The 57,671-nt window shown below is 57.0% G+C and carries 51 protein-coding genes (1 of these 51 running past the window's edge); 33 read left to right on the top strand and 18 right to left on the bottom strand.

Annotated features, from left to right (window positions below):
- The 4 genes from JW885_09120 to JW885_09105 form a co-directional block, all read right to left on the bottom strand.
- Positions 1 to 118, bottom strand: the start of a protein-coding gene (locus JW885_09120; GenBank protein ID MBN1882320.1) for a hypothetical protein. It extends 899 nt beyond the left edge of the window; only the first 118 of its 1,017 coding nucleotides appear in the window; it begins with the start codon at positions 116 to 118; its stop codon lies beyond the left edge, outside the window.
- Positions 115 to 777, bottom strand: a complete 663-nt coding sequence (locus JW885_09115; protein MBN1882319.1) for a DedA family protein — start codon at positions 775 to 777, stop codon at positions 115 to 117. The genes JW885_09120 and JW885_09115 overlap by 4 nt, the downstream gene beginning before the upstream one ends.
- Positions 778 to 851: 74 nt before the next feature.
- Entirely contained in the window at positions 852 to 1,421 is a 570-nt protein-coding gene (locus JW885_09110) for a TlpA family protein disulfide reductase (protein ID MBN1882318.1), read from the bottom strand.
- Between the two features lie 85 nt (positions 1,422 to 1,506).
- Entirely contained in the window at positions 1,507 to 2,043 is a 537-nt protein-coding gene (locus JW885_09105) for a TlpA family protein disulfide reductase (protein ID MBN1882317.1), read from the bottom strand.
- Between the two features lie 146 nt (positions 2,044 to 2,189).
- On the opposite strand from JW885_09105, the gene larE reads away from it, so the two are divergent.
- A complete protein-coding gene (gene larE / locus JW885_09100) occupies positions 2,190 to 3,044 on the top strand; it encodes an ATP-dependent sacrificial sulfur transferase LarE (GenBank protein MBN1882316.1) in 855 nt (284 codons plus the stop codon).
- 234 nt (positions 3,045 to 3,278) lie between these two features.
- Here larE and JW885_09095 read toward each other — a convergent pair whose 3' ends face one another.
- Positions 3,279 to 3,488: a DUF1858 domain-containing protein gene (locus JW885_09095; protein MBN1882315.1), complete on the bottom strand. Its 210-nt coding sequence runs from the start codon at positions 3,486 to 3,488 to the stop codon at positions 3,279 to 3,281.
- A 317-nt stretch (positions 3,489 to 3,805) separates the two neighbouring features.
- Between JW885_09095 and JW885_09090 the strand changes: the two genes are divergently transcribed.
- The 5 genes from JW885_09090 (at position 3,806) to hslU (ending at position 12,351) form a co-directional block, all read left to right on the top strand.
- A complete protein-coding gene (locus JW885_09090) occupies positions 3,806 to 6,232 on the top strand; it encodes a PAS domain S-box protein (protein ID MBN1882314.1) in 2,427 nt (808 codons plus the stop codon).
- A gap of 242 nt (positions 6,233 to 6,474) precedes the next feature.
- Positions 6,475 to 9,228 (top strand): RND family transporter, encoded by a 2,754-nt coding sequence (locus tag JW885_09085; protein ID MBN1882313.1) that lies wholly within the window; start codon positions 6,475 to 6,477, stop codon positions 9,226 to 9,228.
- A gap of 29 nt (positions 9,229 to 9,257) precedes the next feature.
- The gene (locus JW885_09080; protein ID MBN1882312.1) at positions 9,258 to 10,304 is read left to right on the top strand and encodes a tyrosine recombinase XerC; all 1,047 of its coding nucleotides are present in this window, start codon (positions 9,258 to 9,260) and stop codon (positions 10,302 to 10,304) included.
- Entirely contained in the window at positions 10,288 to 10,857 is a 570-nt protein-coding gene (gene hslV, locus JW885_09075) for an ATP-dependent protease subunit HslV (protein ID MBN1882311.1), read from the top strand. Before JW885_09080 ends, hslV begins: the two co-directional genes overlap by 17 nt.
- 45 nt (positions 10,858 to 10,902) lie before the next feature.
- Positions 10,903 to 12,351 (top strand): ATP-dependent protease ATPase subunit HslU, encoded by a 1,449-nt coding sequence (hslU, locus tag JW885_09070; GenBank protein MBN1882310.1) that lies wholly within the window; start codon positions 10,903 to 10,905, stop codon positions 12,349 to 12,351.
- A gap of 69 nt (positions 12,352 to 12,420) precedes the next feature.
- Here hslU and JW885_09065 read toward each other — a convergent pair whose 3' ends face one another.
- Positions 12,421 to 13,269 carry a 1-acylglycerol-3-phosphate O-acyltransferase gene (locus JW885_09065; GenBank protein ID MBN1882309.1) on the bottom strand — a complete coding sequence of 283 codons (849 nt, stop codon included), beginning with the start codon at positions 13,267 to 13,269 and terminating at the stop codon, positions 12,421 to 12,423.
- 102 nt (positions 13,270 to 13,371) lie between these two features.
- Positions 13,372 to 16,446, bottom strand: a complete 3,075-nt coding sequence (locus tag JW885_09060; GenBank protein ID MBN1882308.1) for a PAS domain S-box protein — start codon at positions 16,444 to 16,446, stop codon at positions 13,372 to 13,374.
- Between the two features lie 229 nt (positions 16,447 to 16,675).
- Between JW885_09060 and argB the strand changes: the two genes are divergently transcribed.
- The 9 genes from argB to JW885_09015 all read left to right on the top strand — a co-directional run bounded on the left by argB (position 16,676) and on the right by JW885_09015 (position 26,153).
- Positions 16,676 to 17,566, top strand: coding sequence for an acetylglutamate kinase (argB, locus tag JW885_09055; GenBank protein ID MBN1882307.1), 891 nt, complete (start codon positions 16,676 to 16,678; stop codon positions 17,564 to 17,566).
- A 99-nt stretch (positions 17,567 to 17,665) separates the two neighbouring features.
- A complete protein-coding gene (locus tag JW885_09050) occupies positions 17,666 to 18,850 on the top strand; it encodes an acetylornithine transaminase (protein ID MBN1882306.1) in 1,185 nt (394 codons plus the stop codon).
- Between the two features lies 1 nt (position 18,851).
- Positions 18,852 to 19,784 carry an ornithine carbamoyltransferase gene (gene argF, locus JW885_09045; protein MBN1882305.1) on the top strand — a complete coding sequence of 311 codons (933 nt, stop codon included), beginning with the start codon at positions 18,852 to 18,854 and terminating at the stop codon, positions 19,782 to 19,784.
- Complete coding sequence (locus JW885_09040) at positions 19,781 to 20,995, top strand: argininosuccinate synthase (protein MBN1882304.1); 1,215 nt, start codon at positions 19,781 to 19,783, stop codon at positions 20,993 to 20,995. The genes argF and JW885_09040 overlap by 4 nt, the downstream gene beginning before the upstream one ends.
- 35 nt (positions 20,996 to 21,030) lie before the next feature.
- Positions 21,031 to 22,416 (top strand): argininosuccinate lyase, encoded by a 1,386-nt coding sequence (gene argH, locus JW885_09035; protein ID MBN1882303.1) that lies wholly within the window; start codon positions 21,031 to 21,033, stop codon positions 22,414 to 22,416.
- A 103-nt stretch (positions 22,417 to 22,519) separates the two neighbouring features.
- A complete protein-coding gene (locus JW885_09030) occupies positions 22,520 to 22,978 on the top strand; it encodes a hypothetical protein (protein ID MBN1882302.1) in 459 nt (152 codons plus the stop codon).
- Position 22,979: 1 nt separating this feature from the next.
- A complete protein-coding gene (gene lysA, locus JW885_09025; protein MBN1882301.1) occupies positions 22,980 to 24,218 on the top strand; it encodes a diaminopimelate decarboxylase in 1,239 nt (412 codons plus the stop codon).
- A gap of 238 nt (positions 24,219 to 24,456) precedes the next feature.
- The gene (locus JW885_09020; GenBank protein ID MBN1882300.1) at positions 24,457 to 25,266 is read left to right on the top strand and encodes a diaminopimelate epimerase; all 810 of its coding nucleotides are present in this window, start codon (positions 24,457 to 24,459) and stop codon (positions 25,264 to 25,266) included.
- A gap of 14 nt (positions 25,267 to 25,280) precedes the next feature.
- Positions 25,281 to 26,153 (top strand): 4-hydroxy-tetrahydrodipicolinate synthase, encoded by an 873-nt coding sequence (locus JW885_09015; protein ID MBN1882299.1) that lies wholly within the window; start codon positions 25,281 to 25,283, stop codon positions 26,151 to 26,153.
- A 193-nt stretch (positions 26,154 to 26,346) separates the two neighbouring features.
- Here JW885_09015 and JW885_09010 read toward each other — a convergent pair whose 3' ends face one another.
- Positions 26,347 to 26,499 (bottom strand): hypothetical protein, encoded by a 153-nt coding sequence (locus tag JW885_09010; protein ID MBN1882298.1) that lies wholly within the window; start codon positions 26,497 to 26,499, stop codon positions 26,347 to 26,349.
- Positions 26,500 to 26,974: 475 nt separating this feature from the next.
- On the opposite strand from JW885_09010, the gene ftsH reads away from it, so the two are divergent.
- From ftsH to JW885_08990, 4 genes are all read left to right on the top strand, one after another.
- Complete coding sequence (ftsH, locus tag JW885_09005) at positions 26,975 to 28,801, top strand: ATP-dependent zinc metalloprotease FtsH (protein ID MBN1882297.1); 1,827 nt, start codon at positions 26,975 to 26,977, stop codon at positions 28,799 to 28,801.
- A 110-nt stretch (positions 28,802 to 28,911) separates the two neighbouring features.
- Entirely contained in the window at positions 28,912 to 30,234 is a 1,323-nt protein-coding gene (rlmD, locus tag JW885_09000; GenBank protein MBN1882296.1) for a 23S rRNA (uracil(1939)-C(5))-methyltransferase RlmD, read from the top strand.
- A 95-nt stretch (positions 30,235 to 30,329) separates the two neighbouring features.
- Positions 30,330 to 30,965, top strand: coding sequence for a hypothetical protein (locus JW885_08995; GenBank protein MBN1882295.1), 636 nt, complete (start codon positions 30,330 to 30,332; stop codon positions 30,963 to 30,965).
- Between the two features lie 338 nt (positions 30,966 to 31,303).
- The gene (locus JW885_08990) at positions 31,304 to 31,594 is read left to right on the top strand and encodes a PxxKW family cysteine-rich protein (protein MBN1882294.1); all 291 of its coding nucleotides are present in this window, start codon (positions 31,304 to 31,306) and stop codon (positions 31,592 to 31,594) included.
- A gap of 79 nt (positions 31,595 to 31,673) precedes the next feature.
- Here the strand turns inward: JW885_08990 and JW885_08985 are convergent, their stop codons facing one another.
- Positions 31,674 to 32,465, bottom strand: coding sequence for a DUF1648 domain-containing protein (locus tag JW885_08985; protein ID MBN1882293.1), 792 nt, complete (start codon positions 32,463 to 32,465; stop codon positions 31,674 to 31,676).
- 154 nt (positions 32,466 to 32,619) lie between these two features.
- On the opposite strand from JW885_08985, the gene JW885_08980 reads away from it, so the two are divergent.
- A complete protein-coding gene (locus tag JW885_08980) occupies positions 32,620 to 33,474 on the top strand; it encodes a CPBP family intramembrane metalloprotease (GenBank protein MBN1882292.1) in 855 nt (284 codons plus the stop codon).
- A 147-nt stretch (positions 33,475 to 33,621) separates the two neighbouring features.
- On the opposite strand, the gene JW885_08975 is transcribed toward JW885_08980, so the two are convergent.
- The 6 genes from JW885_08975 to JW885_08950 form a co-directional block, all read right to left on the bottom strand.
- Entirely contained in the window at positions 33,622 to 33,828 is a 207-nt protein-coding gene (locus JW885_08975) for a DUF2934 domain-containing protein (protein ID MBN1882291.1), read from the bottom strand.
- 475 nt (positions 33,829 to 34,303) lie between these two features.
- Positions 34,304 to 35,608, bottom strand: a complete 1,305-nt coding sequence (locus JW885_08970; GenBank protein ID MBN1882290.1) for a DUF362 domain-containing protein — start codon at positions 35,606 to 35,608, stop codon at positions 34,304 to 34,306.
- A gap of 16 nt (positions 35,609 to 35,624) precedes the next feature.
- A complete protein-coding gene (locus JW885_08965) occupies positions 35,625 to 37,064 on the bottom strand; it encodes a CoA-binding protein (protein ID MBN1882289.1) in 1,440 nt (479 codons plus the stop codon).
- Positions 37,065 to 37,592: 528 nt separating this feature from the next.
- The gene (locus JW885_08960; protein ID MBN1882288.1) at positions 37,593 to 38,090 is read right to left on the bottom strand and encodes a metal-dependent transcriptional regulator; all 498 of its coding nucleotides are present in this window, start codon (positions 38,088 to 38,090) and stop codon (positions 37,593 to 37,595) included.
- Between the two features lie 72 nt (positions 38,091 to 38,162).
- Positions 38,163 to 38,891: an energy transducer TonB gene (locus JW885_08955; protein MBN1882287.1), complete on the bottom strand. Its 729-nt coding sequence runs from the start codon at positions 38,889 to 38,891 to the stop codon at positions 38,163 to 38,165.
- Complete coding sequence (locus JW885_08950; GenBank protein MBN1882286.1) at positions 38,884 to 39,933, bottom strand: ABC transporter ATP-binding protein; 1,050 nt, start codon at positions 39,931 to 39,933, stop codon at positions 38,884 to 38,886. Before JW885_08950 ends, JW885_08955 begins: the two co-directional genes overlap by 8 nt.
- Before the next feature lie 122 nt (positions 39,934 to 40,055).
- On the opposite strand from JW885_08950, the gene recG reads away from it, so the two are divergent.
- The 4 genes from recG (at position 40,056) to JW885_08930 (ending at position 45,135) form a co-directional block, all read left to right on the top strand.
- The gene (recG, locus tag JW885_08945; protein MBN1882285.1) at positions 40,056 to 42,587 is read left to right on the top strand and encodes an ATP-dependent DNA helicase RecG; all 2,532 of its coding nucleotides are present in this window, start codon (positions 40,056 to 40,058) and stop codon (positions 42,585 to 42,587) included.
- Between the two features lie 186 nt (positions 42,588 to 42,773).
- Complete coding sequence (locus JW885_08940; protein MBN1882284.1) at positions 42,774 to 43,511, top strand: tetratricopeptide repeat protein; 738 nt, start codon at positions 42,774 to 42,776, stop codon at positions 43,509 to 43,511.
- Positions 43,512 to 43,655: 144 nt separating this feature from the next.
- Positions 43,656 to 44,387 carry a hypothetical protein gene (locus JW885_08935; GenBank protein MBN1882283.1) on the top strand — a complete coding sequence of 244 codons (732 nt, stop codon included), beginning with the start codon at positions 43,656 to 43,658 and terminating at the stop codon, positions 44,385 to 44,387.
- Between the two features lie 325 nt (positions 44,388 to 44,712).
- The gene (locus JW885_08930) at positions 44,713 to 45,135 is read left to right on the top strand and encodes a tetratricopeptide repeat protein (GenBank protein ID MBN1882282.1); all 423 of its coding nucleotides are present in this window, start codon (positions 44,713 to 44,715) and stop codon (positions 45,133 to 45,135) included.
- Between the two features lie 59 nt (positions 45,136 to 45,194).
- Here the strand turns inward: JW885_08930 and JW885_08925 are convergent, their stop codons facing one another.
- Both JW885_08925 and JW885_08920 read right to left on the bottom strand, forming a co-directional pair.
- A complete protein-coding gene (locus tag JW885_08925) occupies positions 45,195 to 45,455 on the bottom strand; it encodes an RNA-binding protein (GenBank protein MBN1882281.1) in 261 nt (86 codons plus the stop codon).
- A 420-nt stretch (positions 45,456 to 45,875) separates the two neighbouring features.
- On the bottom strand, positions 45,876 to 46,445 hold the full coding sequence (locus JW885_08920) for a superinfection exclusion B family protein (protein ID MBN1882280.1): 570 nt from the start codon (positions 46,443 to 46,445) through the stop codon (positions 45,876 to 45,878).
- Positions 46,446 to 46,754: 309 nt separating this feature from the next.
- Here JW885_08920 and JW885_08915 point away from each other — a divergent pair, with 309 nt between their 5' ends.
- From JW885_08915 to JW885_08895, 5 genes are all read left to right on the top strand, one after another.
- Positions 46,755 to 47,996: a beta-ketoacyl-[acyl-carrier-protein] synthase family protein gene (locus tag JW885_08915; GenBank protein ID MBN1882279.1), complete on the top strand. Its 1,242-nt coding sequence runs from the start codon at positions 46,755 to 46,757 to the stop codon at positions 47,994 to 47,996.
- Positions 47,989 to 49,212 carry a beta-ketoacyl-[acyl-carrier-protein] synthase family protein gene (locus tag JW885_08910; protein ID MBN1882278.1) on the top strand — a complete coding sequence of 408 codons (1,224 nt, stop codon included), beginning with the start codon at positions 47,989 to 47,991 and terminating at the stop codon, positions 49,210 to 49,212. Before JW885_08915 ends, JW885_08910 begins: the two co-directional genes overlap by 8 nt.
- Positions 49,213 to 49,265: 53 nt before the next feature.
- On the top strand, positions 49,266 to 50,792 hold the full coding sequence (locus JW885_08905; GenBank protein ID MBN1882277.1) for a long-chain fatty acid--CoA ligase: 1,527 nt from the start codon (positions 49,266 to 49,268) through the stop codon (positions 50,790 to 50,792).
- Between the two features lie 27 nt (positions 50,793 to 50,819).
- Positions 50,820 to 52,346 (top strand): long-chain fatty acid--CoA ligase, encoded by a 1,527-nt coding sequence (locus JW885_08900; GenBank protein ID MBN1882276.1) that lies wholly within the window; start codon positions 50,820 to 50,822, stop codon positions 52,344 to 52,346.
- Positions 52,347 to 52,534: 188 nt separating this feature from the next.
- Positions 52,535 to 52,717, top strand: a complete 183-nt coding sequence (locus JW885_08895; GenBank protein ID MBN1882275.1) for a hypothetical protein — start codon at positions 52,535 to 52,537, stop codon at positions 52,715 to 52,717.
- Between the two features lie 86 nt (positions 52,718 to 52,803).
- On the opposite strand, the gene JW885_08890 is transcribed toward JW885_08895, so the two are convergent.
- Positions 52,804 to 53,700, bottom strand: coding sequence for an MBL fold metallo-hydrolase (locus JW885_08890; protein ID MBN1882274.1), 897 nt, complete (start codon positions 53,698 to 53,700; stop codon positions 52,804 to 52,806).
- A gap of 127 nt (positions 53,701 to 53,827) precedes the next feature.
- Here JW885_08890 and wecB point away from each other — a divergent pair, with 127 nt between their 5' ends.
- Genes wecB through JW885_08870 form a run of 4 tightly spaced genes read left to right on the top strand, consistent with a single transcriptional unit; the run spans position 53,828 to position 57,622 of the window.
- Positions 53,828 to 54,946, top strand: coding sequence for a UDP-N-acetylglucosamine 2-epimerase (non-hydrolyzing) (gene wecB, locus JW885_08885; protein MBN1882273.1), 1,119 nt, complete (start codon positions 53,828 to 53,830; stop codon positions 54,944 to 54,946).
- Between the two features lie 4 nt (positions 54,947 to 54,950).
- The gene (locus JW885_08880) at positions 54,951 to 56,060 is read left to right on the top strand and encodes a glycosyltransferase family 4 protein (protein MBN1882272.1); all 1,110 of its coding nucleotides are present in this window, start codon (positions 54,951 to 54,953) and stop codon (positions 56,058 to 56,060) included.
- 35 nt (positions 56,061 to 56,095) lie between these two features.
- Entirely contained in the window at positions 56,096 to 56,833 is a 738-nt protein-coding gene (locus tag JW885_08875; GenBank protein ID MBN1882271.1) for a methyltransferase domain-containing protein, read from the top strand.
- Between the two features lie 15 nt (positions 56,834 to 56,848).
- Entirely contained in the window at positions 56,849 to 57,622 is a 774-nt protein-coding gene (locus JW885_08870) for an alpha/beta hydrolase (protein MBN1882270.1), read from the top strand.
- Positions 57,623 to 57,671: the final 49 nt, after the last annotated feature.

The raw sequence follows: 57,671 nt of genomic DNA, 5'->3' as shown, positions 1-57,671 counted from the left end.
TGCGGCTGGTCTTTCCCGTGAGGGGATCTATGCGGATGTCGGTTGTGCGGGAGGTCTTCTTGAATTCGTTAAAGGGATCGTGAAAGACGGCGTCCCTCTTGACGGAGACAAATTTCATGATCGACTCCTCTCCTGTTCTGTATCGGAGTTCACGGTATTTTCAGACTTTTTCGCGTCCCTTTTTCTGCGAATCAACCGGTAGACAACATACCCCAGCGTGAGGACCGCCAGCCCCGCCAGCACGGCCCGTGAATAGGTATCCAGATATCCCTTCAGGACGTCCCAGTCGGACCCGGCGCGATATCCGAGACCGGCGATGAGGAGATTCCAGAGCAGTATGCTGATAAAGCTGTAGACGGCTACCCTGACCGGCGGCATTTTAGCGATGCCCGCTGCGATGAAGAAAAAGGTTCGAAACGCGGGGATGAAGCGGTTGACGATAATGATGGCGCCGCCCCTGCGACGATATATGTTTTCCAAAGACTGGACCCGGGCGGCGTCGAAGAAGCGGAGGTTCTTTTTGAGAAAATACTTACGCCCCTTGGTGACCCCGAATGCATAGATGCCCATGGATCCCAGGAAGCTTCCCGCCGTTGCGGCGGTGAAGGTCCAGATGAGGGGGATATCCCCCAGGCCGGAGAGAAACGCCCCGAACAACAGCACGGTGTCTCCCGGGAACGGGGGAAAGATATATTCGATGCCGGAACCGAGAAAGAGCATAACGTAGACCAGAAACACCGCGTTGGTCTGCATCAGCTCAAGGGCGAATTCTTCCATACATCAGCCTGGACCAGTGTGTGTGGGTCGTGTCGTCGCGGGTCGGGCATCGATGTCCGCAATAGTCCCGACGATCATTTCTCCTTATCCGACAGTTCCCCGCCGCATGTGGGCGAGAGGTCTCGAAACTGCACAAGACGTGCATCATCATCCCAGTATTCAGCGCCCCGGGAAACCTCAACGACCTCGCCCGATTCATCCAGGATGAAGGTGGTCGGAACGGAGGTCACGCCGTAGTCCCGTGCCAGTGTCTGTTCATTGTCGATGAGCACCTCGAACGTGAAGCCGTTGTCGTCAATATAGTTCTGTACCTTGCTGACGATCTTTTCCTGGTTTCCGGAGTCAACACTGACGGCCAGAATCACAAAGTCGCAGCCGGCCATCTTGTCTTTCAGGCTTTCAATGGAGGGCATCTCCGCCTTGCAGGGGGGGCACCAGGAGGCCCAGAAATTCAGAAAAACCACCTTGCCCCGATAATCCGAGAGGCTCACGGTCTTTCCGTCCAGGGTCTCGATGGTGAATTCGGGGGCGGCGTCACCGACTCGCGGACAATCCGCCGCCCGGACCTGCAGCACGGCGGATCCGAAGATGAAGACCGTCGTCAAGGCAAGAATCGCCCCAATGTAGCTGATTCTGTTTTTCATGGGTCGGTTTCTCCCGTGTGTTTTTGTGTGATGTTTTTTTGTATATACCGTATATCCGGAACCCGGCGTATGGACTTGATTGGTGTTATTGGGCCATGAGATCCCTGAATTGAGAGAGGCGCCTCTCGGAGTTCCAGTCTTCCGCGCCACGGGAAATCTCCACCACGGTGCCGTTTTTATCGATGATATAGCTTGTGGGAATGGCCCGCACTCCATAGGGTTCCGCCACGATCTGGTCTTTGTCGTGGAGTATTTCAAACGTGTATCCGTTTTGCGTGATAAATTCCCTGACCTTGTCCGTCACTCCGCCGTCTATGTTGATCGCGATGATCACGAAATCCTCGTCACCCAATGTTTGGTGGAGGCGTTCCATCGACGGCATCTCGGACCTGCAGGGGGAACACCAGGAAGCCCAGAAGTTGAGGAGTACGACACGGCCCTGATAATCCGAGAGGGTCACCTTTGTGCCGTTGATACTGGTAAGGGTGAAGTCCGGGGCCGGATTCCCCACGGAGGGGATGTCGGCACGCCCCGAATCGAGACAACCCGGGAGGACGACGATAACGAAAAATAAAATAAAAGCGATCAGTATAAAAAGCATCGGTTGAAAAGGTCTTTTCATTGCGAGTATCTTTCTTTTTTGAGAATATACGGGGACACGGAAAATCCGGTGGGTTTTCCGAAGCGATTCACATCATATCATTTACCATGCCTTTATGATAACATATTTTTACATGTGTGCCAGACATATTGCCCTGCGGGTGAAGTATGACGTCTACCGAAACGGACAAAACGAAATATACACGGCTCATCGCATGCATTCGCCCGCATGAGGCCGCGACCCTCGCAGTATCCGGTGGCGTTGATTCCCTCCTGCTGCTGCATGCCGCCCGGGAGGCGCTGGATGACAATATCGTTGCATATACCGCCACAGGACCGTTCTTCGATCCCGATGAGACCGGACGCGCCGCAGAAGAGGCCGAACTTTTGGGAGTGACACACCGGGAGATTTTTTTTGACCCGTTCTCCATCGATGATCTGGTCAGAAACGGGCCGGATCGATGCTATATCTGCAAGCTGCGTCTCTTTGGATATGTATTAGATGCCGCACGGAGAGAAGGGTTTCATGTTGTCATGGACGGTACCAATGCGGACGATCCGGGCGATTATCGTCCGGGCATCCGGGCACTTGGGGAGCTGAAGGTCGTCTCGCCGCTGTGGGAGGCGGGCCTTACAAAGAAAGACATTCGTGCGTTATCGCGAATGCTCGGTATCGAGGGGGGCGATCGTCCGGCGAAAGCATGTTACGCCTCGCGGTTTCCCTACGGCGAGCGGATCACTCCCGAGGGGGTTGAGCGGGTCAGGAAGGCCGAGGCACATCTTTCCGAAATGGGATTTGTGCAGTATCGCGTCCGCAGTCACGGGGACGCGGCCCGGGTGGAAATCGCAACGGGCGAGATGGACCGGGCCCTCCGCCGCGACGTGGCCACGGAGATCTCCCGGCGGCTCAAGGAGGCGGGGTTTCTCTATGTCTCGCTGGATCTGGATGGATACCGAACGGGAAGCCTCAACGCGTTCCTGGATGACGCGGTCTTTACTAGGAAAGATGCAACGAAAAAATAAAATTCCTCTCATGCAGGTGTCGGAGGGATCCCCGTGGGAATGAAAACGGTGAACACGGCAAATAATCGGGGATAAGCCGCCGGTTGCGTATTCACAGGGAACATATGTTTTTCTCGATCTGCCCGAGGGAAAAGATGCTCGCTAAAAGAAGATGAAGGAGCCGGTCACTCTTTCGGCCCCTTGTGTTTTTATTATGTTTCGTCCGGCCCCGGGCTTGAAAAAAACCTGACTGATTTATTCCGCGGCGGCGTTCAGCTCTTCAAGGATATCGTCGATATTCAGCCCGTGCACGCTGGCGCCGTCGTTGAGCGTTTCCATTCTGGCGGCGGGACACGCAAAGCAGCCCCCATGGAAGTGTTTTCGAAACACATCGGCGGTTTCCGGATATTTTTCTATCACCTCAAAAATCGACATATCAGCCGTTATTTTCCTGTCGTTGCTCATTCAATCGTCTCCTTTCGGATAATTTTCACAGGTCACATCAAGTATAATTAAGATAATATCGCCTACTTATTTTGTCAAGTAATTTCGCTTCTGTCTTTTATTTATTATGGGTGAAAGATCGCACCCGTATCGGCTCGCCCCCGTCCGTTTTCCCCGTATCGTTTACGCCCCTTCCCTTACCATGAAAAAAAACAGAATCTGGAAATGGATCGGTGATATGTGGTATAGTAATACTGTTCGTCTCATTTTTAAGACACGTTCTTATACGGAAGAAATGAAAGTGATGTAACATCCCCTATAACGGAATGCGTGCGAACATGGCCAGGACAAAACAAAAAAACGACAACCGGCGCGGCGGTTTGGCTCCAGACGTCGAAGAGATGAGGGCCTCTTCACCCCGCCGCACGCTGGATGATCTGGTATCCGGTGTGTCAGGTTTGAGAACCAGCACCATCGACAGGGATCAGACAATCGGTGAAATCCTGGCCCTCGTCGGGGACGCCTACGACACAGAGCGGGTGGCCCTTTACTTTCGCGAGGCGAACGAAAAAACGGACCATGATGATTATTTCTGTTCCCAGGAATGGAGCCGATCTTCCCGGGCGATTGCGGCATCGACGCTGCGAATAACGGGAAAACAGGCGCGATCCGTATCGATTCTATTGGATGAAAACCGCTTGATTCCCCGGGATGAAACGGAAGGAAAAGACGATCCCGATGATTTTCTCTGGGAGGTGCCTGATTTCCTCATGGCGCCGGTTCATTACGGCGAGGAGCGGCCCGGATTCCTCGTGGCGGACCGAACCGGGACAACGATGGAATGGAGCGATGCTCACCGGATCGCGTTTTTATATGTGGCCGAGGGTCTCGGCAGATTCATCGAGCAATGGAATTCTCACGAATTGATATGGAGATCCGAGGAGCAATACCGCTATTTCGTGGAGAACATGAACGACGTGGTCTTTTACCTCGACGGTGGGGGAAGGATCACGTATATCAGCCCGGTTATCGAGACGATTACCGGATTGCGTCACGGAGATATGACGGGGCTCTTGTTTTCTGATTTTCTCCACCCCGACGATGTCGCGTTGTTTTCCGAGATGTTTCTCTCTTCAAAAGGGCGACAGGACAAACCGCTGGATATGAGCGTGCTGGACAAGAACGGCCGTCCTCATCCCGTCAGGATTTCCCGTCGGGTCCAGACCAAGAACGATCAGGTAACGGGCGTTATCGGCGTGCTTGTGGACATTACATCGAACCTGGAGATAGAGGAGGCTCTCAAGGAGTCCGAACAGAAGCTGAGGACGCTTTTTCTCAATTCTCTTGACGCGATCTTCATCGCCGACGGCCAGGGGTGGTTTCTGGATTTCAACACCTCCGCGGTACGGCTTTTCGGCTATGACGAGATAGAGCTTGCCACCATGCGGCTCGAACAGCTTTTTTTCAATCCGGAAGACTGGAAGCGGTTCATCGAGGTTATTCGTAATGACGGTTCGGTGACCGATTACGAAGTGGTGTTGAAGAAAAAAGACGGCTCAATGGTGATGTGCGTTGGAACCGTCTCGACGGTACTTGACGGCGAAGGGGATGTGACCGGGTATGAGGGGATAATTCGGGACATCACGGACAAAAAGCGGCTGGAGGAGCAGCTTCTTCAGGCGGAAAAGCTTTCGAGCCTGGGCGAAATCCTCTCCGGTGTGGCCCACGAGCTGAACAATCCCATGACGTCGATTATCGGCAATGTGGATCTCCTGTTCAAAAAGAATATTCCCGATCATATGGTGAAAAAGCTCAACGTCATCAGGAAGGAATCGGTCAGGAGCGGGAAGATCGTACAGAATCTGTTGAAATTCGCCCGGAAGACCGGCACCGTATCCAAGCCCACCGATCTCAACGAGCTGTTGAAGGATACCATCAGCCTTCGCACGTACAACCTGAAGGTGGACAACATACATGTGGAGACGCGGCTGGATACGGACCTTCCGCTCATAATGGTGGACCCGGGTCAGATCCAGCAGGTGTTCATGAACATCATCAACAACTCCCATGATATCCTGAAGAAGAAGAAAGGGGGAAATATCACTATCACCACCTCCCACAAGGTCGACCGGGTGATTGTGAAGGTGTCCGATGACGGCCCCGGCATGTCGGAATCGGTAAAAAAACGGGTGTTCGATCCCTTCTTTACCACGAAGGAGCCGGGACGGGGCACGGGCCTGGGCATGAGCGTATCCTACGGGATTATCGCAAGCCACGGGGGGAATCTCTGGGTGGAGTCGGAAGAGGGGAAGGGGGTGACGTTTACTATCGAGCTGCCCCGGGGCGAGCTGATCCTCCCCGAGACCGGACAGTTGACACCATTGCATCACGACGGCGTCGAGCGGCATGTTTTGGTGATAGACGATGAAGAATCGGTATTGAACCTGTGCGGGGAGATCCTTGAGGAGTACAACTACCGGGCCACCCTGGTCACCGGCGGCAGCGAGGGGATATATCAACTCAGAAAACATCGGTTCGACGCGGTGGTATGCGATATAAAAATGCCGGGACTGGGGGGGCGGGAGGTATACGATTACGTGGTCAGCAACATACCCGAGATGATGAAAAAGATCATCTTCATCACCGGCGATACCCTGGGCGAGAACACGCAGCATTTTTTAGATAATACCGGCAATCGATATCTGTTCAAGCCGATGGATGTGGACGAATTTCTGACCTGCCTGGATGAGGTCGCCTTTCTGTAGCATGATACATTTCCGTATTCATACGTGGACGATTTCATATCACGCTGCGCCTTTCTGTGCCCGGGTTTTTCAAGAGAATTTCTTTTTTTCTTGACATTCAATCAATCGTTTGATAGACTCATCGCATCGTTATAAAACAACGTCCGGACGGGCGGGACGCGTTGCGCACCAGAGGTGTTTGTTCGCAGTGCATCCCGCTTTGTGTCATGGACATCTTTCCGACCGGGAGGCGTCGATCGAGCATGAGAAATCCGCGATATCCGAAAAAATTGAAAAAGATGCTGGAAGAAATGGGCGTCTCCCTGGCTTTAAAAATACGCAATCTTTCCGATCTCAAGGGCGAAAACGGCATGCGGGACTTTTTTCAGGATATGGAGAGACATCGCCGATATCGTCGGCTGGCGGAGGTTATGGTGACCTATCCGCGCTGGACAGTGACGACCATCATGGGTATCACCTTACTGTTTTCTCTGGCCGTGATGACCCTGGAGATAGATCCTGATCCATGGAAAATGGTTCCCCAGCATGATCCCGCGGTGCTGTACTGGGAAGAAGTCAAGGAACTCTTCGGCGGCTCCGACAACCTCATCGTTGCGGTGGTCAACCCCGACACCGTTTTTTCCAAAACGACCCTCGCGAAGGTGAATGAACTGAGCGATCGTCTCGAAAGGCTGATCGTGACGGATGAGCGGGATGTGGCGGCGATAGAGAAAATGGCCGACAAATACGGGGGCGACCTGGGCGAGCTCCTGTACGGTATAATTGAAAACGGACTGGATCGATCGGACCGGGGGGACATCACACGGGCCATCGACATGGCCACAGACGATCCCAACGTGAAGCCGTCCGTGGTCACAAAGCTTGAGGATATCAGGATCGCCCTGACCCCGCTGGATGACGTCGTCAGCATCTCAACGGTGGAGCATATCGATACCAGAGGCGGCGTGCTCTACACCGACCCGCTCATGGAGGATGTCCCCCAAAATGATGCGGAGATGACCGCCCTCATGGAAAGGCTTGAGGATAACGACATGCTCAGAGACGGCATGGTATCCGAGGACCATACCGCCACGTTGATATTTACATCCCTTACCTTCGAGGGTCACCCGGGGAGAACCATCGCCCTCAAAAACGCCATAGACGACATAACCCGTGAACTGGAAGGGCCGGAGGAATATTACATGTCCGGGGTGCCGATTATCCTGACGTGGGACGCCATTTACATGCAGAACGACATGCTCACCCTGATCCCGGCGGTCATCATCCTGATCATGTTCATCCTCTTCATGGTATTTCGAAACATCCGGGGCATGATGACCCCCCTGATGGTGGTGGTCATCTCGGTCATCTGGACCCTGGGGTTGATGGCATTGGTCAAGGTGCCGATATCCATTATCACTACGGCGATGCCGGTCATCCTTGTGGCCATCGGGTGCGCAGACGGTATACATATCGTCACTGAATATTACGGGAGGCTGTCCGGGGGGGTCGAAAAGCGAAAGGCGATTGTTGATACCATGGAGGAGATAACCTCTCCGGTGATCATGACATCCCTCACCAGCATGGCGGGATTCGCCTCCCTCATTACATCGAGCCTCTCTCCCATCCGTGAGTTCGGCGTCTTCACCGCGTTCGGCATTTTCGCCGCCATGATTTTCTCTTTGACCTTCATCCCCGCCGTGATGATGATTCTGGCTCCTCCGAAGAAAATCGGCCGAGCGGTGAAGCGGACCGAGAGTGAGACCCTCCTCTCCCGGTTTCTTGATCGGGTGGGGATTGTGACGGTGAGAAGAAAGCGCCTGGTGTGCCTTGCCATGATTCCGCTGTTTGTGTTCGTCGCCTTCATGACGAGCCGGGTCGATGTGGGGTACGGATTCATGAGGGATTTCAAAAAGAACAGCGAAATCAAGATCTCCGACGGCGTCATCAACGAGAAATTTCCCGGATCCATCAGCATCAACGTCATCCTGGATACGGGGGAGACCGACGGGGCCAAGGATCCGGAGTTTCTCGATAAAGTGGCGCTCCTCCAGGAGCGGATGGAGGAGGACCCGCTGGTGGGCGGCAGCACATCCATCGTCGATTTCATCGACCGGATGAACTACGTGATGCACGACAAGGACGCCGAATACAACCGGCTCCCCCTGCCGGTGGAGCGGGTGGTCACAGAGACAGATGACACAAGCGAAGCGGAAGAGGTCATTGAGGAGGTCAACGGCCGGGATCTGGTGGCGCAGTATCTTCTACTCTATGAAAACTCCGGCGGCGAGGATATCGAAAAGGTCGTCGATTTCGATTATCAAAAACTCAACGTGGTGTTTCAGCTCAAGACCTCATACTCACGGGAGATATTCGACATACAGAAGGAGGCCCAGGGATATATCGACGAATTGTTCACCAATGGGGTGGACGGTCACCTGAGCGGCGTCGGCGATCTGATCGTCATCATTTCGAACTATATCGTCAGAAGCCAGCTCATCAGCCTGGTGACGTCCATATGTGTTGTGCTGTTGATGCTGTTTATCGTATTTCGATCGTTCAAGGCCGGCATCTTCTCGATGCTGCCTTTAGTGTTTACGATTCTCGCCAATTTTACCATCATGAAGTGCTTTGGGGTCAATCTGGACATCGCCACCGCCATGATCGCCTCAATGGCCCTGGGCATCGGTATCGATTACGCCATCCATTTTGTCACCCGCTACCGTATTGAGGTGTTTCTGAAGAACAGGGCGCCCGACGAAGCCGTCGCCGAGACCATCCATACCACCGGCCGGGCCATCATATTCAACGCCCTGGCGGTGGCTGCGGGATTTCTCGTTCTGATTTTTTCCCACTTCAGGCCGATTATGAATATCGGTTGGCTGGTCGCCGCGACGATGATCATCAGTTCCCTGGTGACCATTGTATTTCTGCCGGCGCTCATCTCTCTGTTCGGTCTTGACAATAAAATTCTCAAAAACATCACCTCTTTGATCACCAGCGCCTTGAAAAACTGACCGGAAGCGGTTATATTAAACGAAATTATATGTCATCGGTCCGCATTCGAACGAAAACGTGCTTGTCGGATGCGGACCGTTGCGCAGGCGTTCCCATTCTCACGGGTCCGTTCGGGGGCGTGGGTGGAAAGGAGGGCGGCACGGCCGATCTCGTCACAGCCTTTATCCGTTACCTGGAAAGGGAGCGCGGTGCGTCCCCACACACGCTCCGGGGGTACGAGTATGACCTCAGGGCCTTCGAGGCGTATCTGGTCCGGGAGGATGAGTCCCTCGAGGTGGTGGATTGGACCGGAATTACCCACCGGGATATTCGAAGTTACCTGGGAGTGCTCCTCGGGACCCGGGAGAAGAGCTCGGCGTCCCGGGCCCTGTCGGTCTTTCGAACCTTTTTCCGGTTTTTAAGAAAAAATGGATACATATCGGCGAATCCCGCATCCCTGGTGTCGTATCCCCGACAGACGGGCCGCCGGATAGAATACCTGACCGTGGATGACGTCTTCGCCCTGCTCTCTCTGCCGGAGGCGGGGACGGAATCGGGGCTGAGGGATCGTGCGATCCTGGAGATCCTCTACTCCACAGGCATCCGGGTGGGAGAGCTGGTGGCCCTCAATCGTGAGGATGTCCGGTGGGATGAATCGACGGTGCGGGTGGTGGGGAAGGGATCGAAGGAGCGCATCGTGCCGGTGGGCGATCCGGCCCTGAAGGCCTTGAGCGCGTACCTGAAGGTCCTGGATGTTACGTCGCCTTTGGATTCGGGCGCGCGCCGGGATGGGGAGGCGCTGTTTCTCAATCTCCGGGGCAGGAGGCTGACGTCCCGAAGCATCAATCGCATCATAAAGAAATACATTCTCATCGGGTCCCTCGCCCTGGATGTGTCTCCCCACAGCCTGCGCCATGCGTTCGCCACGCATCTGATGGAAATGGGGGCGGACCTGAGGGACATCCAGGAGCTTCTGGGACACGAATCGATAGCCACCACGCAGAAATATACCCATGTAAGCCTCGATCGGCTGATGGAAGTATACGACAAGGCCCATCCCCGGTCGAAAAGGAGAGCATATGACGATACCACATGAACGAGCGGCGTCCTTGACAACCCCGAAAGTCCGCAGTACCACCGTGCTTACCGTTCGCAAAGACGGGATGGTCGCCATGGCCGGGGACGGCCAGGTGACGATGGGAGAGGAGATGGTCAAGGGGACGGCCAAGAAGGTACGCCGACTCTATCACGGAAAGATACTGGCGGGATTCGCCGGGGCCACCGCCGACGCTTTTACCCTCTTTGAACGCTTCGAGGGAAAGCTGGAGCAATACAACGGCAACCTCGTTCGCTCGGCGGTGGAGCTGACCAAGGACTGGCGGATGGACAAATACCTCAGGCGCCTTGAGGCGCTGCTCCTGGTCGCCGACGAGGAGGCGTCTTTGGTCATCTCCGGCAGCGGGGATGTCCTTGAGCCTGACGACGAGATACTGGCCATCGGCTCCGGCGGCGGATACGCCGCCGCGGCGGCCCGGGCGCTGGTGCGGCACTCGAAGCTGACCGCGGAGGAGATCGCCCGGGAGGCGCTTTTGATCGCCGCGGATATTTGCATTTACACGAACAATACGATTCACCTGGAGGTTCTGTAGACGACAGGGGAGTTAAGACATCACACATAGGACAAAGGACGAATAATCATGCAGACATTTACGCCCCGGGAGATCGTCTCGGAGCTGGATCGATACATCATCAGCCAGGAAAAGGCGAAGCGGGCGGTGGCCATCGCCCTCAGGAACCGCTGGAGGAGAATGCGGGTGCCCGAGGAGCTCAGGGATGAAATCGCCCCGAAAAACATCATCATGATGGGCCCCACGGGTGTGGGGAAAACCGAGATCGCCCGCAGGCTGGCGAAGCTCGCCCAGGCCCCCTTCCTCAAGGTGGAGGCGTCCAAGTTTACCGAGGTCGGGTACGTGGGCAGGGATGTGGAGTCCATGATCCGGGACCTGGTGGAAATCTCGGTGAATATGGTCAAGGAAGACGAGATGCAGAAGGTTCAGGTCAAGGCGAGGGAGCTGGCCGAGGAGCGGGTGCTGGATCTATTGCTCCCCCGTCGCCCCGTCCCCGCCCCGCCCTCTCCGGACCGGGATGATGATGACCAGGGGGGAGCCATCGCCCTGGGATATGTGGGGCCTGGTTCGGAGGCTGTGGACGAACAACCGGACGGGCAGGCCGCCCGTGCCTCCCAGGCCTCGGAAGACTCATACCAGAAGACACGGGAAAAGCTCAAGAAGCTCTTGCGATCGGGCTCCCTGGATGACCGGGAGGTGGAACTGGAGACGAGGGAGCGGAGCACCCCGATGGTGGAGATATTCTCCGCCGCAGGTATCGAGGAGATGGACATCAACATCAAGGACATGTTCGGCAACCTCTTTCCGAAAAAGACCAAGAAAAAGAAGGTGAAGGTGGAAGACGCCCTGGAGATGCTCACCGCCGATGAGGCCCAGCGCCTGGTGGACATGGACAACGTAACGAGCCTGGCGGTAAAGCGGGTGGAGGAATCGGGCATCATATTCCTTGACGAGATAGATAAGATCGCCGGCCGCGAATCCAGCCACGGTCCCGACGTGTCGAGGGAGGGGGTCCAGCGGGACATCCTTCCCATCGTGGAGGGTTCGTCGGTGAACACGAAATACGGCATCGTCAGGACCGACCACATCCTCTTCATCGCCGCCGGCGCCTTTCACGTCGCGAAACCCTCGGATCTGATTCCGGAGCTTCAGGGGCGCTTCCCCCTGCGCGTGGAGCTGGAATCGCTGGGGACGGATGAGTTTGTGCGGATACTGACCGAGCCGAAGAACGCGCTCTTGCTCCAGTACCGGGCGCTGATGGAGACCGAATCGGTGACGCTGGAATTCACGGACGACGCCGTGAAGGAGATAGCACAGATGGCCACCCTGGTCAACTCCCAGAGCGAAAACATCGGCGCCCGCAGGCTTCATACCATCATGGAGCGGCTGCTTGATGATATCTCGTTTCAGGCGCCGGAGCTCTCCAAAAAGAAGATCGTCATAGACAAGAGCTATGTCCAGGAGCGCCTCGCGGATATCATCGAGGATCAGGATCTGAGTAGATATATCCTGTAGGCAAACCTTCCGACGGAAAGAAGGTCATCGGGACTAACAAATACGGTGTGAAATGGCGAAGGCCCGGGTTTAATTGCCCGGGCCTTTTTCATGGGCCGAAGGTTGGTGATGTGAATCAGACTGTGGGTGAAACGACAGCCGGCTTTTCCGGTAGGACGACACGGTTTCCTGTGAAGCCGGTTCTTTTGTGTCAATTCCCACCTGGATGACCGCCCTGGTGACATCCATCAGCTCGTCGGTGTTTTCAGTATCGAAATCCTCAATGGGAATGGGCGGGTGGATGATGAGCTTCGCCCGGCCCGGAAACAGCCGTCTTGTTTTTGGGGGGAGTATCATTCCGGTGCCCAGTATGGTAATCGGGAGGACCGGGATATTGAGGTCAAGGGCCATGCGAAACGCCCCCTTTTTGAAATCGCCCATCTCTTCTGATCCGCTTCTTGTTCCCTCGGGGAAGAACAAAACGGAGGTTCCGCCCGTAATTTTCTTCTTCGCCTCATTGAGAGATTCCAGGGCGGCCTTCTTGTTTGATCGGTCGATGAAAATATGGCCCAGCTTTTCACAGGCGATACCCAGGGCGATAACCTTTCTCAGCTCCTGTTTCATCACCCACTTAAAATCCACCCCCAGCCATCCGTACAGGACGAATATATCGTAGTGGCTCTGGTGGTTGGATGCGATAACGTATGACTGTTCCGGATCGATATTCTCCCGTCCCTGAACGGAGACGAACATGGGTGTCATCAAACTGTTGAGGCGAGACCACCGGGCGCCGCATAAATCGCTGACGAACCGGGGTGAAAAGCCGATGAAAAGCAGTATAACCGCCAGGGATCCAAAGCCGAGGGTTGAAAAGATCAAGAACGGCGTAAAGATGAGAAATTTGTAGGGCTGATACATGATATAGAGCAATCGCTTCATACACAACCTCTAAAAAAAGAGTAAAGGCACCTGTCTCGTTTTACACGATCCTTATTCAAACTTTACCGCTTTCAGGACGATATGTCAAATCGTCTTTTTTTATCAGTCGAGTATCGACCTGATCGCGCAGATCAGCTGGTTCATGGTCGCCGGTTTCTGGAGAAAGCCGTCGGCATCGTCGACAATCAGGTGTTTTTCCTTGTCGTTTTCCCTGTATCCCGATGCGATGAGCACTTTTACGTCTGTGTCGATTTCCTTGAGCGCCTCCAGCACATCCGTGCCGCTCATGCCGGGCATGATGTAGTCCAGGATGACCAGGTCGATGATGTGTTTCATTTTCTTGTATTGCTCGACGCCGAGGGGACCGTTTTCCGCGGTGATAACGGTATAGCCGCGGTCCACCAGGAAATCGGACCACATGGTGAGCACCGTCGGCTCGTCGTCAATGAGGAGGATCGTTTCGTTTTCCTCCAGGTTCTGCGGGTCGGTTTCTTTACTTGTCTCGGAAAACTTACCTGTTGTCGAGGGGAAGTAGAGCTTGAAGACGGTGCCCGTTTCCTCCTCGCTGTATACGGTGATGAATCCATTGTGAGTCTTCACGATACCGTAAAGCGTCGCCAGTCCCATCCCGGTGCCTCCCGAGGACTTTTTCGTGGTGAAGAAGGGCTCAAAGATGTGTTCCTTGACGTGCGGGGGTATACCTGTCCCGGTATCGGATATCGACAGCACGACGAACTCACCGGCGTGGGCGTCGAGGTGGGTCTTGACGAATGCCTCGTCAAGGTACCGGTTCGTCGTCTCGATAAGCAATTCACCGCCGTCGGGCATGGCGTCCCGGGCGTTGATACACAGATTCAACAGGCACTGCTCGAGCTGTCCCTCATCCCCCTTTATCGGGAGTATGTTTGTATCCAGGCTTGTTTTCAGATCGATAGCTCCCTTGAAGGTGCTCGACAGAAGCGGGATAACATTCTGTACGACGTTGTTGAGGCTGACCCGTTGAAACAACGTTTCGCCGCCGCCCCTGGAGAAATTCAGAAGCTGACGGGTCATCTCCGCGGCCCGGGTCGTGCCGTCGAATATAGTCTTGATGGGTTTGTAATCCGGGTTTTCCGAGCTCGTTTTCGCCATGAGCATTTCCGAATATCCCATGATGCCCACCAGTATGTTGTTGAAGTTATGGGCGATGCCCCCGGCCAGGTTGCCGATGGCCTCCATCTTTTGGGCATATATGAGCTGTCGCTCCAGGTTTTTCTTTTCGGTAATATCCTTGATGGTTCCCTGGATGCCGATGATGGCCCCGTATTCGTTATAGCGCCCCGTCGCCGTAATCAGACATTCGGCGATGGTCCCGTCTGTTTTTTGAAGTTCGATCTCACGGTTTTTTACAAGGCCCGTCTCCCGAATGTCTCTGAAAAGAGTGTCCCTCTCTTCAGCGTCCCTGAAAAACACACCCGTATCTGCGCCGATGACCACCTCTCTGGGAAGTCCGAAAATCTCCTCGATGGCCGGGTTGATATCGAGTATTCGCCCGTCAAGCTGTGAGACGAAGAGGATATCGGCCGATGTTTCGAAGATGCTTCGAAGTTGCTCCTCGGAGTCCCTGAGGGCGTCCAGGGTTTTTTTTCGTTCGGTCACGTCGCTGAGAAACATTAATACGGTGGGCCGGTCGTCCCAGGAAATCGATACGCCGGTTGCCTCCACCCATCGCGTTTCGTTTTGGGCATCGATCAGACGATACTGTCCGGGGGTGAGCATATCGATGCCGTTCTGTATCTTGAGATACAGCTCCATGATCCTGTCGCGGTCTTTTTTGTGAAAGAAATGGACGAATGGTTTTTTCTGCAGGTTTTTCAGGGAGCTTCCGGTCATCTTCAAAATCACCGGGTTGGCGAAGCGGATGAATTCATCCTGGATGACGGCAATGCCCTCTTTGGCGTGTTCCACCACGGTGCGATATTTACCCTCGGATCGTCTGAGGGCGTTTTCGTAGAGCTTCCGCTGGGTGATATCGATGCTGATGCCTCCCAGGAGCGGGTCGTCGTCGTGTCGATCGATGAGGAACGAGCGGGTTTCAAAGAATCGGCGCTCGCCGTTTATATCGGTGAGCTGTTCTTCCTTGAGCAGGGACCCCCGCTCAAATGTTTCCGTGTCGTTCCACATGGTGCGGCCGGCATCAACGGGATCGAGGTATTCCGTCGCGATCTTGCCGATCCAGTCATCGGCGTTGAAGGTCTCCCGCATCAGCTTGTTTGCGTATAAAAGCCTGCTCTCTATATCCTTGATGAATACCACCGCCGGCACCTGATCGGCGAACCGGGAGAATATCTCCCAGGTGACCTTGTACTGCTCTTCCGCTTCCATCTGTCTGGTTGCGTCCCTGGTGAACGACATCACCGCCGGCTTGTCGTCCCAGAGGATCATGATCGCATTGGATTCAAGCCACCGGTACTCTCCGCTTTCTGTCTGGAATCGAAATCTGGATACATACGAGACGTCGTCACCGGTCAGCTTTCGATTGTATTCCGATGAGGCGACTTCTCGATCATCGGCATGGATGAAGTCGATGAACGGTCGGCGTGAAAGCTCCTCCGCGCTGTATCCGGTGATTGTCTGTGTGGCAGGATTGGCGAATTGTATGTGTCCGTCCTGGATGACGGCGATCGATTCGTTTGTGTTCTCCAGCAGTTTTCCGTATATCGCCTCGATCTTTGTGTGGTCTAATTCCGCCTGTATCGGGGGAGTGACGGCGTTGAAATAACACAAAACCGCAGGATGTTCCTTCCATGAATCCACGGCGACGTGTGCATCCATGTACATGATGTTCTTGTCTTTTGTAACGATGCGGATCTTGAAATTACTCGGAATGTCCTCTCCGGCCAATCGTCGCGTGTACCTGTCGGTGATCTCATCGACATCGTCCGGATGGATGAATGTGGTAAATGGGGCAGTAGAAATTTTTTTGTCGGTATGCCCGATCCAGTCTTTCAATGTTTGGTTATGAAAGACGATGGTGTCCTCTTGAATGACCGCAATACCCACGGGGGATCGTTCAACGAGCGTCCGGTGTATGTCCTCGTGATCCGTATCGGGGCCGCTTTTCGCCCCATCCCTGTTTTTTTCCGGGAGCGTGTCTTCTTCACGGAGTTTATTGATCGTTTCTGTGTTGTCAGCCATGATGAACGCCTACGGGAAAGAGAAGGGAGTTATCCAAAAAAACACACCGCATGATGGAACAAGTATATACTACTTTCTTAAGTATCGCCAAGAAAGAATGCACGCGGTGCCCCGTCAAAACGGCGGGACATCGTTTTGCGGAACGTGTAAACAAGTTTTGGTGGATATTTTTTTTTGGTCATGTTAAGATACCACATTTTGAGATGATTGCGTAGAGAAAAAGAGCGACATGAGTCCAATCGAAAGGGCCAGGGAAAAGGCGACCATCCTTCTTGAGGCCCTGCCGTACATTCGGATGTTCTCGGGATCGACGATGGTCATCAAGTTCGGCGGACACGCCATGGTGGACGATGACCTCAAGAAAAATTTCGCCCTGGATGTCATCCTGATGAAATACATCGGCATCAATCCGGTGATTGTCCACGGCGGCGGTCCACAGATCGGCGAACTGTTGGAAAGGCTGGGAATGCCGTCGACCTTCGTCGGCGGAATGCGGGTAACGGACGACGAGACTATGGACGTGGTGGAGATGGTGCTTGCGGGCAAGGTCAGACAGGAGATCGTGGGCCTCATCAACTCCCTCGGAGGGAGCGCCGTGGGCCTTTCGGGTCGGGACGGTGGACTGATTACGGGCAGGAAAATCGCGCTGAAAAAAAGCGATCGTGAGGGAATGCCGCCGGAGATCATCGACCTGGGCCGGGTGGGTGAAGTGGTCCGTGTGAATACCGAGCTTCTTTCCGGGCTTGCCCTGGAACAATTCATCCCGGTGATCGCCCCGGTGGGGGCCGACGAGGACGGGGGGACGCTGAATATCAACGCGGACCTGGTCGCCGGCGCCGTGGCGGGGGCGCTGGGAGCGAAAAAACTGATTCTCCTTACCGACGTGCCCGGAGTCCTGCGGGACGGGGAGCTGATCAGCAGCATGAGCGCAACCGAGGCGGGGAGGCTCACCGACGACGGCACGATCGTCGGCGGAATGATACCGAAGGTCGCCTGCTGCCTGGAGGCCCTGGAGGCCGGGGTGGAAAAGACCCATATCATTGACGGCCGGGATCCCCACTCGGTGTTACTTGAAATCTTTACCGACGGCGGCGTGGGAACCCAGATCATCCCGGATTGACCGGGGGGGTGGATGCCTCCGTATGAATATTGTCGGCATATGTCCTGTCGGACCATATAAATTGTCGTGTTCCGGCGGGGGAGGAAGACAAAAAAACCGATGAACGAGACGCTCCAGAACGACTACAGTCACCTGATGAACACGTATCGTCCCCAGCCCGTGGAACTGGTTCGCGGCGAGGGGGCGTACGTCTGGGATGTGACGGGACGGCGATTTCTCGATTTCGTCGCCGGCATCGCCGTGAACAACCTGGGCCACTGCCATCCGGCGGTGGTGGATGCGGTGAGGCGACAGGCGGAAACCCTCATCCACGTCTCCAACCTCTACCGCATTCCGGTTCAGGCGGAGCTGGCGGAGCTTTTGTGCGATCACTCGTTTGCCTGGGCCTGCTTTTTTTGTAACAGCGGCGCCGAGGCGGTGGAGGCCGCCGTGAAGCTGGCCCGGCGATACGGGATTCGAACGAAGGGGGAGGGGGCGTCCGGCATCGTCGCCGCAAAGGGGTCTTTTCACGGCAGGACGATGGGCGCCATGACCGCCACCGGGCAGGAGAGAATCCACTCGGGCTTCGGCCCGCTGGTGCCCGGTTTCTCCCATGTCCCCTTTGGAAATGCCGCCGCCCTGGAGGAAGAGGTGGGGGAGGATACCGCCGCGGTTATACTGGAGCCGATTCAGGGGGAGAGCGGCGTGGTGACGCCCCCGGACGGCTATCTCTCCCGAGTGAGGGAGATCTGTGATCGGGAGGGTGCCCTTCTCATCTTCGATGAAATCCAGACGGGCATGGGTCGGACCGGGACGCTCTTCGCCTACGAGCGGTTCGATGTCAAGCCCGATGTGATGGTGCTGGCCAAGGGCCTGGCCGGGGGATTGCCGATGGGGGCGTGCCTGGCGGGGGATCGGGCGGCGTCCGTCTTCGAGCCGGGGAGCCACGCCTCAACCTTCGGCGGGAATCCGCTGGTAAGCGCTGCCTCATGTGCGGCGCTGAGGGCCACACTGAGTGACGGAGTGCTCGAAAACTGTGTTACAATGGGCGAATATTTCATGAATGAGCTTCGCCGCATCGCGGGTGAGACGGACCTCATTGCCGAGGTACGGGGGGTGGGCCTCATGATCGGGGTTGAGCTCACGCGGGGGGGACCGGAGGTCGTGGATGCGTTTCGTGAGCGAAATATACTGGTCAACTGCACCGCAGAAAGGGTGCTGAGATTTCTCCCTCCGCTTATCGTTACAAAAGATGAAGTGGACGAGGTGACGAGCGCCTTTAAAGATATTATAGGGGGGTTGTGACATGCTGGACCATTTTTTAAGGATTTCACATCTCACCGCCGACGAGGGTCGGGAAATTCTAGATCGGGGCCGGGACCTGAAAATCAGGCAGCTCAACGACATCCGTTACACCCCAATGGCTGGAAAGACCCTGGCCATGATTTTCGAGAAGCCCTCCACCCGAACCCGGGTCTCTTTCGAGACCGGCATATATCAACTGGGGGGACAGGGCATCTACCTGAGCAGCCAGGACATCCAGCTTTCCCGGGGAGAGTCGGTGGGCGATACCGCCCGAACCCTCTCGGGGTACGTTGACATGGTGATGATCCGGGCCTTTTCCCAGGATATGGTGGAGGAGCTGGCCGAGTATTCATCGGTGCCGGTCATCAACGGCCTGACGGATCTGTTGCATCCGTGCCAGGTGATGAGCGATGTCTTCACGGTAATGGAGGTGACCGGAAAAGACCTGAAGGATGTGGAGATGGTATACATCGGGGACGGCAACAATCTGGCCAACTCCTGGATACACGCCGCCGGTCTCTTCGGCTTTCGCCTGACGCTGGCCTGTCCGAAGGAGCTGGCGCCGGACGATGAGATTTTCAAAAAAGGAAAGAAGATATTGGAAGAGCGTCTGAACCTGACCACCGATCCCCGGGAGGCGGTGGGTGAGGCGGACGTCATTTATACCGACACCTGGGTGAGCATGGGTGAGGATGAACAGAGACAGAAGAAGATCAAGCTCCTCAAGGGTTTCCAGGTGAACGATGACCTGTTAGAGGCCGCCCCGGACCATGTGAAGGTGATGCACTGCCTTCCGGCACACCGGGGCGAGGAGATCACCGACAGCGTCATGGACGGGAAGCAGTCCGTGGTGTTTCTCCAGGCGCATAATCGACTGCACGTGCAAAAAGCTATTATGGATATTCTGAATCAGCGGCGGGAGGAAGCGAAGTGACGACGGATATAAAGAATGTGGTTGTGGCGTATTCCGGAGGATTGGACACATCGGTCATTCTGAGGTGGATCAAGGAGCGCTACGGCGCCCGGGTGGTGGCATTTGCCGCGGATGTGGGCCAGGGCGAGGGCGAGCTCGTGGGGCTTCGTGAAAAGGCCCTGGCCACCGGCGCCGACGAAGTGTATATTGAAGATTTGCGGGAGGAGTTCGCCCGGGATTATGTTTTCCCGATGCTCCGGGCCGGGGCCGTGTACGAGGGGACATATCTCCTCGGGACATCTATCGCCCGGCCGTTGATCGCGAAACGGCAGATCGAGATCGCCCGGGCTGAGGGGGCGGGCGCGGTCTGTCACGGCTGCACCGGCAAGGGCAACGACCAGGTGCGCTTCGAGATGGCCTATCTCACCCTGGAGCCGCATATCACCATCATCTCCCCCTGGCGGGACGACGATTGGGAGTTCGAATCGAGAAAATCCCTCATTGCCTACGCGAAGAAATTCGACATCCCGATAACCGTCACGGCTGAGAAGCCCTACAGCACCGACCGGAACCTCTTTCACATGAGTTTCGAGGGAGGAGTGCTGGAAGATCCCTGGGCGTCTCCGCCTGCGGACATGTTTAAGCTTTCGGTGTCGCCCCAGGACGCCCCGGACCGGGTGACTACCATCGAACTGGAATACGAGGTGGGAAATCCCGTAAAGCTCAACGGCAAGGTCCTGTCTCCGGCGACGCTTTTGATGGAGCTCAACCGAGTGGGGGGCGAAAACGGCGTGGGCCGGGTGGACATGGTGGAAAACCGCTACGTGGGTATCAAGTCCCGAGGTGTGTACGAAACTCCGGGAGGTACTATCCTCCACGCCGCCCATCGGGCGGTGGAGTCCATTACGATGGATCGGGAGGTGATGCACCTGAGGGACTCGATGGTCGCCAAGTATGCGGAGCTGGTCTACAACGGCTACTGGTTTTCCCCGGAACGCTACCTCGTTCAGGCGTTGATGGACCAGGCACAGAAAAACGTCACGGGCAGAGTCAGGCTCGATATCTACAAGGGGAACGTCATCGTGGCGGGGAGGGAGTCCGAGAAGACGCTCTATCACGACGGATTCGCCACCTTCGACGAGGACGAGGTGTATACCCCCGCCGACGCCACCGGATTCATCCGACTCAACGCCCTGAGGATGCGCATCAAGGCGCTTTTAGGCATCGAGTAGGGCCGGGAGCGGGTTGACAAGAAGGAGGATCTCTCATGGTCAAAAAGCCCTGGGGAGGCAGGTTTCAGGGGATCACCGACGACTTGGTGGAGCGGTTCACCGAGTCGGTCCGGTTCGACGCCCGCCTTGCGCCCTATGACATCCGGGGCAGCATCGCCCACGCCAGGACCTTGGCCCGGGCCGGCGTCATCACCGAGGACGACGCCGACGCCCTGGTGAAGGGGCTCGAGGAGATCGCGGGAGAGATCGAGGCCGGGACCTTCTGGTTCGACCCCCGGCTCGAGGATGTCCACATGAACATTGAGGGTGTCCTCAGGGAGCGCCTCGGAGAGACGGGAGGCCGCCTCCACACCGCCCGGAGCCGAAACGACCAGGTGGCGGCGGACACCCGGCTCTTCGTCCGGGAGGAGGCGGGGCGGACGGCAGAGCTGCTCAAAGGCCTGAGACGGGTCCTCCTCGATCGGGCCGCCGAATCGGTGGACGTGCTCATGCCCGGATACACCCACCTCCAGCGGGCACAACCGGTGCTTCTTTCCCACTACCTCTTGGCCTACTGGGAGATGTTCCACCGGGACGGGCGGCGGTTTCGTTCCGTGGAGAAATCCGCGGACGTCTGTCCCCTGGGCTCCGGGGCGCTCGCAGGGGTGGCGTATCCGCTGGATCGGGAATACACGGCGAAGCTCCTCGGGTTTTCGGCGATCACCCGAAACAGCATGGACGCCGTCAGCGACCGGGACTATATCCTGGAGTACCTCTTTTCCGCGTCGGTGGTGATGGCGCACCTCTCCAGGCTGGCCGAGGAGCTGGTGCTGTTTTCCGGCCCGGAGTTCGGCTTTGTGACGCTCCCGGACGGGTACGCCACCGGATCCTCCATCATGCCCCAGAAGAAGAACCCGGACGTACCGGAGCTGGTCAGGGGAAAGACAGGGCGGGTCTTCGGAAACCTCCAAAGTCTTCTCGTGACCCTCAAGGGGTTGCCTCTCGCGTACATGCGGGACCTCCAGGAGGACAAGGAGCCGCTGTTCGACACCGTAGACACCGTAACCGGTTCTCTTTCGGTGATGACCGGGCTGATGGCCCAGGTCGCCTACAATCGGGAGGCGACAGAAAGGGCCGCGTCGTCCGTGTTCATCACCGCCACCGACGCCGCCGATTACCTGGCTAAAAAGGGCATGAACTTCCGGGACGCCCACGAGACGGTCGGCAGGCTCGTTGCGGTGTGTGAAAAGGAGGGGATGGACCTCCCGGACCTAGGTCTCGATCGATGGCGGGAGGCGTCTATCCTTTTTGAAAAGGATATCCTGAGCGCAATGGATCCCCGGGCCAGCGTCGACTCCCGGGACCTCCCCGGCGGAACGGCGAGGCGGCAGGTGGTGATGATGCTTGACGAGGCGGAAAAACTCGAAAAAGACGAAACGTAAGACATATCGCGGGCGGAATCTTCAACAACTCTCCGACGGGAATCCGAACGCGGCATTTTTCGATATTGTATTCTTTTATATGTGTGTATATGAGGCAACAGTCATGAGACGGATACTACTACCGATCATGTGTGTCGGCATGGTGCTTTTTTTGTGTGCCTGCGGCGTCAAGGCGCCCCCGGTGCCCCCGTCCCGGGTGGAGCCTGCCCGGGTGAATAATCTCTCCGCTTCTCTGGGAGAGAACGGCGCTATGTTGAGTTGGACCGTTCCGAAAACGAATACCGACGGCTCGGAGCTCACGGATTTGGCCGGGTTCAGCGTGCTGCGCCGGGACGTGGCGGACGAGGATCTGGAGTGCCGCTCCTGTTCCGGGGAGTTCGAGAAGGTATATGAGTTCACCCTGGAGGCTCCGGGTTGGGCGCACGTCCAGGGCGATGACATCGCCTTTGAGGATTCGTCCCTGTCCGCCGGCATCACCTATACCTATGTGGTGGTTCCCTTCAACACCGACGGACACACCGGTTCCTACTCCAATCCCATAGACGTCTACTTCGGGAGATAGCGTGAACTATTTCAATCGGGAAAACGGGGAGCTCTCCGTCGAGGAGATCCCGGTGGTGGACCTCGTTCGGGAGCACGGAACGCCGCTGTACATCTACAGCGCCCGCACCCTGAGACACCACTATCGGGTCTTCAAAGACGCATTGGGGGGGATGGATCACCTTATCTGTTTCGCCATGAAGGCGAATTCCAATCTGTCGGTGTTGAAGCTCTTTTTCGATCTGGGGGCCGGGGCGGATATCGTCTCCGGCGGGGAGCTGTTCCGGGCGCTCCAGGCCGGGGTGGACCCGTCAAAGGTGGTCTATTCCGGTGTGGGGAAGACCGAGGATGAAATAACAGCGGCGTTAGAAGCCGATATCCTGATGTTCAACGTTGAGTCCTTCCAGGAGCTGACGGTCATCAACGGCATCGCACAAGAGATGGGTGCGACCGCACGAATATCGGTTCGGGTCAATCCGGATGTGGACCCGAAAACCCATCCGAAGATATCCACGGGGCTCAAGGCCAACAAGTTCGGCCTCGATATCACCGGCGTCATCGACGACTACGAGCGGGCACGGGAGCGGAAAAACATTCAGGTGGTGGGGGTGGACTGTCATATCGGCTCCCAGCTCACCGAGATCGGCCCGTTCGAGGACGCCCTCAAGCGCCTGGTGGAGTTGATTGAAAGGCTCAGAGAGCGTAATTTCGAGATACAATACCTCGATTTCGGCGGCGGCCTGGGGATCACCTACCAGAGCGAGGAGCCGCCCGACCCCACGGAATATGCCCGTGCCATAGAAGAAATCGCCGGGGACCTGGGGGTGACCTTCATCCTGGAGCCGGGCCGGGTCCTGGTGGGCAATGCCGGCATCCTGGTCACCCGGGTGCTGTACACCAAGGAGACTGAAAAGCATTTCGTCATCGTCGATGCCGGGATGAACGATCTGGCCCGGCCGGCGATCTATGATTCCTATCACAGGATCGTCCCGGTGGTGGAGAATGGGGCCGACGTCATCACCGCCGACATTGTGGGTCCGATATGCGAATCGTCCGACTACCTGGCGAAGGATAGAGACATCCCCCGGGTAGTTCGGGACGATCTTTTGGCGGTGGAGAGCGCCGGGGCCTATTCCTTCTCGATGGCCTCGAACTACAATTCCCGACCCCGATGCGCCGAGATCATGGTGGACGGAAAAGAGGCCCGGGTCGTCCGGAAGAGGGAGACATACGAGGACCTGATTCGGGGCGAGGAAATCTGACGGGAAGGGGGGAATGAAGGGGAGGACGGTAAGAGGGGGGGGAAGAACGGGAAGGAGGACGAGAGGGAAGGCCGGGAAGGAGAACGGGGGTATGCGCTGAAGTGTATGGGAGTGATCGCATCGCCTCGCCCCCGGGAACGCCGAAAAGAGAACAATTCACAGACTGCGGTGTCAAATACTATAATCGAGGAGCATTCATAAGGAATCGGTATTGGTGGATTCGATACAATTCTATAAAATGAGCGGCAGCGGCAACGATTTCATCTTTATAGATAATCGAGACGGCTTGTTTCCCTCCGCCGATCCGGCCCGGGCGGCGCGTCTTCTGTGCCGTCGGGGGGTGTCCGTGGGGGCCGACGGCTTGGTGCTTATTGAGTCCGCGGACGACCCGGCCCTCGATTTTCGCTGGCGGTTTTACAACGCCGACGGCTCTGAGGCCGATATGTGCGGCAACGCCGCCCGGTGCGCCGCCCGCCTGGCCCATATCCTGGGCATTTCGGGAACGACGACGGCCTTTTTCACCGGCGCGGGCGTCATTCGGGCCGAGGTCCTGGAGTCGGGACGGGTGAAGCTCGCCATGACCGACCCGAAGGAGACGGCGCTGGATCGGACTCTTGTTGTTTCGGGAAAAAGACTGAGCTATCACTATTCCGACACCGGCGTTCCCCATGCGGTGCTGGTGACCGATGACGTGGTGGGAATGGACGTGGCACAGATGGGGCGCGCGGTGCGGTATCACGAAAACTTTGCGCCGAACGGCGCCAACGCGAACTTCGTCCGGGTTGAGAGTGACGGGACCGTGACCATCCGTACCTACGAGCGGGGAGTGGAGGCGGAGACCCTGGCCTGCGGCACCGGGGCCGTGGCGGCGGCGGTCACGCTTTTTTTGGCGGGAGACGTGTCTCCGCCGGTCACCCTCATCCCGACATCCACCATCCCGCTGGTGGTGCATTTTATAAAAGGCGAAAACGGTGTGACCGAGGTATACCTGGAGGGCGATGCCCGCCTGATATATACCGCAACATTACATAACGACGCACTGACGTAAAAGGGAGTGAACGCATGTTTTCAGGAGCTTTGACCGCAATCGTGACCCCCTTCAAGAAGAGGGAAGTCGATTTTGATTCACTGGCCGATCTCGTGGAATTCCAGATAGACCAGGGGATATCCGGGTTGGTGCCCTGCGGCACCACCGGTGAATCGGCCACCCTTTCCCACGAGGAACACCACCGGGTGGTGGAGTTCGTGGTGAAACAGGCAAAGGGCCGGGTGCCGGTTGTCGCCGGGGCCGGTTCCAACAGCACCGCCGAGGCCATCGCCCTGACCATCCATGCGAAAGAGGTGGGCGCGGATGCGGCGCTTGTGATCACCCCCTATTACAACAAGCCCACCCAGGAGGGGCTGTATCTCCACTTCACCACCGTGGCGAAAGAGGTTAATATCCCCATCATCATGTACAACGTGCCGGGGAGGACCGGGGTGAACATGTTGCCGCCCACGGTGGCCAGGCTTTCGAAGGTGAAAAACATTGTCGGCATCAAGGAGGCCACCGGCGACCTCCGGCAGGTCTCGGACGTCATCGAGCAGGCGGAGAAGGATTTCATCGTCCTCTCGGGAGACGACTTCACCGTTCTCCCCCTGATCGCCATCGGCGGCACGGGGGTCATCTCCGTGGTTTCCAACGTGACGCCCCGGGATATGGAGGAGATGGTCAGGCGAGCGGCCGCCGGGGACTGGGAGGAGGCGAGGCGGCTCCACTACAAGATCATGCCCGTCGCCCGGGCCATGTTCATCGAGACCAATCCGGTGCCGGCCAAGGCGGCCCTCGGCCTGATGGGGAAAATCGACCCGGATGTGCGCCTTCCCCAGGCGCCGTTGTCCGACGCCAGCATGGAGACGCTCAAGAAGGTGCTGAAGGAGTACGGGCTGCTGTAGGGGAAAAACACCGCCGTGAGGCGATATGCGCCTGTTGTTTTCGGGGATGAGGGATCAGACGGGGTGGTATATTTCTTATTTTGGACGCGCATATCGGCGCTACAGCATTTTTAGATAATCAAGCAGTTCCTTCACGTCATCATCAGAGAAATCCCGTCTCGGCATGTCCCATTCCAACTCCTCGCCGTCGGCATCAGGTTCTTTCCGGATCGCCCGAATGATCAGCTCGTCGGTGTAGGGGGGGCGTGCTCGTCCACCTCACCCTCGCCGTGATGATGCTTTCGGACATCCCGCCGTGCATGTACATCCAGTGGGGGTCGCCCTGATGGGGTATCGCCTGATTCATGAGATCCCTCCAAAGGAATAACATTCTATAGCATTATTGCACCATATGTCCCATGCTCATGTGCGGTTCCCTGCCGGAATGAGGCGCCGGGTGTTCCGTCAGGCCCGGGGCCGTCCGGGGGTGTCATGGGGCGATGGGCCGTTCTCCCCGGCACCGCTTCGGGCAATACAGCCGCCGATATATCGTCATATAACCGGCGGGAGGTGTCCGGGCGGCGGCATAAGAGGTGAATAACACGACGGGTGGTGGGAAACGCGGGCCTCTGGGGTGTATGCAGTGCGAAGTAGGCGTCCGGCGGGGGGATTGAAGCCGGTTTTTTTCGGTTTCATTTTCGACCGGTGTCGGGTATACTGAAATTTAACCGAAAAAAAAGAGACATATGACAGAACACGATAATAAAGAGAAAAAACCGGACAAACCGGAAACCAACCCCAAGGGCCCGGACCGTCCTCCCCGGGACCGGCAAACGCCCGGCATGAAATTTTCACCCTGGTTTATCATCCTGGCAGTGGTGGCGATATACTTTGCGGCGAGCTTTTTCTTCAAGGAGAAGGTCGAGGAGCTGACCTACAGCGAGTTTCGCGCCGCCGTGGAGGAGGGACGGGTGAGCGACCTGAAGATCGGCACCGCCGAGATCCAGGGAACGCTGAAGGTGGAGAAAGACGACGAGATGGAAGGTGACGAGAACGGCGAGGTGACCTTCAAGACCGTCGTGGTGGAGGACCCGGATCTGGTGCCGCTGCTCAACGAGAAGGGCGTCACATATTCCGGGAAGCTGGAAAACACCTTTCTGATGCAGCTGTTATTGTGGCTCCCCCTGTTCCTCCTGTTCGGCTTCGTCTGGTTTTACCTGCTCAGGCGCATGGGGAGGGGTGGCGCGGATTTCATGTCCGTGGGCCGCTCCAAGGCGAAGATTTACGCCGAGGACCAGGTAAGCGTCGATTTCACCGACGTGGCGGGGGTGGACGAGGCGGAGGAGGAACTGACAGAGGTCATCGAATACCTGCAGAATCCAGACAAGTTCCGGCGGCTGGGGGGCAAAATCCCGAAGGGGATACTCCTGGTGGGCCCGCCGGGGACAGGGAAGACGCTGCTGGCCCGGGCCGTGGCGGGGGAGGCCAGCGTGCCGTTTTTCTCCATCTCCGGATCTGAATTCGTGGAGATGTTCGTGGGAGTGGGGGCCGCCCGGGTGCGGGACCTCTTCAACCAGGCCCAGTCCAAGGCCCCTTGCATCATCTTCGTAGACGAGCTTGACGCCCTGGGAAAGGTGCGGGGGGTGAACGTATCCGGTGGCAACGACGAGCGAGAGCAGACCCTCAACCAGTTGCTCGTGGAGATGGACGGATTCGACGCGCGGGCGGGGCTCATCCTGATGGCCGCCACCAATCGGCCCGAGATTCTCGATCCCGCCCTGCTTCGGCCCGGACGGTTCGACCGGCACGTCCTGGTGGACAGGCCGGACAAGAAGGGGAGGCTGGATATCCTAAAGATTCACGTCCGGGAGCTGGTTCTCGCAGGCAACGTGGATCTCGATCGAATCGCCGCTAAAACCCCCGGCTTCGCCGGAGCGGACCTGGCGAACATCGCCAACGAGGCGGCGCTGCTTGCGGCGAGAAGGGGAAAGGACGCCGTGGACGGGGACGATTTCGACGAGGCCATCGAGCGGGTGGTGGCGGGACTGGAGAAGAAAAACCGCTTGATGAACCAGGAGGAGAAGGAACGGGTGGCCTATCACGAGGTCGGCCACGCCCTGGTGGCGTCAAACCTCCCCGGCACTGACCCGGTGGAGAAGATATCCATCGTCCCCCGGGGCATCGCCGCCCTGGGATACACGCTGCAGCTTCCCACCGAGGATCGATACCTGATGACCAGGACAGAGCTCAACGGAAAGCTGGCGACGCTCCTGGGAGGCCGGGCGGCGGAGGAGATCGTATTCGGAGAGCCCTCCACCGGCGCACACAACGACCTGAGCAAGGCGGCGGACATCGCCCGGCGCATGGTCAAGGAGTACGGCATGAGCGAAAAGATGGGCCTGGTCTCCTACGAAAGCGAGCCGAGGGCGAACATGATGGGTACAGGTCTCGAGTCGATTCCGGACTACAGCGACGATACATCCCGGGAGATCGACAAGGAGATCAAGCGCATCATCGACGAGGCCTACCGGACCGCGGAGGGTATCCTCTCTCAGAACCGGGATCGCATGGAGAGGATGGCCAGGCGTCTGTTGGATATCGAGGTGCTGGAGGACGACGAGCTCAAGAGCTTTCTTGAACCGGCACAATCCCCAGAAAGCGGGACGTAGCCCGGGCGGAGGCATGATTCAAAACACGACTCGGGGTTCCGGGACGCCGCCCGTAAGGGCGTGTGCAACCCGACGGAGCCTCGGTTTTTTTTGAGGCGTTTTTTCATAAAATGGGCGCATCCTACATCTATTCCGGCGGCACGGTGACGATTGAATCCCTGGCCGAGGGCGGTTTCGGCGTCGCCCGACACCGGGGGAAGGTGGTCTTCATCCCCGACGCCGTGCCGGGGGACGTGGTCTTTTTTTCTGCGGTCGAGGACAAAAAAAGCTACATCAGGGGAAGGCTGGAGGAGCTCCTGACGCCCTCGCCCCATCGGACGGACCCCTTCTGCCCCCATGCCGGCGTATGCGGCGGGTGCCAGTGGCAGCACATTTCCTACCCGATGCAGCTTAACGCGAAGCAGCGCATCGTGACGGACGCCCTGGAGCGCATTGCGGGGATCGAGGGGGTGCATGTCCCGCCCGTGGCGCCGTCGTCCTCTCTTCGCGGCTGGCGCGTCGTCCTGGAGATGCAGTGCGAGGCGGGCCCCCGGGGGCAGCAGGTCGGTTTTTTCGCCCGGAAGAGCCGACGCATCATAAAGGTTCAGGAGTGTCCCGTGGCGTTTCCTGCGCTTTCTTCACGAATCGCCGGAGCGGGGGCGGCGCTCTCCGCCCTGAAGTTTCATGGACGGGGGGAGCTCAGGCTCCTGGCGGGGGAGGGGGATCGGGTCGTCGCTCTTCTCACTCTTTCCGGCGGGTTTATACCGGGGGAGAAGGCGGTACGGGCCGCGATGCGGCGGCTCGACGTTTCGGGCCTCGTACTCGCCAATCGATCGGGGTGCCGCACCTTCGGTGACCCCCTGGTCGTCTATCCGGGGTCGTCCACAGCACCCGGCGGGGCGATATCGTTTTCGGCGAACGGATTCGTCCAGGCGAATCCGGACGTAAACAGAAAGCTCATTGATCACCTTCTCTCTCATGATATTTCCGAAAAAACGGTGCTGGAGCTTTTTTCCGGCGGCGGGAACTTTACCCTTCCCCTAGCGGCCGGGGGGGCACGGGTGACGGCGGTGGAACGGGACGAGACGCTGTCGGCCCGTGCCGAAAAGACGCTTCAATCCCTCGGCGCGCAACACTCACAGGTCGTCACGGCCGACGCGGCGCACTACCTCACAGACGCCGTCGAGCAGGGGGAGCAATTCGATGTTGTGGTGCTGGATCCGCCCCGGACCGGCGCACATGATGTCGCCCGGCTCCTGCCGTCTCTGGGTGCCGAGGAGATATTCTATATCTCATGCGCGCCTGCGACATTGGCCCGGGACGTGCGCATCCTGATGGATCACGGCTTTCGCCTCGAATCCGCCTCCGTGTTCGACATGTTCCCCCACACCTTTCACGTGGAGACGCTGGCCCGCCTCGTCCGGAAGGGGGACGCCGATGACCGATCCGACTGATGCATCGAGCGCCGATGTGCGCCGTCCTACGGCCTGAAGTGTGGGATGGGGGGGAAGACCGGTCGGAATCGACGCATCGGGGGAGTGTCTGTATCATGAAAATACTCCTAAACAGTGAAGCCGGAAGACGCGAGATCGACATGGCGATCACGCACACCCTGGATGATCTGGCGAAAAGGATTCAGGGCGTATACAGTGTATCGGATGTTGAATACCTGTATGATTTCGGCGACAGGACGTATTCATTCAACGGTGGGTTTGACGCCAGCGTTCACCACTGCGACCTGCTGTTATACACCGACGTGCCTGTGATATACCGCTCCGGAGACCTCGTGGTGCGGGTGTATCACGAGAACACCTCGGATAACATCTATGACTACTGCGATTTTGACCATCCGCACTACTGTTCGGTATATGAGGAAATGATAGATATCGATTCATGCTATGAATCCATGATGTGTCTGAACGGATTCTTCAGGATCGAATCTTCCGAGAAGCTCATGAAGATTGCGGATATAGACACGGCGAGAGAAAAGTGCAGGAGGTGTATCTATACGAACTGTGACGGTATTCATCATGAAAAGACGCTCAAGAATCTTTCACTGACAAACATGAAACCGTCAAAGACGTCTTATCGAGTTCATCCGACGCATGCGTCACCGGACAAGATCGACACGGTCGGAAACGCGTTTTTCAGGAAAAACCCTGAATCCGAAGACAGGGAGGAGTGAAAGACAGGACCCTCCCCGGGTGGTGCGCTTTCGGGAACATCCTGCAAGGCGCCTTTTTTTTATCGCTTTCTCTGTATGGACGTTTTGCGCGGGTTCTGCGGGGGCGCGTTGTATGCCCTGAGTCATTGAAAGAAAGGGTTCATTGTATGTCATCGATGTTTTTAAAAAGCTTAATTATTTTCTTGACATATATTTTTTATTTTGAGATAATATAAAGTTACTGTCCCGATTATCTTAGTTTCGGGCGTTTCATTATAACCGGGCGTGAAACAGAGGTGTCCGGTTTTTTTACATCTCATTTTCGCAATCGTATTTCTGAAAAGAGGAGGACCCCAGCCATGGACTGTGCAACCATCAAACCGGGAACGTCTTGTGTATTTATGACCAAGAAGGGGTGTGACTTCAACGGCGGTAGCTGCTACACCATCGTCGAAGCGTGCGAAGGATGCGCCCGTATAATCGAACTTCCCACCGGCAAGTACTGCTCGTCGACGCCGGATCCCAGTATCAAATGGGCCCGGGGAGTATGCAACCTCGCCACTCATATGAAGGCCGGCGAAGCGGTGGATGACACCAAAAAGATCAACCCCCTGAAGGCCTCGAAGCGGGCCGCGGCAGGCGCCCGGTAACCGATACCCCGAACAGGGACGTAAAAAGGGCCGAAGAGAGACTTCGGCCCTTTTTATTTCACCCCGTGGATTCACGTCATCATGCCGGCGGTTTTCCCGACACATAATCCCCGGCGATGCGAAGGTACTTCTCCCTTTCCCGTGGGGAGATGATGATGGACGCCTTCTTTCCCGTAATGCGAACAAGGACCAGGTTTGTGAACGTGTGGTAGATCTTCACCGGGAGACCCGCCTTTTTGCCCCCCGTAGTGAGGTCCATCGCCGTGACGGAATCGACGTCGTACCAGGGGATGGTGATCCGATAGAGCACACCCAGGATGCCGATACCCCTATCGCTTAAAAGGAGATATCGGGGAATCAGGGGGATCGCAAAGATAAAAAGATAATAGAACCACGACGGGCTGGTTTTCTCGAAGTACTCCACGGAGCCCAGTGCCGAGACCGACTCATCCAGCCTTCGGGCCGCGGCAAAATAGAGGAACAGGCACACGGCGATGATAATGAGAAATCCGAGGACCAGGCCGGTGTTCATGTTTTCAATCTTTCCCAGGTCCATCGCCAGGGCGGTGCCGTACACCACGGACATCGTGGCGGCGATAACGGCGTTGATGGCGGCCATCATCTTTCCCGGAAGAACCGGATACACCAAAAAAATGTCTGAAATCAGCATGAAGATGAACATGCCCAGCATGGAGGCGGAAAACAGGGTCACCACAAGTGTTGCCGGGCCGGAGGCGTCCGGGTTTCCGGCGCGGTCGTAATGGATGGGCACCTCTTCCGGCAGGGAGGGGAGCAGCAGCACGCCGACCACAATCACGATGAGGACGATCACAAATGCCGGCAGATGAGAGCGAACGGAGGGGTTGGACATGATCGTTCCTTTCCATGTATGATTCATGGGCGATCGGGGCTTCAAATTTCACCGGGACAGTCTATCAGGGCGGTTTGGCCTTGTCAAAAGGCTTTTTTTTGGTTACCTTGGGTACGGGTTTCGCCCAGTGGGCCGGGGACATTGGAGGATATATATGAAACAGCGATTTCCGGGGATTTTTTTCTCTTTCGTGCTGGTGATTCTCTATCTTTTTTTTCAGGCCTATCTCGGCTTCCTCGGGGCGCTGATCGGCTCAACGGGCCTGATGATTCTCGTCTCCATCAGCATTTCGGCCCTTGCGGTGATGATCATCGCGTCGAAGGTCAACCGGGAGCCGCTGGAGCAGGCCGTCGCCTGGGGGGCGCTCAACCTGAAGGCGCTACTCCCGATACTCACGATGACGGTGAGTTTAGCGATACTGCTTTCCGAACTCGACAACCTGGTGGCCACATACCTGATCGATCCGGCCCGGTACGAGGATCTCCTCTGGCAGATCACCAGGCTTTTTCCAAAGGACAGCCCGGTAGATTTGGCCCTGGTGGTGGCGTCGGTGGCGATTATCGGCCCGGCCATGGAGGAGGGGGTGTTTCGCGGGGTGATCTACCGGGGGGTGGCGTCCCATCACGGGATACGGTTCGGAATTGTCTTCACCGCCGTCGTATTCATGGTTATCCACCTCAATCCGATACAGTTTCCGGCCACGCTCATCCTGGGGCTGATCTACGCCTGGATGATATCGGCGGGGTACCGCACGTCGGACACCTTCATCGCCCATGCGCTGCACAATTCCATCTCCATCCCGTTTTTATTGGAGCTGGCGGAGGTGCCGGGGATGTCCGCCGCCCCGGCGGACGAGCTGGCCCACGTGCCGGCGGGGGTTTTAGCCGGGGCCGGGGCGATATTCCTGGCGTCGATCTTCCTGGTGAAAAAGCTGGCGCCGGAAAGAGGAGGTGATGACGAAAAGGGTGACACAATCCCATCGCACGAGGCTCATGAACCTCGGGGTTGAAGCGTACTGCATCCAGAAGTCGGGTGATCGTATGTCGTGTGTTGTCGAGTGCGGTTGCAGGCTTCCGGGAGTCGGTACAGGGAAGGTAACGGTCGCTTGAGAAAATAAAAGGATCGTGTGGCGGAGGAGGGTCGGAATAAAATAGTATTACGTGATCTTGTACTTTTTCTTGATCTCCGCTTCCGCCTGGAGCCAGTCGGAGAGGTCGTCTCCTGAAATGCCGTCTCTGGTTCGCTGCTCGAAGATTTCGTGGGCTCGGGCCCTGATTTCCTCCAGAAACTCCCCCAGATCAACCTTTTTTCTTGCTGGTTTTTTCGGCGTCGCCGCCTTTGTCTTCGCCGCCTGTTTCGCCATGATACACTCCATTAAAAAAACGGAACATGAGGCACGTGCGGTGCGGTTAGGAAGGAATACTGCCGTGATGACGGCACACGTATACAGTATAGGGCCGTATCGGCCGAATAGTCAAGTTAAAATATAGTATATTACCCATGCGGTATTCAGGACGCCGTATAACTCATTGGGTGTCGCAGCGGGGTGTGATGTCTTGTGTCCGTGTTGCAGAAAACGGTGTGTTCTGCGAAATCGGGTATTTTTGTCACACAAGAGTATTCCGTCTGTACATATGAGGATGCAAAAAAGAACCAGTATCCGCGTTTTTCGGTACAGAAAGAGGTGCGAAAGGTTGGTGAGTCGGGAACATGAGGGGGAATCATGCCGTAGATTTTTCCGCCCCGCTCCACCCACGAAGGAGAAAGGGGCCCTCGGCGGCAAAGATGTAACCGGTGACGGCTGAGCACGTCACCGGTTTTCTATTCCATACGTTGGTCTACCCGGCAATATAAAATGACGGTTCGAATCCCTCCTTGCCGTCGTATTTTCCGGAGAGCTGGTTGAGGTAATAGTCGTAGGCGCCTTCCACGTACTGAACGCCGCAGTCGGAAAGCGCCGATTTCAGATCGCTCACCTTCGGCGGGCATCCGGGGATTTTCACGGCCTCTTTGATGTTCGGATTGTCTTTGTTCGCCTTGATGATGCAGTTTCCGATAAGTATCGTCTTGTCGTAGCCGGGGCGCGCCTGCATCCTTTTCCCCGAGAGAACCTCGAAGTTGGAGAACGGCTCTCCCTTGTGACCGGAGATGATGAAGATATTGGCCATGTTCACCACCGGGGAGCAGCCGGTGCACAGCGTCGAGTCGTACTTGGGCACCGCAACGCCGCTGATGCCCATGCGGTCGAAGATCGTCGGGCCGGTGTTGTCCGCGTTCCAGTTCCAATCCCACTTGACGGGTGTCTTCTTTATTTCGATGCTCTCACCCCGGATGTCAAAATCCGCCGTATCCAGCGAGCGGCCGTTTCGCTCCGCGAAGGCCGCGAGGTGGCCGATGTCGTGGGGATCAAGCCCCATCAGTACCGTGGCGGTGATGTCCGCCGCCAGCATGTCGGTGGAGGCGACGATGGTGTTCGCCCGGTAGGCGTTCCCGGTGTGGATGGGGCCTTTTTCCAGGACGTATATGCCGTCGATGATCGTCAGCGCCGGGGCCACGGTCTCTCCCACCAGGGAGACGAAGTAATCGAGGTCCAGGTCCTTGTGATGACAGGTCCGCTTCGATACCGTCTTGAGGGTGCCTTTCAGATTCTTGAATCCGAGGGATACCTTCGTCTGGGAGTGGGTCTTCATGGCGGGGATATCGATGAGAAAATCGGCCTCCATCGCCTCTTTTGCGAAATGAAGAGAGACGCCGTCGGCCACCTCTACCTTCGTGAATTCTCCCGTGTTGAAGTCCGCAAGCTTCACCCCCTCTTTTCGGGCGATCTCCTCGTATCCGAGGTTTTTCATTACCTCAAGAGACCCCGGGGAATCTTTGTAGATTTGGACCGATCCTTCGCCGATGGTGATATCCGTAACGCCGAATTGCTTCAGCAGTGTCACCATGTCCTGGACCATCCGGGTGGTGGTGAACACGCCGTACGGGGGGATTTTGTGGTCGTTGTCCCAGGTAAGGGCGTTGGGCTTGATAACCACCCGGTCGCCCGATTTCAGTTTGGAAAAACCTTCCGCCTTTTCAACCGCGCTTCTTAACGATTCAACAGGTTCGGTATAGGTAACGATGGAGACGATGGGTTGTGACATGGGAACACCTCTCTTTTTAAGCCGCCCCGCGTTTTGGGAGCGTTACACCTTTACTTTCCAGAAATCTCCGGTAGCGTATCAGTTTGACCGCCACCCTGGCGGCCCGTTCTGCGGTGGGATATGAGGGGATGCCCGCTCGAGTGAGTCTGTGGACGAATTCACCGCGAGCTGCTTCTGTTTCGGCGTTGTTCTGGAAAAGTCTCGGGATGATCATTACCACCGGCTTGTCGACGGTTTGCAGACCTTCAACGATCATGGTGACGCTGGCTTCCCACAAATCCTTGACCATGGTTTTAATCATTTCAGGATACTGACAGACCATGATGATATCTATGTTCGGGTCCTTCGCCGCCTCGACCGCGGCGTTGACGAAAATATTCGGAGCGAAGCCGAACATCCCCAGGTCTATGGGGTTTTTCGTGGACGTATTCACGCTGGAGATGTCCCTTGCGATGATCTCCTGGATGTCTTCCGCAATGGGGGGAACCGAGAGGCCGTTCATAGACGCCCCGTCGGTCAGCTCCACGGAGCTGCCGCCCCCGGCCACGGCGATACAGGTGTTCATACCGCTGGGGAGAAATCCGCACTTGAAGGCCAGCAGGATGTCCGCAAGCTCTTCCTGGTTCTCGGCGCTGATAACTCCCAGCTGATCCATCACCGCGTCCCACACCTTGATGGGCGAGGTGATCGCCCCCGTGTGGCTCTCTGTGGCCCGGGCACCGGCCTCGGATCGGCCGCCCTTCCAGATGACGAGCGGTTTTTTTGCCTCCAGGAGGGTTTTCGACACAAGTTTCTTGAATCGTTTTCCGTCCTTGATGTCCTCCACGTAGCCGCAGATAACCTTGACTCGATCGTCCGAGGCAAAGTATTCCAGATAATCCTCAACCTTCAAATCCATCTGGTTGCCGATGCTCGCCACCTTGTTGAACTCAAGTTCCATGGAGATGCCCCGAAGGAGGAAGTTTAGGGCGTGGCCGCCGGACTGGGAAAAATATCCGATGGTTCCCGGAATGGCTCCCGCCATCTCCGGGTAATAGATGACGCCGGACTCCGGGCAGTGCACACCGATGCAATTGGGGCCGATGACCCGGGTTTCGCCCCCCTGAAGCACCTCTTTGAGGCGGTTTTCCAGTTCGTCGTTGCCCGCCTCGGAGAAACCGGAGGTGAATATCAGCACGAAGCGGGCCTTCGCCTCCACGCACTCGGTCAGCACCGGGAGGACCGCCGTGTTGGGGACCATAATCAGGGCGTAGTCGATACGGTCCTTGATGTCTTTGATGGAGGGATAGCAGGCGACCCCGTGGATTTCATCGTATTTGGGATTGACGGCGTAGAGCCTTCCCGAATAACGCAGCCTGAGGCTGTTGAAAAAACCGCCCCGGTCTCTGATTACGTTTGGAGACGCGCCGATGACGGCGACTGATTCGGGATAAAACAGCGGGTTCAGGTCGATCATGATGTGCCCTGTGTGTTGGTTGGTGATTGATACGAATTTTCTTTCAACTGTGTGGAAGGGTGTCTCGATTACCGAGGCGCCCTTCCCTTAAGCGCATAATCTGAAAAAATACCATACAAGTAATCAATCTGTCAAAGTTTTTTAATATAGAATGATATGGGGGAAACGCCGGGCCGGCGCGGCGCTCATGATGTTGGAGGTTATGTGTGATTCTCACATGCGGCGGGGCGGAGGGGCCGGCGTGACCGCCGGGGGGAAACGGCCCTGAGGGAAACCACCCGCAGGGTAAGCCGCCGGATCCGGGTGGGGTGGTGGAATCCTTGATTAATTTCTACGGCGATCGAAGGTAAGGTGGGCGGACCGGGGCATGAATTATCTGTTTTTGAAAGAAGGGAGACCCCGGGATCGGAAACGGGCGCTTTCGAAGAGCGTCGGGCGTGTATGCAAAAGAGGTGAAGTCTTGTGACCCACCCCGGTGTGGAAAGGGGAGATAGGCCCCTCGTCGGCGACTGCAATCGGTTCGCGGCGCTATTTCATGTTTTTCGTGCGCTCATGCATACAGAGATCGCACATGTCCGGGTCTTTCCCGTGTTTGCAGAACGTGCCGAATCGCTCCTTAAATTCGGCGCCCGCGAGGGGACAGGTTTCGATATATTCGAGATATTTCACCAGGCGGGACAGTACCACGTCATCCACGGCATGTTCCATCCGGCATGCGTTTTTATCGGCGGTCTCGGGGTCGACGTCCAGCACCGTCTCCAGGAACCGTGCGATGGTGCGGTGACTCCGGGCGACCTCCTTCGCCACCCGCTCGCCCTCATCTGTCAGGGTGATGAACTGGTGCGGATCGTAATTGACCAGGCCTTTTTGGGAAAGCTTCCTGAGGGCGCCCGTGACCGACGGCATCTTGACGTCCAGGGCGTCGGCGATGTCCCGAACCCGGGCCGTTTGGTGCTTGACGATGAGGTGGTGAATGACCTCAAGGTAGTCCTCCATGCTGGCGCTCAGGTCGTGCCGTGTGGTCATTTTCTTTCCTTTCGATCTCACTTTTTCTATTGTAGGCCGGAGAGCTCGATCTGTCAATCGAAGGACGTCGGCCTATCTCAGCTCATAGGTGATGGGCACCTTCAGCGAAAGAAGCGCCGTCCCGAGACTCTTGGGAAACGGGGGGTATGGAGAGGCGTTTCGCACGGCGTCCAGGGCGGCGTCGTCCAGATCGGGGAACCCCGAGCTTGAAGAAACAGACAGGGTGACGAGGTCCCCCGCAGGCGTCAGCTGAAACGACACCGTTACCGTTCCCTCCTCCTTCATCCGGCGCGATGATGAGGGGTAGTATTTCCTTTGCTCTATTTTGGTGTGCACCCGGGCGATATAGCGGAAGAGGGCGGGATTATCACCGGGAATGCCCGTGAGATTCGTTCCGACCTCATCCCCGCCGCTGTTTTCCCGATCATTCGGCTCCCCCGACAGCTCTCTCTTGTCGTGCACATCCCCGTCCGGGGCGGGGACGTCGATGGCGGGAGCGTCGGTCGTGGGGACGGTCTCCTCCGGGGTCCGGGTTTCCTCCATCGATGTCGTCGGCTCCGTATCGGAGTGACCCTCATCGACCAGGACCGTCACGCTGATGACCTCGAGGTCTCCCGTCGCCGCGTCTCCCGGGATGAATATCAGGGGGGCCAGAAGAACCAGGAAGGCCGCATGCAGGAGGAAAGACAGGGTCAAGAAGGACGCGGGTCTCCGCCTGTTTTCATCCCGGGGTGGGGGTATGATGCCTTCCCGGACCTTGTTGGTTTCTGCGGGTGTGCGGCGCCCGCGGGTGTCAGTCATGTCTCTTCCCCGTGTCGGCGTCGAATCGGTGCATGCGGCCCGCATCGAAAAATACCGTCACCGTCTCTCCGGGGGAGGGGGAGCGGCGCTCCTCCCGGATGACGAGCCGTGAGCCGCTTATCTCCACGGTCAAGTGGTTTTCGTGACCCATCTCCTCCACGAAGACAACCCGTGCCTCCAGGGCGACGGACAACGTATCATCCTCCGGGGTGATGGATAACGCCTCGGGACGAAACCCGAGGATCGAGCCGTTCGGTGAGGCGGCCTTTTTCGCCAGAAGCCCCGCAAGGTCCCGGTAGAGAGGCTCCTTCGGCTCGATGATGTTCATGGAGGGGGTCCCCACGAACCGGGCGACGAAAAGGTCGGCGGGCCGGTCGTATACCTCCCGGGGCGGGGCCGCCATGAGGAGTCTGCCGTTCTCAATCACCGCAAGGGTGTCGGCGATCGTCATCGCCTCCACCTGGTCGTGGGTCACGTAGAGCAGCGTCCCCTTCACGTCCCGCATGAGGGAGGCGATCTCCGTCCGCATCCGCCCCCGGAGCTGGGCGTCGATGTTGCTCAGCGGCTCGTCCATCAGAAAGATCGCCGGGTCCTTCACGATGGCCCTGCCCAGGGCCACCCGCTGCTGCTGCCCGCCGGAGAGCTTCCCCGGCTTTCGCCCCAAAAGATCGGTGATGCCCAGAAGCTCTGCCGCCTCGTATGCCTTTTTCTTCGCCTCCCGGCGGGGTGTGCCCCGAACCGTCAGGCCGAAGGTCAGGTTTTTCTCCACCGTCATGTGGGGGTAGAGGGCGAAATCCTGAAAGACCATCGCCACGTTTCGCTCCCGGGGGGGAAGGTGCGTGATGTCGCGGTCATCGAGGAAGACGGATCCCGTGTCCGGGACCTCCAGCCCCGCCGCGATGCGAAGGAGGGTCGACTTTCCGCATCCAGACGGCCCCAGGACCGCCGTGATCCGCTCCCGCTCGAGGTTGAGGCTGATGTCGTCCAGGGCGACGATCTCGCCGAAGCGCCTGGAGATGTTTTGGAGGGAAAGATAGCTCACCGGCGACTCACAGGGTCAGCATAAAAACTCATAGTAAATCCCAGGACCGTGCATGTCAAGGCCTTTGCCGCGGGCGAGAAAAAGGGTTTTCAACCGGAGCCGGTTAGTGTAGACTTGCCGGTATGGATTCCGGGCGCACACACGGGAAAAACGGGGACATCGTCTCGACGAGTGATGTCGCAGATCGATTGATGAAGCCGGTGACCTTCGCCATGAAGGACGACTTCGCCAACCTCGCCAACCTGAAGGGATTCGAGGCGACGGCCGCCGCCCTCATTGGGGTGATGCGGTCATCGGTGGGAGAAGATTCACACGCCGCCGTCATTGAAGAGCTGGAAGGATTGAGCGCCGGGTTCGACGGGGCGTCTCTCGAAGAGAAAAAACGGCGCCTGGGGGCGATCCGGACGATCCTTGAGGCCGTCATCGACGAGGAGGAAAAAAAGGAGAAACCGCCCCGGACCGGGAAAAAGCCGGGGAAAAAACCAAAAGCCCCCGCCGCACCCACACCTCCCCCCCTCTCCGGGAGGCCGCCGGACGCTCTCTCCTACGCCCTTTCCCGGGAAAAGCTGGATACGCCGGCGACCTTCGTCAAGGGCGTGGGGCCGAAAAGGGCGCAGGTATTCGCCAAGCGGGACGTGCACACCGTGGAGGATCTGCTCTACCAGTTTCCCAATTACTACATCGATATGACCCGCCTCAAATCGATCCGGGAGCTGACGCTGAGGGAACAGGCGGCGCTGGTGGCCGACGTGGTGACGGTGGGGGAGCGGTTCACCGGAGGCAGGGGGCGGCGGAGCAGGCGCATCACCGAGGTGATCGTCACCGACGGCAAGGGCGTTCTGAGCCTCGTCTGGTTCAACCTCCCCTACATGAAAAACCGCTTTTCAAAGGGGATGAAGCTGCTTATCCGGGGCACGCCGACGGAGTTCGGAAACCGATGGAACATGGTCCACCCGGACGTGGAGACTTGGGAGGGCGGGGAGGCGGACTACCGGGGGGAGTTCATCCCCCGCTATCCGTTGCCTGAGCGGATGCGCCTGATGCAGATGGTCGGCATCGTCAAGAACGCCTCCGGGGGGTTCGCCGGATACCTCCCGGACGGGGTGCCCGAGGAGGTCAGGTCGCGCCTGGGGCTTCTCTCCCTCTCCGAGGCCGTCTCCCACATCCACGATCCGGACCGCACGCACGGCGAGCCGAACATCGACGACGGAAACTGGCTCCCGGTAAAGAGCGTCGCCATGGATGAATTTTTCATCATGGAGCTGGGGCTCTTGGTGAAAAAGAAGCACATTATCACGTCTCCCGGCAGGGCCTTTACCGGGAAGGGCGCGCTCATGGAAAAGTTCCTGGGGGGGCTCTCCTTTCCCCTCACCGGCGCGCAAAAGCGGGTGCTGGCGGAGACCCTTGCCGACCTCACCTCCCCCCGGCCCACCCACCGGCTCATCCAGGGGGACGTGGGCTCCGGCAAGACCGTGGTGGCGGCGGCCCTGGCGCTGGCGGCCGTGGAGGACGGCGCCCAGGCGGCGCTGATGGCCCCCACGGAGATTTTGGCGGAGCAGCATTACCGGAATCTCGAAAAGCCCCTTTCCGACATCGGTGTGACGTCGGCGCTTCTGACGGCGTCGGTGGCGGGAACCCAGCGGGAGGAGATCCTTTCTGGGCTTGCCGCGGGCACGATACAGATCGTCTTTGGCACCCACGCCCTGATACAGGAGGGGGTGGAGTTTTCGGATCTGGGGTTTGCGGTGGTGGATGAGCAGCACCGCTTCGGCGTGCTCCAGCGGGGCGCCCTGAAGGAGAAGGGGCATTTAACGGAAGTCCTCGTCATGACCGCCACGCCCATCCCCCGGACCCTGGCGCTGACGGTCTACGGCGACCTGGATGTGAGCGTCATCGACGAGCAGCCCCCGGGGAGGAAACCTATAAAGACCCTGCTCCTCGGCGCCGACGAGACGAAACGCCTCCATGATCTCTTGCACCACCAGCTTTCCCACGGGCGACAGGCCTATGTGGTCTGCCCCCTGGTGGAGGAGTCGGAGAAGCTGGATTTGAAAAACGCCACCCGCACCGCCGAGGAGCTCTCGGCGGCGTTTCCCGAATACCGGGTGGGGCTTCTGACCGGCCGGATGAAGGGGGACGAGAAGGAGCGGGTGATGGGGGCCTTTGAGGCGGGGGAGATATCGATCCTGGTCTCCACCACCGTGGTGGAGGTGGGGGTGGACGTGGCCAACGCCACGGTGATGGTCATCGAGGAGGCCCAGCGCTTCGGCCTGGCCCAGCTCCACCAGCTGAGGGGCCGGGTGGGGCGGGGGGCGGAGCAGGCCTACTGTGTGCTGATATCACGCGGAAACGTGACGGATGAGGGGAGGCGCAGGCTCGAGGTGATGGTCCGGACCACCGACGGCTTCGTCATCGCCGAGGAGGATTTGAAGCTCCGGGGGCCGGGGGAGTTCCTGGGCACCCGGCAATCCGGCCTCCCGGCGTTCCGGGCGGCGCATTTGATACGGGATATAGAGACATTATTGCTCGCCCGCCGGGAGGCGGAAGCGCTGCTGAAAAAAGACCCCACCCTCACCGACCCCGCCCACAAAATCACCCGGGAAGTCTTGATGACCCGCTTTGCGGGCAGGCTGTCGCTTCTGGATATCGGGTGAAGGGTGTCTCCGAAGGCCCGCCGATTTTGTGTATGGCTCCATATTACGGAAACGAGGGGCGGGAAACGCAGGGATACCATTTCTCCCCGGCTCTATCGACAGACATGTAATTATCCTGCACATGGGAATACTCTAAGAAATTCATAGAGTGGATTGACGTCTGCATACATGAGAAATATCCTGAACATGCAAATCAACCTGCGGGATCCGAGGGATATCGTCGCGCTTTTTATAATCCTCTGTCTGGTTCTGGGTGTCGTGTGTGAATGCTCCGATACAAAGGTAACGAGAATAGTAAATGAGTATTTTTTTGGGGGCAAATCATTCGAAAGAGTTGAAGAGTTTTTCAAGAAGGCGGCGTACCATGTCCGGGAAATCATCTCTGTTTCTCCGGGCCGCGAAATCGATAACAAGGCGCCAATGTCTCAAAACGAAGGCTCCGAAAACGACTCAACCACTGAAGGTCCCAGCGAGTGGAATATCAAGCTGTCATCCCATAATAACATGATAGGGCGTTCCTTCGCCGAGGGGGGAGCCTATGAAGAGGCCGTCAACTTTTTCACATCGGCGATCGAGGAGAATCCGGGAAATATCGAAGCATACTACAACCGGGGATCCGCTTACATGGAGTTGGAGCGCTATGAAGAGGCGATCGATGACTTCGATATGGTTATCAAGCTGGATAGAGAACGTGTCGATGCGTACACCGCTCGGGGGATCGCCTATAAGAATATGGGCCGGTATAACGAGGCCGTCGAGGATTTCGGGAAAGCCATTGAGCTGGACCCGGATAACAGTGAGGCGTATTTCAATCGGGGTTTGATGTATCGGGACATGGGGGATGTGGAAAAGGCGAAGGTAGACCTTGCGGCGGCTTGCGAAAAAGGCGAGGAAGAGGCGTGCACCATCCTGGGAGAACTGTGAAGTGCTGATGACCCGCTTTGCGGGAAGGCTGTCGCTTTTGGATATCGGGTGAGAAGGTGGTTGAGAATGTTAGCCATGTAATTAGGGAGGGGCTATTTTTTAAAAAGAAATCATATTGCTTTGTAGTGTTATCAGGAACAAGCCATGACAAAAAAAGAGAATAGTCTTGCTGATTTAATGACAAGATTGTCACAAGGATCGGATACTATTATTGTAAATCCAAATGGTATCGAAAAACTCAGGGAAAAAGGAGTTCCCATAGAGATTGCACACAATAAAACATTACCTGAACTTTTTAAAGAACGATTAGAGTCTGCAATTAAATTGGAAAAGGAATTGCCTCCCGTACCAAATGAATTTTTTTCACAATCAATACGGTCACTCTATAGGGAAATTCAAGAATGTATTCTATTTAGTCTTAATGGAGCTGCAATTACCCTTTCTGCAATCTTAATAGAATTTACACTGAAGCGTACAACTTATACAAAAGAAGTTGGAGGATATGGAGAATATGATCCTGAAAAATGGGAAGAATTTGAAAAAATGGATTTTGGAGAATCCATTGGAAGAGCCAAAAAAGTTGGACTATTGGGATCAAAGCCTGCCAAAGAACTTAAATCTTTTAGGAAAAACATTCGCAATCCATATATACATTATAATTTGAGAAGTATTACAAAAGGAGCAGTAGTGGAAAAAGCAAAGATTCTGAATTTTGAAACACAACAATATGAAGAAAAGGATATGTATGCTGACGACAATCCAATTATTCAATCTTATGCAAAACCATTTGTTGATAAAGGAAATGTTATAACTGTATTCGAGTTTGCAGATGCTATAGTTAAATACTTGATAAATAGATTGGAAGAAAAATTGTAAGCTGTAAAATCGTGCAACTGCCTACTGTGTGTCTCCTCGATGCTACCTATTTATCGGTTTTCTTTAACATATTTCCCACCAATCCAACGGTCTTTATCAGCAGTCTACGCATCTATCGCCGTAGGTAATGAAACATCTTTTAGTTTAAGAAAAACTTAAAAAAACATGAGCGATATCACGTTTTGTTGTGACGGGAGCGAGTATGCTAAAAACAGGTTTAAAAGGAAAGACGGCGGGCTTTTCGGCCGGTCGAGCGGGCGGTCGGCGAAACGGGCCGTGTGCAATCGGGGCACGGAAGATGCGCATTCAGGAGAACAGAGGTGACATGATCGGATGTGATGGGATGGTGACGGAATACATCATCGACCTCTTTGCCGCATCAATGAAGGCACGATCCAAAAGCGGGGTGACCTGGTACACCAGGGGTTTTGAGCACATGAAATCATCTGAATTTGAACAGGCCGTTTACTGCTACACGAGGGCCGTCGAGAGAGACCCACAGTACAAAAAGGCGTATTTCGACAGGGGGAACGCGTATATCTATCTGTCACGATTTCGAGAGGCCGTTTCTGATTTCAAGGAGGTTGTTCGCATGGACCCGGGGGATGCCGATGCGTATTACTGCCTCGGCTTTACCTATGTTCTCATGGATGAAAGGGATCGTGCGAGGGCCGGTTTCAGGCGGGCGTGTGAGCTTGGCCTGGAGCGGGCGTGTATAAAGCTGGAAGGACTCGGGCGGGTCGAATGAAAAAGGAAGGGAAGACAGTGCCTTCCCTTCCTTCGTTGGTTTTCGTATCGGGTGTGATACTATCGATAGCCGCCTCTATCCCTGTTCCGGGGAGGCTTGGCTTCATCGACATTGAGAGAGCGTCCGGAGAAATCCTTACCGTGCAGCGCGTCCTTCGCCTGCTCGGCTTCGGCCTGGGACGACATCTCAACGAATCCGAATCCCTTGCCCTCGATGACCTTGGCCTCCACGACCTCTCCATGTTCTGAAAAGAGATTAGAAAGATCTTCCGACGTTACCGAGTAACTGAGGTTTCCAACAAAAAGCTTTTTCCCTTGCATTCTTGACTCCTTTTTCTCTTTTTAATAACGGACGCTATCGGAGGTGAAAGAAGGAAAACAGCGATACCTCTTATTCATACACATCATTAAACTCGAGAAACAAAAAAGCTGCTGAAGAAATTGTCTGACGCCCGGATGGAGACGTCTCAACTCTCTCTACGGCAGCACAACAAATTCAGGACACGGTGTCCTGATACTGTAATAATATTACATTAGGATTTTATGCATGTCAAGGAAATAAAAAAGCGCCGTAATAAAGGGAGAATTCCCTTGTGAAATCAGTTATAATCTCATTCAACGCACTTCAATGAGACGATAGGGTAACCAACCAGAGGGCACACTGAAAGGATATTACATGAGGCGATCACCCCGGGTGTATCCATCCATTCATATATGTTCGTTTCTTATGTGAGAAATAATCTAAGCCCCCTGCATGGTATTTGCGAGGTCGGACAATTCCGGTTCCAACAACTCCGGATATCTCTTCAACTCCTTCCACACCCAGGAGTGCATATGATAGTTAATCCTTGATTCGGCCAGGCTGATATTCGAGGCCAGAAAGAGAATATTGTTACAAATAAGTCCATCAAGCGAAATATCTCGAACGTCGATATGCTGTGTTTTTGATTCCAGAACGAAAAATCCCGCAAGGAATGTTTTTTCTTCTGATGTGAGATCACGCAAAGCCGGTCTTCCGTTTTGTGCGAGGCGTTTGGCCTTTATTTTGTCTTTAATCCGCACCAGGACCCAGAAGACAAGGATGGCCAGAAAACACTTGACGGAATAAAAAAACACAAGACCAATCAGCCTTCTTTTCCCTTCAATGAAAGCGTCTATTTCCAGATGTGTGAGAATTGATTGTGGCAGGAATAACAAGAGAGCCGAGCTTATAAAAAGAAAAAGTGCGATCTTCGGGTCTTTTAATTGATCGATAACAAAGGCGGAGGTTTTTTTAAAGATGGATACGAGCACATTGCAGATTTTTTTCATAGTTTTTCCTTTTATCAAATATATCATGGTTCCGGCTGAAATCAAGTAATATTTAGCATGTTGATAGAAAGTGTAAAATATTTTATTATAATAAACATTATATTTGTTTATATATAAATTTATTTGACGGTTTTTCTAGTGGGAAAACGTATGACGAAGCATAACGAGGTACTCGATTCGAAAGAGAAAACCGTAGTGACAACACTCATATCGAAGGTCTCACTTTTTCGGTTGAAAAGACAGGTCCCCTTGGATACAATACCAAACAATACACTGTAAAATATTCAACATACAGGCGGACGCCGTATCGTGGAACGAGTCGTCATAACAGGTTTGGGGACGGTCAACGCCGTCTCCAAAAATATCAGTGAATACGCCACAGCCCTGAAAGAGGGGCGGTGCGGCGTGGGGCCTATTTCCGTCTTCGACACCACGGACTACCGCACCCACACAGGCGGCGAGGTGACGGACTTCGATCCGCGAAAGATGATCCCGAAGGAGTTTCGCACCCATCGCATGTCCCGGGCGGATCTTCTGGCCTTCGCCGCCGCGGTGGAGGCGTTGTCCTCCGCGGGGCTGTTCCCCTTCCCGGAGGAGCTTGCTTCCGATACCGGGGTGATCATCGGCGGCGGCGCGGGCGGCATGCTCCAGGGGGAGGAGTTCTTTCGCGAATACATCACGAACGGCCCCGAGCGGGCCAGGTTTTCCAAGATGGCTCCGCTCCATTGTGCGGCGAGCGCCGATCACATCGCGAGTAAGTTCTCCCTTTTCGGCCCCAAGACCACGTTCATGACCGCCTGCTCCTCCAGCGCCAACGCCATGGGCTACGCCGCGGACCTGATCAGGGACGGTGTGTGCCGTGTGGCGGTGACCGGGGGGACCGAGCCGCTCTCGCGCATTACCTACGCCGGGTTCAACTCGCTTCGCTCCGTGGACCCCGAATACCCGAAGCCCTTCGATAAAAACCGCCAGGGGCTCTCCCTGGGCGAGGGGGCGGGGATTGTCATCCTGGAGGCCCTCTCATACGCGAAGGAGCGGGGGGCAAATATCTTCGCCGAGTTCCTCGGCTACGGCGTTACCTGCGACGCACACCACATGACCGCACCCGACCCCGATGCGGGGGGCGCGGCCCGCTCCATGCGTGCGGCGCTGAATGATGCCGGCATCGACGCCTCCCGGATCGACTACATCAACGCCCACGGCACCGCCACCCCCGCCAACGACGCGGTGGAGACCGCCGCGATCAAGGCGGTGTTCGGAAAACGCGCCTACGATGTGCCGGTCTCGTCCACAAAGTCGATGATCGGCCACACCCTGGGGGCCGCGGGGGCCCTGGAGGCCGTCGCCTCCATCCTCGCCATGAACGACGGCTTCATCCCCCCCACCATCCATTACAGTGAGCCGGACCCGGAGTGCGACCTGGACTACGTCACGGAAGGCGCCCGGGAGGGGTCGATGGACATCTTTCTCTCCAACTCGTTCGCCTTCGGCGGCAACAACACGACGATTATCATCGGACGATTCACTGAGGAGGGGGTTACTCATGAGTAGGTCCGTGGTGATAACCGGCGTAGGAATGGTCACGCCCCTGGGTTTCGAGGCGGATCGCGTCTTCGATCGGCTCATCAGTGGGGAGACGGGCATCCGTCCGGCCTCCTCCTTCGATACCGAGTCGCTTCCCTCCCACATGTGTGCGGAGATCGTCGATTTCGAGGCGAAGGAGTTCATTCCGTCAAAGGCGATTCGGAAAATGGATCGGCTCTCCCGGATCGCGGTGGCGGCGGCGAAGCTGGCGATGGATGACGCCGGCATCAATATCGACGACGACAATCGCGATCGGGTCGGGATAAGCCTGGGGGTGGCCTATGGCAGCGTGGACGTGTCGGTCCAGTTTGCGACCACCCTCTTCACCGAGGGGCCGACGACGGTCAACCCGATACTGGTTCCCAATACCGTCATGAACGCCCCGGCGGGGCACGCCTCCATCGCCCTGGGATTTCGGGGAATCAACGTGACCGTCAACCACAAGGAGTCCTCGGGCGAGGCGGCCGTCGGTTTCGCCGCAAACCAGATCCAAAAGGGGCGGGCGGACGCAATGTTCGCGGGGGGGGCGGACGTGATGGGACGGCTGATATATGAAATCCTGACCCGCTTTCGGGCGCTTTCCCCCCTGGACGGAAGCGACGAGGCGGCCCGGCCCTTCGACGTTTCCCGAAACGGCGCCGTGGCGGGGGAGGGGGCGGGGGTGATCTGCCTGGAATCGGAGGAGTCGGCCCGGCGCCGGGGGGCAAAGATATACGGGGAGGTCGTGGGCTGGGGCATGAGCACGGCGCCCGCACCGCTGAACGACTGGCCGACGTCGACACAGGGACCTGTCCTGGCCCTGACCCGGGCGCTGGAGAGCGCCGGCATCTCCCCCGGTGATGTGTCGTATATCAGCGCGTCGGCAAGCGGCTATCCGGCCTTGGACGATTTGGAGGCGAAGGCGATTCGTGAGGTCTTCGGCGAGGGGGAGGGAGGTCCCGCGGTATCGTCTGTGAAGGGGGCCGTTGGAGAGAGCGCCTCCTCCGGCGGCGTTCGAGCGGCGCTGGCGGGCCTCACACTTGCCCGGGGGACGGCTCCCCCCACGACGGGGCTTGTAACCCCGGCTGCGCCCCTGAATCACATCATGGGTACGGGCCGAAAGACGGATATCCGCTATGTGGTCCAAAACGGTTTTTCCTCCGGCGGGACCTTCGTCTCGCTGGTGTATAAAAACACCCACTGACACACCTTCAATCCCACCTGACGATGCAGAACGAAAGGAATGATTGCTTCACCATGAATATCGGACAATGGGTATACAAGCGGGCGTTCGCCTTCCCGAATCGTCCCTTCCTCAGAGAAGCCGAGCGTGAGGATAAAAGATACAACAACGCCGCCTTCAACGAGCGGGTCAACCGGACGGCCCACATGTTGGCGGGCCGTGGAGTTTCTTCGGGCGACCGGGTCGGGACGATCATGCTCAACTCATCGGAGTTTCTGGAGGTGCTCTTCGCCTGCGCCAAGCTGGGGGCCATCCTCGTCCCGATGAACTTCCGCCTGGCGATGCCGGAGCTGTCGTACATGATAGATGACGCCTCCCCCCGGGTAATGATCTATTCCGCCGATTTTTCGGAGAAGATAGACGAGATACGAGAGGGGGGCAAACACTGTGATGCGTGGCTGGTGCACGGTCAGAACGGCGGCGATCGGGACACATCCCTCGCCGACGCGGTTTCGAATCAGGACGCATCCGAGCCGACGCCGTCTGTGGAAGTAACGGAGACCGACCCGATTCTCATCATCTACACATCCGGCACCACCGGCGATCCGAAGGGGGTGATGATCACCCACCGAAATCTCACCTTCATGGCCATCCACAACCTTTTGGGATACGGGGTCGATTCGACCTTCGTGTCGCTGGTGACGGCACCCCTGTTTCACATAGGGGCTCTGGCGGCGGCGGCGATCCCGGTCATCTATGCCGGCGGGTCTCTTGTGCTCAAGCGTTTCTTCAACGCGTCGGAGATCATCAAGCTCATCGATTCGGAGAAGATCAACTATATGTTTGCGGTGCCGGTGATGTACCAGATGATGTCCGACGCCGCGGAGTGGGAGGGGGCGGACTTTTCCCACGTGCGTTATTTCATCGCCGGCGGGGCGCCCATGCCGGTGCCCTTCATCAGGAAATACCAGGAGGAGAAGGGCGTCTCCTTCGCCCAGGGGTACGGCCTGACCGAGACCGGGCGGGTATCGTCGCTCCCCCTTACCGACTCCATCAGAAAGGCGGGCTCCGTGGGGGTCGAGGAGTTTCACGTGTTTGTCAGGATCGTCGATGAAAACGATCAAGACGTGCCCCCCGGTGGATCGGGGGAGATATTGGTGCGGGGTCCGAACGTGTTCCCCGGCTATTGGAACAAACCCGCCGAGACAAAGGCGGCCTTTGTCGGCGAGTGGTTTCGCACCGGCGACATGGGCCGGAGGGACGAGGAGGGATTCCTCTACATCCTCGGGCGCAAGGTGGAGATGATCATCAGCTCCGGGGAGAATATCTATCCCGCCGAGGTGGAGCGGGTCATCCAGTCGATCCCCCAGGTGAAGGAGGCGGCGGCGGTGGGGATGCCGGACGAAAAGCGGGGCGAGGTGGTGGCGGCCTTTGTGATGTTGAAGGCGGGCGAGAAGCTGACCGAGGACGAGCTGATCGACTCCATCCAGGATCGGATCGCCTATTTCAAAATACCAAAGAAGGTGATTTTCGTCGATGATTTCCCCCGAAACAGCTCGGGGAAGATATTGAGGCGGGAGTTGAAGGAATCATTCCAATAGAATCATAAAAGAGAGACGTATTGTATCATGAATGTCGGTGAATGGATCATAAAACGGGCCGAGAGAAATCCCGACGGCCCCTTCCTGCAGGAGGAGGAAGGGGGCGATCGCGCATTTACCAACCGTCAGTTCAACGAGCGGGTCAACCGCATGGCCGACGCGCTTCTCGGCATGGGCGTGAAAAAGGGCGACCGGGTGGCGACGCTGCTTTTAAACTCGTCGGAATTTCTGGAGATACTGTTTGCCTGCGGCAAGATCGGGGCGATCATCGTGACGGTCAATTTCCGCCTGGCGGTACCGGAGCTTTCCTATATCCTCCATAACTCACGACCCCGGGTGGTTTTCTATTCCTCGGATTTCTACGAGAAGGTGGAGTCCCTGAAATCGATCCGCAGGGAGATCGCGGCGTGGATCAAGCACGGGGGCGAGGAGATCCTGGACGATCGATCCGTATCCGATCTGACGGCCGGGGCGTCCATCCACGAGCCGCCTGGGGTGGGTGACGTGATCGAGTACGACCCCCTTTTGATCATGTATACATCCGGCACCACCGGGGACCCCAAGGGGGCCGTCCTCTCCCACCGGGCGATCACGTTCGACGCCATCCACAACCTTCTCAATTACGGCCTGAACCATACCTTCAAGTCCCTGGTCTCGACGCCCCTGTTTCACATCGGCTCCCTGGCGGCCTCGACGACGCCGGTGGTATATGCCGGGGGATCCTTGGTGCTCAGGCACTTTTTCAACGCCTCGGAGATGATTAAGCTCATTATGCATGAGAAGATCAACTACATGTTCGCTGTGCCGGTGATGTACCAGATGATGACCGAGGCCGCCGAGTGGCCGGAGGCGGATTTTTCGCATGTGCACTATTTTTTCTCCGGCGGGGCGCCCATGCCGGTGCCGCTGATTAAAAAATATCAGAACGAAAAGGGGGTCTCCTTCGCACAGGGATACGGCATGACCGAGGCCTGCCAGATCACCGCCGTGCCGCTCGCCGATTCGATCCGGAAGGCGGGATCCGTCGGCAAGGAGGATTTTCACACGGGGCTGCGCATCGTCGACGACGACAAAAGGGACGTATCCCCCGGCGACACCGGCGAAGTGATCATCCGCGGCCCGAACCTCTTCTCCGGATACTGGGAGAAGCCGGAGGCGACAGAGCAGGCCTTCACCGAAGGCTGGTTTCACACCGGGGACATGGGGTACCGGGATGAGGACGGCTATATCTTTCTGGTGGGCCGCAAGGTGGAGATGATCATCAGCTCCGGGGAGAATATCTACCCGATGGAGGTGGAGCGGGCCATCCAGGCCCAGCCGGAGGTCGCCGAGGCGGCGGCGGTGGGGATCCCGGATACCCGGAGGGGCGAGGTGGTTGCGGCCTTTGTGATGTTGGAGCGGGGGGCCGTTCTCACTGAAGAAGAACTGGTAAAGCGCCTGGCCGGGATGATCGCCTCATACAAAATACCGAAGAAGATCTTCTTCGTCGATGACTTTCCCAGAAATCAGGGGGGGAAAATTCTCAAGAAGGTCCTGAAAGAGTCGTATCGATGAAAAATAAAAAAACAGACGATGTTCACTTTTTTTTTGATTTTTTAAAAAAACCGTCGTACCATATAACAAAATGCACGTCCGCTCGGGAATGTCCGGGCGGTTTTTTAGGTTTTGTGTGAGCGATCGGCGGCGGTTTGGACGGTCCTCTGTTGCCGATGTGAAATGAGTTTCGGGCATGGAGGTACGCCGTGAAACAGGATCGCAAGACCAGACATGTCAATGTCAACACATTTGATAACTGGGCCAACTTCATGTTACGGGGATTTCTCGGGAAACAACCCGATGAGTACCGCCATCGTGACGACAGTTGGGAAGAGGAAACCCACGCCGTGACAAACGATGTCCTTGGGAAATTGAAAAAGACAAACTAACGACAATCAGGTAAGAGATGAATCGGCACGGGACGATCCCGTGCCGAAACGAGCGGGGCGTATGCCCCGTTTTTTTCGTTCGGGCGTCAGTCGTTTTCGAGCAATCGGGCGATATGGCGTACCTGGGCGGTGAGGTTGAGCACGTATGCCTCCTCCATCTGCCTCGATTTTCTTAAGTCCTCGTATTCTTCCGCCTTGATGCGGGCAATGACCATCGCCTCGTCCATATCGGTTTCCAGAAGATACCGCTCAATTTTCTCTTTCAGGTTTTTGGTATCCCGAATCGCCGCCTGGAAGAAGCGATCCAGGTCCCGCTGTTCGACCCGTGTATGATGGCCGGTGAAGATGGTTGTGGGATGAAGGGCCTTGATTTTTTCGAGGGAGTTCATATAGTCCCGGTAGCTGGAGAGAAACTCCGGCCCGACATAGAGTTCTTCTCCCGGAATAATCCCCGCCGCCTCGCCGGTGAATATCTCTCCTGTGGGCTCGATGAAGTAACTCAGGCTGTCGCCCGTGTGGCCGGGGGTGGCGACGACCCGGATCGAAATCCCCCCCAGGTCGATGACGTCGTCGTCCGAGAGTGTAATCCCCGGGCGGATCATGCCGTAGTTGAAGTCGGCCTCCTGGAGACCTCCCGCATCGGCGGCCTTTTTTGAGATTTTCCGGCTGAGCCGCTCTATGGTCTTCCTCGCCCCGTCCCGGGTCAGCACCTTGAAGAGGTAGGGGTGAGCGCAGCACGTGAGGCCCGTCACTCGGCGCAGGAGAAAGGGGGCCGCGCCGATATGGTCGAAATGAGAATGGGTAAAGAGGATGAGGTCCACCCGGGGGTCGTCGCCCAGAGCGCGGGTGAGGTCATCGAGATACAGCGGAGCCAAATCGGCGGTCCCGGCGTCGATGAGGGCGCGTTTTGTATCACCGATGAGGAGAAACGAGGGGATGTCCCTGTTGCCGAGGATGACAAGGCGGTCGTGTATGCGTTCCATGATGTCCCTTCGATACGGATGCCGTAAGAGCCGGTATTCTAACACAGGCCGATTCGCGATAAAAGAGTAATTGCAAAAAGACATTTCATTTGCTATAAGGGGTCCGGTACTATTTGTATTGATAGTAATGTCGCAGCGAAAAAAAATTCTGGTCGTTTTCGGCACCCGTCCCGAGGTCGTCAAGCTGGCGCCGGTGGTCGCACGAGCGGCGGAGACGAATGACCTTCGGGTGGAAATGCTGGCAACCGCCCAGCACCGGGAGCTGATCGATCAGGCAACGGAGATTTTTCACCTCCGGCCCGATTACGACCTGGATGTGATGACAAGCGATCAGACCCCGGCGGACGTGTGCGCCCGGGTGATCGCCGGAGCCCACAAGATCATCGGGAGGGCGGGACCCGACGTCGTGGTGGTCCAGGGAGACACCGTCACCGCCTTCGCTGCGGGGCTGGCGGCGTTTTATCGGGGCGTGCCGGTGGCCCATGTGGAGGCGGGGCTTCGCTCGTTTGACATACACAACCCCTTCCCTGAAGAGGTGAACCGGGCGCTGATTTCCCGATTCGCCTCGTTTAATTTCTGTCCCACCGAAAACGCCCGGCAAAACCTATTGCGTGAGGGCGTAGCCGACGAAACGATCTTCGTCACCGGCAATACCGTGGTGGATGCCGTTCGTGAGCGAATGGACGACGAGTTTTGCCATACTCCCTCCCGCCTGGGTGGCGTGGACCCGAAGAAAACGCGGGTCATCCTCGTGACCGCCCACCGGAGGGAGAGTTTCGGAGAGCCGATGGAGGAGGTGTTTCGATCCCTGGTGGAGATTGTCGAACAGCGCCCCGATGTCCATGTGGTTTTTCCAGTGCACCCGAATCCCCGGGTGAAGGAGGCGGCGGCGCGAATTTTACAGGGACAGGATCGTGTTCATCTGGTATCTCCCCTGGGGTATCTCGATTTTATCCACCTGATGCGGGACTCCGTTGTCATCCTTTCGGACTCGGGGGGCGTTTCCGAGGAGGCGCCCACCGTGGGAACGCCGGTGTTGCTCCTCAGACGGGTGACCGAGCGGAAAGAGGCCTTGGATGCGGGGACGGCAATCCTTGTGGGGACCGATCGAGACACGATCACCCGACAGACGCTTCAGCTCCTGGACGACGATGAGGCGCGGGCGAGATTCTCCGTTTTGGATAATCCCTTCGGTGACGGTCGGGCGGCCCAGAGAATCATCGACATACTTACCGAACGTCTATGAAAATATGAAAATCGTATACGCGATCACATACTGGGGCATGACCGGCGGCGTGAAGGTACTGACCCAACACGTGAGGGCCCTCCGGGAGCGGGGGCATGACGTGCGGCTGATCACCAGGGTGGTGGAGGAAAGCTGGGAATCGTCGTTGGAGCCGGAAGTGGTGCCCTCGTTTTCGAATCGCGACGTACCCGCTGCCGACGCACTGGTGGTGACCGCCCCCCGGGACGTGGAGGCGCTGTGGCCGGTGGCGAAGAGGCGGGGCATACCGCTGTTTCACTTTCTCCAGGGCTTCGAGCCGGATTACAACCTGCAGCGAATTTCCGGTCGTGTTATACCGGATAGATACCGGGGCACGGGCCCGATCGCCCGGCTCAGGCATAAAATCAGGATTAGAAACTGGAAGCGGGAGCTCAGATGGTTCGATCGACTCTACCGGCTCCCGACGATAAAGATGGCGATATCCCCGCATATTGCAGAGGGCGTGGTCGATCGCTACAACCTTCCCTGTTTTTTCGTTCCCAACGGCATTGATCGGGGGGTGTTTCATCCGAAAAGGACGGAGTTGGGATATACCGGAGGGCTCACTATCCTCTCGGTGGGAAACTACTCCATCGAGTACAAGCGAATCCCGGATGTGCATGAGGCGGTACGGATTCTCAAACAGAGGGGAGTCCCGGTGCGGCTGGTTCGGGTGTCGCCCGCGCCCATTCCCGACGAGGAGCGGAGAACCGGAGCGGCCGATGAGTATCGGGTGAAGATCCCGGAGGCCGAGATCGCGGAGCTCTACCGACAGAGTCATTTTTACATCTCCCCGTCCACGGAGATAGAGGGCTTCGGCCTGCCGCCGGTGGAGGCCATGAGCTCCGGGACCCCGGTGATTCTGACACGGGTGGCCCCCTTTCTGTCGTTCGACGAACCCCACGACTACGCGCGGTTCGTGGACGTCTACCGGCCGGAGCGGATCGCCGACGCGGTGATGGAACTGGCCGGGGACGATGCGTTACGAAACAACATCGTTCGCCGGGGATGTGAAGTGGCCGAGAAGTATTCCCTGAAGCGGACCGGTGACCTTCTTGAGGGAATAATTCATGAGAATAGAGGGAAAACCGAATGACCTTATAGTAATAGAAGTTGAGATGTGATTGAGCAGTGAATGGAAGTGCAGACATAAAAGATCAAAACGCACCGGGTACGCTGGCCGAGGTATTGAGAATTGTCAATACGTTTTCTCCCGGCAGGCTTTTAGATGCACCGGCGGGAGAGGGGGTACTCGCGGGAGTATTGTTCGAGACCTTTGACGTAACGGCTGCCGATATCGCCCCGGATTTTTACAAACAAAATGACGTGCCCTTCGTGAGGGTTGACCTGAACGAGCGACTTCCCTTCGCTGACGGTTTTTTTCAACACATCACATGCGTGGAGGGGATCGAGCATCTTGAGAATCCTTTCCTGTGCCTGCGGGAGTTTTTTCGAATCATTTCCGTCGGCGGCAACCTGGTTATTACCACCCCGAATATCATGACGATCAAGAGCCGGGTGAGGTTTTTTCTGTACAGTTATCACGATTATTTTCGGTTTATTCGACCTGCCGCGGAAGATGCCTATCGCCTTACTCTTCCGGAATATGAACATGAACACATCAATCCGATGACGTATCATGAACTCCGATACGCGTTGGAACGGGCCGGCTTTCGGGTTATCGGGCTTTATACCAACCGCAGAGTGCGGGCGAAACGGCTGGGAGTGTTTTATCCGGTGTTCAAAAGGATTATTATCACGCTCACGAAAAAGACATTCCCGGCCGATCCGTATCTTGTGGGAGATGAAATCCTGGAGGGAGAAATCCTGATCATTCACGCCCAAAAACCGGGTACGCCCGGAGAATAGCCGGAGACACGATACATGAGGATTATGACTCATAACCAGGTGTTGATTCGATACCACGAGAATCCCGCCGCCCGGGGGTGCATCTGGTATGTTCACGGCTTCTGTTGCAGCGGGCACCTGTATGAAAACGTCTTCGATTCGGTGCTGTGTGACGACTTTTCGATCTACCTGCCGGATTTCCCCGGGTTCGGGGCCAGCCCGCCCGTGATTCCACCCCACACCGTCGCCGACAGCGCCCTGCTCCTATCCGATCTCGTCCGGAAGGTCACCGGGGACGCCCCGGTTTTTTTTCTGTGCCATTCCCTGGGGGGCATCGTGGGGACAAAGGCGGCGAAGGAGCTGGGACGGTCGGTGCGGGGATGTGTGAGCGTGGAGGGAAATCTCACCCGCCAGGACGCCTTCCTGACCGGTCTCAGCGAAGGCTTCGACGACGCCGGGGCCTTCTATGATCACCTCGCGGGGATATTCCTCCCCCTGGCCCAGGCCGACCCCACCCAGAGGCGGTTTACGGCCGGTTTTCTCTCGGCGGATCCGGATTCGGTGCTGGCGTGGGGGACGTCGTGCGCCGAGGCAACGGGGGAGACGGCTGCGGGGGATGAATTTCGCACACTTTCGATGCCGACGCTCTTCGTCTGGGGTGGGAAGAGCCTGCCGGAGATGTCGAAGGAGTACATCGAGCGTTATGACATGAATCACCTGGCGTTTCCAAACGCGGGGCATAATGTGATGGTGGATGAGCCCGAGGGGTTCTATCGGATGGCGAGGGATTTTTTCCTGGAGTACCTGTGAGGTGCCGCAACGGGCGTGCGGTCCGGGGGTGAGGGGGGGGGGGGGGGGG

This window comes from Candidatus Zymogenaceae bacterium, from assembly GCA_016931225.1.
Classification (GTDB): Bacteria; Desulfobacterota; Zymogenia; order Zymogenales; family Zymogenaceae; genus JAFGFE01.
This window is presented reverse-complemented; position numbering and strand designations above follow the sequence as displayed.

What these genes read in the sequence shown, in the direction of transcription:
- JW885_08955 (MBN1882287.1), bottom strand. Translation starts at nt 38,891, where the DNA reads ATGACTGACACCCGCGGGCGCCGCACACCCGCAGAAACCAACAAGGTC.
- rlmD (MBN1882296.1), top strand. Translation starts at nt 28,912, where the DNA reads ATGGGCGCATCCTACATCTATTCCGGCGGCACGGTGACGATTGAATCC.
- larE (MBN1882316.1), top strand. Translation starts at nt 2,190, where the DNA reads ATGACGTCTACCGAAACGGACAAAACGAAATATACACGGCTCATCGCA.
- JW885_08990 (MBN1882294.1), top strand. Translation starts at nt 31,304, where the DNA reads ATGGACTGTGCAACCATCAAACCGGGAACGTCTTGTGTATTTATGACC.
- JW885_09050 (MBN1882306.1), top strand. Translation starts at nt 17,666, where the DNA reads ATGAACGAGACGCTCCAGAACGACTACAGTCACCTGATGAACACGTAT.
- JW885_08970 (MBN1882290.1), bottom strand. Translation starts at nt 35,608, where the DNA reads ATGTCACAACCCATCGTCTCCATCGTTACCTATACCGAACCTGTTGAA.
- JW885_09115 (MBN1882319.1), bottom strand. Translation starts at nt 777, where the DNA reads ATGGAAGAATTCGCCCTTGAGCTGATGCAGACCAACGCGGTGTTTCTG.
- JW885_08900 (MBN1882276.1), top strand. Translation starts at nt 50,820, where the DNA reads ATGAATGTCGGTGAATGGATCATAAAACGGGCCGAGAGAAATCCCGAC.
- JW885_08925 (MBN1882281.1), bottom strand. Translation starts at nt 45,455, where the DNA reads ATGCAAGGGAAAAAGCTTTTTGTTGGAAACCTCAGTTACTCGGTAACG.
- ftsH (MBN1882297.1), top strand. Translation starts at nt 26,975, where the DNA reads ATGAAATTTTCACCCTGGTTTATCATCCTGGCAGTGGTGGCGATATAC.
- JW885_09105 (MBN1882317.1), bottom strand. Translation starts at nt 2,043, where the DNA reads ATGAAAAGACCTTTTCAACCGATGCTTTTTATACTGATCGCTTTTATT.
- JW885_08935 (MBN1882283.1), top strand. Translation starts at nt 43,656, where the DNA reads ATGACAAAAAAAGAGAATAGTCTTGCTGATTTAATGACAAGATTGTCA.
- wecB (MBN1882273.1), top strand. Translation starts at nt 53,828, where the DNA reads ATGTCGCAGCGAAAAAAAATTCTGGTCGTTTTCGGCACCCGTCCCGAG.
- JW885_09020 (MBN1882300.1), top strand. Translation starts at nt 24,457, where the DNA reads ATGAGCGGCAGCGGCAACGATTTCATCTTTATAGATAATCGAGACGGC.
- JW885_09065 (MBN1882309.1), bottom strand. Translation starts at nt 13,269, where the DNA reads ATGAAGCGATTGCTCTATATCATGTATCAGCCCTACAAATTTCTCATC.
- hslV (MBN1882311.1), top strand. Translation starts at nt 10,288, where the DNA reads ATGACGATACCACATGAACGAGCGGCGTCCTTGACAACCCCGAAAGTC.
- JW885_09095 (MBN1882315.1), bottom strand. Translation starts at nt 3,488, where the DNA reads ATGAGCAACGACAGGAAAATAACGGCTGATATGTCGATTTTTGAGGTG.
- argF (MBN1882305.1), top strand. Translation starts at nt 18,852, where the DNA reads ATGCTGGACCATTTTTTAAGGATTTCACATCTCACCGCCGACGAGGGT.
- argH (MBN1882303.1), top strand. Translation starts at nt 21,031, where the DNA reads ATGGTCAAAAAGCCCTGGGGAGGCAGGTTTCAGGGGATCACCGACGAC.
- JW885_08940 (MBN1882284.1), top strand. Translation starts at nt 42,774, where the DNA reads ATGCAAATCAACCTGCGGGATCCGAGGGATATCGTCGCGCTTTTTATA.
- recG (MBN1882285.1), top strand. Translation starts at nt 40,056, where the DNA reads ATGGATTCCGGGCGCACACACGGGAAAAACGGGGACATCGTCTCGACG.
- JW885_08995 (MBN1882295.1), top strand. Translation starts at nt 30,330, where the DNA reads ATGAAAATACTCCTAAACAGTGAAGCCGGAAGACGCGAGATCGACATG.
- JW885_08965 (MBN1882289.1), bottom strand. Translation starts at nt 37,064, where the DNA reads ATGATCGACCTGAACCCGCTGTTTTATCCCGAATCAGTCGCCGTCATC.
- JW885_09090 (MBN1882314.1), top strand. Translation starts at nt 3,806, where the DNA reads ATGGCCAGGACAAAACAAAAAAACGACAACCGGCGCGGCGGTTTGGCT.
- JW885_09015 (MBN1882299.1), top strand. Translation starts at nt 25,281, where the DNA reads ATGTTTTCAGGAGCTTTGACCGCAATCGTGACCCCCTTCAAGAAGAGG.
- JW885_08920 (MBN1882280.1), bottom strand. Translation starts at nt 46,445, where the DNA reads ATGAAAAAAATCTGCAATGTGCTCGTATCCATCTTTAAAAAAACCTCC.
- JW885_08870 (MBN1882270.1), top strand. Translation starts at nt 56,849, where the DNA reads ATGAGGATTATGACTCATAACCAGGTGTTGATTCGATACCACGAGAAT.
- JW885_08890 (MBN1882274.1), bottom strand. Translation starts at nt 53,700, where the DNA reads ATGGAACGCATACACGACCGCCTTGTCATCCTCGGCAACAGGGACATC.
- JW885_08985 (MBN1882293.1), bottom strand. Translation starts at nt 32,465, where the DNA reads ATGTCCAACCCCTCCGTTCGCTCTCATCTGCCGGCATTTGTGATCGTC.
- JW885_08905 (MBN1882277.1), top strand. Translation starts at nt 49,266, where the DNA reads ATGAATATCGGACAATGGGTATACAAGCGGGCGTTCGCCTTCCCGAAT.
- JW885_08980 (MBN1882292.1), top strand. Translation starts at nt 32,620, where the DNA reads ATGAAACAGCGATTTCCGGGGATTTTTTTCTCTTTCGTGCTGGTGATT.
- JW885_08960 (MBN1882288.1), bottom strand. Translation starts at nt 38,090, where the DNA reads ATGACCACACGGCACGACCTGAGCGCCAGCATGGAGGACTACCTTGAG.
- JW885_09080 (MBN1882312.1), top strand. Translation starts at nt 9,258, where the DNA reads ATGTCATCGGTCCGCATTCGAACGAAAACGTGCTTGTCGGATGCGGAC.
- JW885_08880 (MBN1882272.1), top strand. Translation starts at nt 54,951, where the DNA reads ATGAAAATCGTATACGCGATCACATACTGGGGCATGACCGGCGGCGTG.
- JW885_09030 (MBN1882302.1), top strand. Translation starts at nt 22,520, where the DNA reads ATGAGACGGATACTACTACCGATCATGTGTGTCGGCATGGTGCTTTTT.
- JW885_09010 (MBN1882298.1), bottom strand. Translation starts at nt 26,499, where the DNA reads ATGAATCAGGCGATACCCCATCAGGGCGACCCCCACTGGATGTACATG.
- JW885_09085 (MBN1882313.1), top strand. Translation starts at nt 6,475, where the DNA reads ATGAGAAATCCGCGATATCCGAAAAAATTGAAAAAGATGCTGGAAGAA.
- JW885_08930 (MBN1882282.1), top strand. Translation starts at nt 44,713, where the DNA reads ATGATCGGATGTGATGGGATGGTGACGGAATACATCATCGACCTCTTT.
- JW885_08910 (MBN1882278.1), top strand. Translation starts at nt 47,989, where the DNA reads ATGAGTAGGTCCGTGGTGATAACCGGCGTAGGAATGGTCACGCCCCTG.
- JW885_09060 (MBN1882308.1), bottom strand. Translation starts at nt 16,446, where the DNA reads ATGGCTGACAACACAGAAACGATCAATAAACTCCGTGAAGAAGACACG.
- JW885_09110 (MBN1882318.1), bottom strand. Translation starts at nt 1,421, where the DNA reads ATGAAAAACAGAATCAGCTACATTGGGGCGATTCTTGCCTTGACGACG.
- JW885_08975 (MBN1882291.1), bottom strand. Translation starts at nt 33,828, where the DNA reads ATGGCGAAACAGGCGGCGAAGACAAAGGCGGCGACGCCGAAAAAACCA.
- argB (MBN1882307.1), top strand. Translation starts at nt 16,676, where the DNA reads ATGAGTCCAATCGAAAGGGCCAGGGAAAAGGCGACCATCCTTCTTGAG.